A 47,879-nucleotide genomic window follows, 5' to 3' on the forward strand; every position below is an offset into this window, starting at 1 on the left:
GCTGCGATGGGTTTGGCGATGCTCGTGGGCGTGGCGGGGCAGATTTCGTTGGCGCATGCGGTCTTCGTCGGTATCGGCGCCTACGGGTACGTCACATTGGCGAGCCCACCCGGTGACAATGTCTGGGGCCTGGGTTTGCCGCCTGCGGTCGCAGCCGTCGGGGCAGTGCTCACCGCGGGGATCGGGGGCCTGCTGCTCAGCCCGTTGTCGAGTCGGGTAACCGGACTCTATCTGGCGGTCGTCACCATCGGGCTTGTGTTCATCTGGGTTCACTTTCTCAACGAGGTCGAACAATTGAGCGGTGGCTACATCGGCAGAGCTGTCCCGGAATTCGAGATCCTCGGCGTGAATTTCGGTGACAGCGAACCGTGGAATGTGCTCGGTGTGCCCTTCGGCGCGGTGGAGAAACTGTGGTTGCTCGGAATCGCACTCGTAGCAGTTGCGTACATTGCGGCTCGCAGAATTGTTCAGGCCAGGCCCGGCCTGGCTCTGTCCATGGTGCGTGAGAGCGAAGTGGCGGCCTCGGCGATGGGTGTCAACGTAGGCCGGAACAAGGCTGCGGCATTCTTCGTCGCCTCCGTATACGCCGGTATTGCGGGTGTCCTTCTTGCAGTGACGATTCAGTTCATCACTCCACAGGCGTTCGGGTTCCTGCTGTCGACCGATTACCTGGTCATCATCATCATCGGTGGTCTCGGCAGCCTGCGCGGCGCCATTGCCGGCGCGGTGTTCGTCACCGCACTGCCGCGGGTGCTCGGGCAGTTCGCCGGCAACATTCCCTTTCTCGTGCCAGTAGGACAAGGCGGCATCGACGCAAACGTCATGAGCGTTTTCGTCTACTGCGGTCTACTGATTCTCGTGATCATGTTTGCCCGCGGTGGGCTCGATCGAGTTCTCGGATGGCTGCTCGGACCGACGCACCGCGCGGGCTCCAGACCTGGGCCGAAGCAAGAACTCGCGCCGCCGCCTGAGCCTGACCCGACGCCCGAACCACACCAGGAGAAGGAGACCGTCTGATGTACACCTGGCTGCATGTCCTTGACTGGCGTGCCACATCCGATCCGGACGCGCTGGCCGTGAGCGACGATCGGGAGCAGTTGACCTACCGACAGTTTCGAGCCCGCGTCGAGCGCACTGCTGCGCAGTGGTGGGCACGCGGCATTCGGCCGGACGACGTTGTGGCGGTGATCGCACGCAACAGCGCCGAATTTCTGGTTCAGACATTGGGTCTCATGAGACTCGGAGCGCTGCCGTTGCTCGTGAACTGGCGAATGACTGCGCACGAAATCGATCGTTTGCTCGATACTGCCACGCCCGCAGGTATTTTCGTCGACCAGGCCTATCAGTCCGTCATGGAGAACCGAGACGATCTCGTCCGTGTGGTTTCAGGAGCGAAGAGTGAGGGCTGGACGGGAGCGGATTGCTGCGGCGAACCACCGGCGCCGTATCCACGGGATCGGTTGCGTGCCGATCAGGCGGCGTTCCTCATGCACAGTAGTGGAACCACCGGTCTGCCCAAGATCATCCCGCTCGATCACGGCGCCCTCATCCGGGGGCTCGCGGGGTTCGCGATCGACATCGGCGACCAGCAGCGAGGCAGTCGCCACCTGGTGATGATGCCGCTGTTCCACCTCGCAGGGTTCGCCCAGGCGATGCAGTGCTTCCTCACCGGAGGAACGCTCTTCATTCACGACGGTGTCGACATCGACCGCGTCATCAACGTGATCGGGCGCGAGCGGATCAACTTCTTCACCGCCGCCCCGACTATCGTCGAGATGCTCGTTGACACGATGGAGCGGACCACACAGGACGCAGATCTGTCGAGCCTGCTCGAAGTGCAGTACGGCGCTGCCCCGATCGAATCGGAGCTGCTCGAGAGGGCGCTTCGTGTGATCTGCCGACGGTTCCGACAAATCTACGGCAGCACCGAACTCCAGGGTTTCCTGTCGGTCCTGCGACCGGAGGATCATGTCCCGGGGAGCGCTCGGCTCGCTACCGCGGGCCAGATCTCGCAGGGATGGGAGGCGCGGATCGTCGATCCCGCCGGGAACGCGCAACCGACGGGCGCACCCGGCGAGTTGTGGGTTCGTAGCGAGAATGTCATCCGCGAGTACTGGCGAAATCCCGGCGAGACCGAAGCAGCCTTCACCAGTGACGGCTGGTACCGGACGGGCGACATGGCAGTGCTCGACGAGGACAACTTCCTCCGGATCGTCGGACGTTCGAAAGACATGATCATCAGCGGCGGCGAGAACGTGTACCCCGCCGAAATCGAGCGGGCACTGCTCGACCACCCGGCAGTTGTCGACGTCGCAGTCGTTGCACGGCCGCATCCGAAGTGGGGTGAGACCCCGGTGGCGTTCGTCGTGTGCGCAGCGGGTGTCGTCCCGGATGTCGGCGAACTGGACAGCCATTGCCGAGAACGGCTGGCGGGGTTCAAGTGTCCGTCCTCGATCGAACACATCACAGAGCTGCCGCGCAATGCTCTGGGCAAGGTGCGCAAAGTCGAACTGCGCGAGCGCCTGGTAGCCGGTTCCGCCTGAACGGCCCTTCAGCTGCGCGTATAAGAGGACGAGGAGAACATGGATCATCATTATTCAATCGGACGAATGCTCGAGTACTGGTCACAGGAAAGGCCCGATTCACCTGGTATTGCCGTCGAAGGCGTTGCCGCACATACCTTTGGTGAGTGGTATCGGCACAGCAGTCGGCTCGCCAACGGCTTCGCTGTTTTGGTGCCTGATAGTGCCACCATCCGTGGCGTCGGTTTTGCGGGAAAGAGTGCAGTGTCGTGGGGAGTGGTGCTTGCTGCAGCTTCCTTGGTGAAAGCCGCTGCTACGCCACTTAATTGGCGGCTGAGCCGCCGGGAGATGCAAGAGATAGTCGCGGATGCGGACCTGGATGCGATCGTGGTCGAGGCAGAATTTATGCCGCAGTTCGGATATCCGGTACCGGAGGACGGCCGTACCCGCCTACTCGTCCCGGATGCACAGCCACAGGATTTCGAGAATTGGCTGGCGCAGTTTTCCGAGGAGCCTGTGACACCCGCCGCCGGCCCGGACGATATCGCGCTCATGGTTTATACGTCGGGAACATCCGGTCGGCCCAAGGGTGTGCAGCTGTCCAACCGGGCGATCGCTGCCAATCTTGCGTCCAACCCACCCTGGCAGATCCACCCGGGAGACGTTGTCATGGTTCCGGCGCCGAACTTCCATATTTCCGGCACCGGTTGGATCTTCTACTGTCTCGGGCTTGGCGCCGGTTCGCACCACGTTCTCGACGTCCGTCCGGAGTTGGTGCTGCCCGTCCTGGCCGGGGGCGCTGTCAACCACGCTTTGACAGTGCCCGCCGTGGTGCAGATGTTGGTCGAGCACGAGAGTGCGCGCCGCTCGACGTACCCGGAGTTGCGGACCCTGATCTATGGCGGTTCGCCGATGTCGCCCACCGTTGCCTCGGTTGCGCAGGACGTCTTCGGCTGTGACCTCATGCAAGCCTATGGAATGACCGAAACTTGCGGTCCGATAACGATTCTCGATGCAGAGGATCATCGCGGCGGCGGCCTGCTGCTCGCGTCGGCCGGTCGGCCTGTGCGCGGCGTCGAAATGGGTGTCTTCGACCCTGTCACGGGGGAACGGGTATCGGTGGGTGCGACCGGCGAGGTGTGGACACGCAGCGAGATGCTGTTGACGGGATACCACAACCAGCCGGATGAACTAGCCGCAGTGCTCAGTGGCGACGGTTGGTTCCGGACTGGAGACGCGGGCTACCTCGACGAAGACGGGTATCTGTTTCTCTGCGACCGGGTCAAGGACATGATTGTCTCCGGCGGGGAGAACGTGTATCCGGTGGAAGTGGAGAACGTGCTCATGGCGCATCCCGCTGTGCGCGACGCCGCCGTGATCGCAGTGCCGCACGAGCGTTGGGGTGAGACGGTGAAAGCCGTGATTGTGCCCACCCGCGAGGGCCTGGATGTGAGCGACGTGATCTCCTACTGCCGGCAGCATCTGGCGCACTACAAGTGCCCCACGTCGGTTGACATCGTGGCCGAACTACCGCGAAACCCCAGTGGCAAGCTTCTCAAACGTGAGCTGCGCAGGCCCTATTGGGCGCAACATGAGCGGGGGATCGCATGAATCCCCACGACCGGGAGGAAAAGATAAGTGGTAGCTCGGTATGAGGAGGTAGCGCGTTCACTCGCCCGACGGATCGAGGACGGGTCGTATCCGGTGGGCTCGAAGCTGCCGACGGAGATAAGCCTCGCCGACAGCTACGCAGTGTCCCGAGCCACGGTCCGTTCGGCGTTGGGTTCCCTGGAGAGCTTGGGCATGGTGTCGCGGCGACGCAAGATCGGGACAACGGTGGAATCCATCCAGCCCACCGGCGGATATTCGCGCACCGTCACGAACATGAACGATTTGCTGCAGTACTCGGTCGAGACTCGACGGCTGGTGCTGACTCGAGACGGCGTGGTTGCCGATCAGCTGTTGGCTGAGCAGATCGGCGGCCATGCCGGTGATCGGTGGGCGCGCATCCGGATGTTGCGCCTCGGTGATCTCGGTGAAGAGAGCCCGGTGTGCCACACGGACGTGTACCTCGATCCTGACGTCGCCGCTACCGTCGGAGACCGCCTCGAACGCCCGGACGGTCTCATCAACGAGATCGTCGAGCGGTGTACCGGGCGCCTGACCGATCGCGTCGAGCAGCGAATCCGTGCGTGCGCCTTGCCGAACGACCTTGCCGATCTATTGCGTGCCGAGGCGGGTTCGCCCTGCCTCGAAATCACCCGCAGATATGTAGAGAGCTCGGGGGCGGTAGCCCAGGTGACGGTGTCGATACACCCGGGCGATCGATTCGACTTCAACGTGTCGATGCAGCGGCGTCGTTGAGAACAGCTAGCTCAGAACAGCTATGGAGGAAAATTGAGGATCACCGAGATCCGCGAGCTTGATGTGCCGCTGGTCGGCGCCATCTCGAACGCGGTTGTCAGCTTCGATCGGCACAAGGTGTCCCTTGTCGCCGTTGTCACCGACATAATTCGGAACGGGCGTCCGTTGGTGGGTGTTGCCTTCAACTCGATCGGGAGGCACTCGCAGGGCGGTATTCTGCGCGAACGGATGATTCCGCGGGTCCTCGAGGCAGACCCGGACACTCTGCTGTCGCCGACCACCGGGTTGCTGGATCCTGCTCGGGTTCTGAAGGTCGCCCGCACAGACGAGAAGCCAGGAGGTCACGGAGACCGCGCGGCGGCGGCGAGTGCGATCGAACTGGCGGTGTGGGACGTGCTCGCCAAGTACCACGATGAACCGGTTTACCAGACGATCGCGCGAGCATACGGCCGGACGCCGCTGGCTTCGGGTGCGCCGGTCTACGCCGCCGGAGGTTACTACCAGGACATCGACGACCTGGGGAGATTGCGAGCTGAGATCGCCGGTTACCGGGCTGCCGGATACTCGGCCGTCAAGATCAAGATCGGTGGGGTCGAACTCGGCGAGGATCTGCGCCGGATCGATGCTGCCATCGAGGTCACCGGGAGCGGACGACATCTGGCGGTCGATGCAAACGGTCGTTTCGACCGTGACCAAGCCTTGAAATACGCCGAGGCGCTCGCCCCCTATGGTCTGCGCTGGTACGAGGAGGCGGTCGATCCGCTCGATTACGCCCTGTGCAGCGATCTGTGCGAGGTCTACGACGGCGTGATCGCGACTGGCGAGAACCTTTTTTCCACACAAGACGTCGGTAACCTCCTCCGATTCGGTGGTCTACGACCGGATCGCGACATCCTCCAGATGGATGCGGGACTGAGTTACGGCCTGACCGAGTACGCGGAAATGATTGCGCTGATGGAACACCGGGGCTTCGATCGAACGGCCGCAATGCCCCACGGTGGGCACCTGATGAATCTGCATATCGTCGTCGGGTTGGGTTTGGGCGGTTGCGAAGCGTATCCGGGTGTCTTCCAACCGTTCGGCGGTTACAGCGACGATTGTGTCCTGGCCGACGGACTGATTCGACCCGCGGACAACCCCGGGTTCGGGTTGGAGGCGAAGTCGGGTCTGGCCGAGAGAATCGTGGAGTTGGTGACATGAACCAATCTCTGAAGATTGCAGTAGTAGGTTGCGGCGCAATGGGTTCCGTGTACGCAGGCCGCTTGTCTGGGGCCGGCCACGACGTGCTGGTGGTGGACCGCTGGGGAGATCACGTTCAGGCCATCTCAACCTCGGGTCTGCGAATTTCAGGTCCGGACGGGGAACGTGTGGTGCCTGTGCGCGCTTTCCTGACGATCCCGAACGAGTCGGTTGATCTCGTCGTACTCGCTGTCAAGGCCGCCGACGTCGCCGGCGCCGCCGCCTCCCTCGGGATGTTGATCGGTGACGACACCGTGGTGCTCACGATTCAGAACGGATTGGGATCGGCGGACGAGGTCGCTCGGCACGTCGGCGCAGACCGACTGGCTGTGGGCATTGCAAGCGGTTTCGGCGCGTCGCTGATCGCTCCTGGCCGGGTGAATCACAACGCGATGAGGGCGATGCGATTCGGTGCTTACGAAGATCTCTCGTTCGAGGCCGTCGACAGGGTTGCCGGTGCGTGGCGGACAGCGGGATTCGACGCGCTGGCTGTGGCCGACATCGCAGCGATGCAGTGGGAGAAGCTGATCTGCAATGTCGCATACAGTGCGCCGTGTGCGCTCACCGGTCTCACCGTGGGCGATGTGCTCGATCACGAGCACATGGGTCCGGTCAGCCGGGCCGCCGCGACGGAGACCTGGGAGATAGCCAGGGCCCGCGATATCGCGATCGATGTGGCAGACCCGGTCGCTTTCGTACGGGATTTCGGTGCGGCGATGCCCGCAGCAAAACCGTCGGCGCTACTCGATCACGAAGCCGGGCGGGTCAGTGAGATCGGATCGATCAACGGCGCTGTTCCCCGAGAAGCCGCAAAGGTGGGGCGGCTTGCGCCGGTCAATGCGACGCTGACGGCACTGGTCCGAACCCGTGAAGCCGGATTCGGGGTTCGATAGGCAGACGGAGCCGAGTGTTGCGACCGGCTCGGTGGTTAAACCGGCCGGCTCAGTGGTCCCCAGGACCGCTGAGCCGGCCGCGCACTGCCGTCATCGCCGCTACTGCAGGCGATACCAGGTGAGTCCGCGCCCCAGGGCCTTGGCGACCCTCGAAATTCCGATTGGTCGTCGATGCCGAACGTTGTCCGGGACCAAGTGCATCCGGGTTCATGGCAGTGCACATCGAACACCCGGCGGAACGCCACGCAAATCCGGCCTGAGTGAAGATCCGGTCGAGGCCCTCAGCCTCGGCCGCCGCCGCAACGGCTCGTGAACCGGGAACGACGAGGGCCCGGACGCCGGGAGCAACGGTGCGGCCTGTGAGAACCTGGGCTGCCGCACGTAAGTCTTCGAGCCGACCGTTGGTACACGATCCGATGAAAACAGTGTCAATTGTTATGTCGCGCATAGGCGTTCCTGGCTCGAGGGCCATGTAGGCAAGGGCGCGTGTCGCCGCTTCGCGCTCGGCGGGATCGCTGTAGTCGTCGGGGGATGGGACAAAGCCGTCCAGCGAGACCGAGTGACTGGGGATGGTGCCCCAGGTGACCGTGGGGGAGACGTCGGAGGCGGACAATTCGTGCGTGTAGTCGAAGAGGGCGCCGTCGTCCGTCTGCAAGGTTTGCCAGTAGGTGAGCACCTGGTTCCACAAAGCGCCTGTCGGAGCGTGCTTGCGGCCGCGCAGATAAGCAAAGGTCACGCCGTCGGGGGCAACCAGGCCGCCGCGTGCGCCGCATTCGATAGTCATGTTGCACAAGGTCATTCGCTGTTCCATGCTGAGCGAACGAATCGCGCTTCCGCGGTATTCGATGACGCTTCCGGCGCCGCCGTTGGGACCTAGAGTGCGAACGACGTACAGGGCGAGGTCTTTTGCGCTCACGCTGGTGTCGAGATGGCCGTCGACGCATACCTGCATCGAATTCGGCTTCTCCATGCGGAGTGTTTGTGTCGCCATGACGTGCTCGACCTGACTCGTTCCGATCCCGAATGCAAGTGCGCCGAACGCTCCGTGGGTGGAGGTGTGCGAATCGCCGCACACGATTGTCAGGCCGGGCTGCGTCAAGCCCTGCTCGGGTCCGATGACGTGAACGATGCCGTTGCCGGCTGAGTCCATGGGGTTGTGTGGCACACCGAAGGCCGCGCAGTTGCGGCGAACCAACTCCAATTGCAGTCGGCTCATCGAATCCGAGATGGGAGACCCAGCTCCGGTGGTAGGTACGTTGTGGTCCTCCGTCGCCATGGTCAGATCCGGCCGACGGACTGGACGGCCCGCGGCCCGGAGTCCCTCGAAGGCTTGTGGAGACGTCATTTCGTGAAGCAAGTGCAGGTCGACGTAGAGCAGGTCGGGGCCGGTTTCGCCGCGAACCACAACGTGCTCGTCCCAGAGCTTGTCGAACAGGGTACGCGGCGCCACGGCCCGTCCTTCCGGTATTCAGTCAGTGCTGGCTCTAGTCGTTGACGGATACGGGCTTACGGCGGTCCGCTCCAGTTCGCGGAGTGTGTGAGACGTCGTGCGGACCGAAGGCACGCATCCAGCATGCGAACTCGAGGAGTATGCCGTCGGGGTCCTGGAAGTAGAACGAGCGGACGTACACGCCGTCGTGCATCTCGGTCGCGATCTGGGAAGGGCTGTCGTCGTGATTCACGAGAGGGCCCACCCGGACACCTGATTCCTTCAGCTTCTGGCGATAGTCCTGGAACTTCTCCGGTGGGACATCGAACGCGATGTGATTGAGCGAACTCACAGCGCTCGTCCATTCGCCGAAGCCGGGCTTCTCGACCGGCGCGGAAATGCCTGGCACGCCGTCGGGAGCGTCGGTGAACCAGAAGAACGCTAGTGAGTTCCCGTTGCCGACGTCGAAGAAGAAATGTTGTCCGATGCCGTCGGGAAGATCGACGGTCTTTACGAGCGGAAAGCCGAGGATGTTGGTGTAGAAGTCCACCGTCCTTTCCATATCCGAGCAGACGAGCGCGACATGGTTGAAGCCGCGGACTTCGAAACGGGGCGAGTTCATGGGCATCCCTTCCAGAGTAAAAATATGATTCTAACATCAGATTCATATGCGGACAATGGTCGTGCAGTGAGCAGTGGGCGCAGCCTTAACGTGCTTCTGGTGTAGAAAGACGGCTGGAGATCCAAGGCTGCCGTGAAAGGGTGCGCACATGACTGGTCCTGAGAAGGCGCGACCGACAAAGCGTGGCCGCGAGACGTTGGAAGCGATCGATGCGGCTGCACGAAAGGTGATCGCGAAGAAAGGCTTCCTCAAGATGCGCGTGGCTGACATTCTCGCGGAAGCCGGAAGATCGCCGGCCTCGTTCTACAACTACTACGAATCCAAGGAGGCGTTGCTCGAGAGTTGGGCACGTCAGTTCCAGGTGGATGCGCGTGTGCGTGCGCAGGCCAATCGGAAGCTGGTCGGCCGCGAACCGCGGCAGCGTGTAGAGGCTTCAGCCAGGGCCCACTGGGAGACATACCGAGAGCGACTTGCGGAGATGGTGGGGGTCTTTCAGCTCGCCATGGTCAACGACGACTTCGCTCGGGTCTGGGACGAGCTCTGTGACGAAGCTATTTCCGGTATTGCCGAGGAAGTCGTCATTGCGCAGGAACGGGGATACTGCCCTGGCGTCGATCCGCGTCTCACCGCCACGGCGATTGTGGGGATGTTGAACATGTTCAGTTACGAGAAGCTGGCTAACGGGGGCGCCGCAGGCGTAGATGACGAGGCATGCATCGCCACGTTGACCGAGATCTGGTTCCGTGCCGTGTATTGGCGCGAGTGAGAGGTATGGACTTATGGCTCGGCGCCGTGGTACTAAATCTGAACCCAGATTTATAAACAAGGAGTCGTAGTGGCCATCGAACGCACCTTTGTCGGACTGCCGAGTCTTAACCTTCCCCGGATGGGCGCGGGTGGACACCCGTGTCAGGGTCTCTACCACCGGCGGGCCGGAACGCGCCCGAAGACGGCGGTCATCGCGACGCACTACCAAATCGACTTTTCCGAGCATTACATGGCGGATTATCTTGCGGAACGGGGGATCGGCTTCCTCGGCTGGAATACCCGGTTCCGCGGCGACGAGGCGAGATTCATCCTGGATTACGCACTCAGTGATATCGGAGTTGGCGTTCGTTGGCTCCGAGAGGAAGCCGGTGTGGAGAACGTCATCCTGCTTGGCAACTCGGGCGGTGGTTCGCTCATGGCGGCTTACCAGTCTCAGGCGGTGGCACCGAGTATCACACCGTTACCCGGAATGTCCCTGGCGGCAGGTGTCGAAAACCTGCCGGCCGGCGACGCGTACATCTCTACCGCAGCTCACCTGGGTCGGCCTGACGTTCTCACTTCATGGATGGACGGTTCGGTCACTGATGAGAGCGATCCTCTGGCAACCGATTCATCCCTCGACTTGTTCGATCCGGCTAACGGGCCTGCTTACAGTGTCGAGTTCGTCGAGCGCTACCGGGCCGCGCAGGTTGCCAGAAACCATCGCATCACCCGATGGGTGAAGGAGGAATTCGAGCGACTCACCGCCGCGGGCTACCACGACCGGCCGTTTTCGGTGTTCCGGACCTGGGCTGATCCGCGGATGGTCGATCCGACCCTCGAACCCACCAATCGCAAGGCGAACCTCTGCTACGCCGGAGTGCCGGAGCGCGCCAACCGGTCGGTCTTTGGAATTGCCTCGGCCTGCACCTTGCGGACGTGGCTTTCGCTATGGAGTCTCGAGGACTCGCAGACGCGGGCGGTCGCGCATCTGCCCAACATCACCGTTCCCGCACTTGTGGTCAACGGTTTGCAGGATACGGGTGTGTTCCCCAGTGATGCTGACGCGATCCACGGGTTGATTGGCGCGCAGGACAAGGAGTTTCACGCGTTGGAGGCGGATCACTACTTCCTCACCTCCGGTGCCCGTGACGAGCTTGCCGATCTGACAGCAGCCTGGATCGAGAAGCGATTCGGAGTGTCGAGCTAGTCACAGTTTCTTCGAAATCGAATCTTCGACGACGCCCGCTCCGGTATTCGATACCGGAGCGGGCGCCCCCATCTCCAAGTCACCAACCGCGTTCGCGCCACTCCTGCAAGTGCGGACGCTCGGCGCCGAGTGTCGTGTCCTTGCCATGGCCGGGCTAGACGATGGCGGAGTCGTCGTAGCGTCCGAAGAGCTTTGTCTCGACATCGCTGAGCAGTGAGGTGAATTTCTCAGGATCAGCGGTCTTCTCCACTCCGCCTGGGAAGAGCGAGTCGCTGGTGAACGTGAACCTGGCCTGACAGTTCGGTGAGTTCGCAATGATCGCCGGCCCCGCAGAAGCGATCGAACTTATCATCGCGGATTCTCGGCTCGACGCGGTAATTCATGATCCCGAGGAAAATCCTCCTTTCTATCACTGAATATCGAATGTCTTCGGATCGGCGGTGAGTTCAAAGTGAAAGTTTGGAAGATCGACAAAATATTTTCAGTTCCGGAACGAACTGGCTGATTGATAACTAACGCTTCCGGATTTCGTCGAAAAAGGGGGGATCGGTAGGTTTAGTCACGAAACGGGGATGGTGCCGTTGCAAGGCGGAATGTTCGCCCCCACGACCTGCGCATCGATCTGCGCCGGGATAGATGAAAAGCGCCGCGGCCGATTTGATCATCGATTGGAACGATCAATCGAGTCGTACTACTGCGAGCAGCTTGAGATGAGATCGGGTTCGCGCTGCCAGCGTGTCCAGTGCGGCGAACCCCTCGGCCCCGCGCCGTTGCCGTGTGTTCCGCACGCGACGACTGCATGGCGACCTCCAACGTCAGGGATGTCGAATATGTCGTGACGACTTCCATTGTTACTTCTCCGATCGACAGGTCGTGGAGCGGTTCGAGTCTCAGCGTCTGTCGAGGAGACGGCGTATCCCGTCGATTCGGTCGCTCAGCCTCGGTGGCGTACGTTCCGGATCCATCAGTGCATTTTCAGCGAGCACGTGGTCTTCGCTGTCGACTGTGTTTCGGTCGAATTCACGCAGACTGCGGGCGTCGGAGGACGCAAGTGCGCGAACCGTCGTCAACAGTGAGTGCTCCCGCAACTCGTCGTCGATCTCATTCTCGGTGACGTCGAGGTGCTCGCTGAGCAGTCGGCGCCGCAGTCCGACGATCGAGGCCCGCAACTCGACATCTGAATCGTCGTAGGATTCGACGGCGATGTCACATTCGGTGTCGAAGCCCATCGAACGGTTGTTGAGGTTCGACGACCCGATTCGCAGGAGTCGATCATCCATCACCAGGATCTTTGCGTGCACGTAAATTGGTGCACCAGAGGAGGTCACGGGATAGAACGCACCGAACCGGTCATGGACGTCAGCGGTCCACAACAGATGCAACAGGTCGTGGCGTGCCCCATCCATCGCCTTTTGTTCCAACCACCCGTCGGCATTGCGCGGAATGACCAGAACGATCTCCGGTCCGTCGGCCTCGCGCAGGCGTGCGGCGATCGCCTCGGCCAGAGTGCGTGAGGCGAGGTACTGGCTTTCGATGTACAGCGTGTGTTCGGCACCGGCGATGGCCGCGAGATAAAGCGCCTCGATCTCGCGTACCTCAGTGCGTTCGTCGAGTTCCGGCAGAGTTCTGGCGATAGCTACGTCGACCACCCGCAATGTGGGTGCCAGATTGACGGGCCACGGTGTTGCCGTGCTCTTGACCGGTCTCAGGTCCTCGCCGGTTGCGGATTTCCAGCGTGCCCGCGCCAATTCACCGATGGCCGCAGCTGCACTGCCGTCTACCGCTGTGGTCGCGTCATGCCAAGGGCCGTAACGCCTTCCGCTCGGTGTGATTCGGTAGTCGTTGCGGTCGACGTGATCCGAGGTGTCCCAGCGGTCCACCGTCATGTCGATGCCGCCGCAGAACGCCAGAGCATCGTCGATCACGATGATTTTCTGATGGTGTGCGGCGCCCACGGGGTGGGCGCCGTCGATTTCGAACCGAAGACGCTCGTTGGTCAACCAGTTCGACACGAAGACGGGAGTCATGCCGCGTCCGATTGCGGTGAAGGCCCCTATGTTCCATTTCAGGACGAGGATTTCGAGGTCGGGTTTCTCGCGGACAAGCCAGCGTAGGAACATGCCCAGCCGATTAGGGCCGTCGAGCGTCTTCTCTCGCGGCTCGAGTTTGATGCGCGTGTCGAAGTCCCAGCCGATCAACATGATTCGTTTCTCAGCTTGCAGCATCGCGGACTTCGCATGATGAAAGTAGTCAGCGGCATCGACAATGCAGGCAAGATTATCTGCCGGCTCGATGCGCCAGCAGGTTTCGCCCGGCGCCAGAATTCTGCTCACACGTCGACCAAATCGGCGTGGGCAGTTTCCGACACTGCTTCCTTGGATACTTCTCGCGCCACGACCCCGACATGTGTGGCGAGTAACTCCGAAAGCTCTTCCCCAGCAACGGCGCTGGCTACCGATCCGAAGATTTTGACCTCGGATGCTCCGTGGTGGCGGCGCACCGACTTCCGTTCAGTGCGCTTCGCGCTCGACACGGACCGCAGTTGCCGACTGTGGAGCGGTGCGGTCATGTGGGCTCCTTGGAAGTGACGGTTCGCGATGATGATACCGCTCAGCTAGAGAAGTCGAGGAGCTGTCCTAGCTCCCCGTTCCAGCTATCGCGGCCGTGAGTGACGGACCCTGGGTAGGTGTTGCGGCCCAGTAAGCTGCTTGGCCGCGGAGCTGGTCCGATTGTCGACAACTTGGAGTCGAAGTCCATTCGGTCTGAGTCGGCTGCTGAGCGACTTCCCGGACTGACCACGTCCGTCGACGGGCGGTCATCCCCAACGCGCGTGGCGGGGCAGCACTGGGGATGTGCGGTGCAAGGGTCACCAACCGCGTTCGCGCCACTCCTGCAAGTGCGGACGCTCGGCGCCGAGTGTCGTGTCCTTGCCGTGGCCGGGGTAGACGATGGCGGAGTCGTCGTAGCGTCCGAAGAGCTTGGTCTCGACATCACTGAGCAGTGAGGTGAATTTCTCGGGATCAGCGGTCTTACCCACTCCGCCTGGGAAGAGCGAGTCGCCGGTGAAAATGTGAACCTGGCCCGACGGTTCGGTGAGCACGAGTGCGATGGAGCCGGGGGTGTGGCCGGACAGGTGGATGACATCCAAGGTCAGGTTTCCGACCGTGACGCTGTCGCCGTCCTCGAGCAGAATGTCCGGGGTCACGGGAAGTGCATCGGCATCGAGCGGATGCGCAGCGGTTGGCACGTTGGTAGCAGCGTGGACGTCTTTCAGAGCCAGCCAGTGGTCGCCATGCTGGTGTGTTGTGACGATGGAGTCGAACACCGGAGCTTCCTGCTCGATCAGCGCAACGATTTTCTCGGCTTCGTTGGCCGCGTCGATCAGGATTGATTTCCCGGTTGCGGAACAGACCACGAGGTAGGTGTTGTTGTCCATGGGGCCGACTGACATCTTCGTGATGGTTGCACTGTCGATAGTGCGTCGTTGAGGCGCAGAATCGGGGGAGAGCTGACCGGTATAGGAGTTGTCGATCACGATGGGCTGATTCGTCATGATTCGCAGGCTACCTTCGAATAGGGGCTGGTAGAACGCTGGGTTCATGCTTGCAGCCAAAACATGTCGGTGGCTCGGCCTACCATGGCGTCGTTCGAGGACTCGCTGCGTTTGAGTGCTCGAGATGTCGGTGATGTCGCTGGTGGACAGCCCTAGATGAATGACGATGAAGGGAATTGGTGTGTCGGATCGCCTGATCGTGCGGGGTGCGCGAGAGCACAATCTGCGAGGAGTCGACCTGGATCTCCCGCGAGACAGCATGATCGTCTTCACGGGTTTGTCGGGTTCGGGTAAATCCAGCCTTGCGTTCGACACGATCTTCGCCGAAGGACAGCGCCGGTATGTCGAGTCACTCTCGGCGTACGCGCGTCAGTTCCTGGGCCAGATGGACAAACCAGATGTCGATTTCATCGAAGGCTTATCGCCTGCGGTGTCGATCGATCAGAAGTCGACCAACCGGAACCCCCGGTCAACCGTCGGAACCATTACCGAGGTCTACGACTATCTTCGTCTTCTCTATGCCCGCGCAGGTTCCGCTCACTGCCCGGTGTGTGGGGAGAAAATCGCACGCCAGACCCCTCAACAGATTGTCGATCAGGTCCTCGACATGGAGGAGGGCATCAAGTTTCAGGTCCTCGCTCCGGTTGTGCGCACCCGCAAGGGCGAGTTCGTCGATCTTTTCGAGCAGCTCAATACGCAGGGTTACTCACGTGTGCGGGTTGATGGTGTCGTCTACCCGTTGACCGATCCGCCGAAGCTGAAGAAGCAGGAAAAGCACGACATCGAAGTTGTCGTCGATCGTCTTCAGGTGAAGGCAAGCTCCAAGCAGCGACTGACGGATTCGGTGGAGACCGCTCTCCGGCTTGCCGAAGGCATTGTTGTTCTCGACTTTGTCGACCGTGAAGAAAACGCGCCCGATCGGGAGCGACGATTCTCCGAGAAGTTGGCGTGCCCCAACGCCCATCCACTCGCGATCGACGATCTCGAGCCGCGTTCGTTCTCGTTCAACTCGCCGTACGGAGCCTGCCCGGAGTGCACGGGTCTGGGTATTCGCAAAGAGGTAGACCCCGAACTTGTTGTACCCGACGCGGAATTGAGCCTCGAGGACGGAGCAATCGCGCCGTGGTCGATGGGGCAGAGTTCCGAGTACTTCGGGCGCTTGTTGTCCGGCCTCGGCGACATCCTCGGCTTCGACATGAAGACGCCGTGGAACAAGCTTCCAGCCAAGGCGCGCAAGGCAATTCTCGAGGGCAGTGAGGAACAGGTCCACGTCCGGTACAAGAACCGGTACGGCCGTACCCGTTCTTACTACGCGGAGTTCGAGGGCGTCATGCCCTTCCTGCATCGCAGGCTCGAGCAGACCGAATCCGATCAGATGAAGGAACGCTACGACGGCTACATGCGCGACACCCCGTGTCCCGCGTGTGGCGGTGCGCGACTGCGTCCGGAAATCCTGTCGGTGACCATTGCCGCCGGAGATTTCGGCAGCAAGTCCATCGCGGAGGTGTGTGAACTCTCGATCTCCGACTGCGCAGATTTCCTGAACAGTCTCACGCTCGGTTCACGCGAAGAAGCCATCGCGGGACAGGTGCTCAAGGAAGTTCAGGCCCGCCTCGGATTCCTCCTCGACGTCGGCCTCGAGTATCTCTCGCTGTCGCGTGCCGCTGGCACCCTGTCCGGCGGCGAGGCCCAGCGAATCCGGCTGGCAACGCAGATCGGTTCGGGTCTTGTCGGTGTGCTCTACGTGCTGGACGAGCCGTCCATCGGTTTGCACCAGCGAGACAACCGTCGCCTGATCGAAACACTGACCAGGCTTCGCGATCTCGGCAATACCCTGATTGTGGTCGAGCACGACGAAGACACGATTCGTACCTCCGACTGGGTGGTCGACATCGGTCCGTATGCCGGAGAGCACGGCGGCCAGGTAGTCCATAGCGGACCCTACGAAGAGCTGCTCACCTGCGACGAGTCGATTACCGGCGCTTATCTGTCCGGGCGAAAGTTCATCGAGGTCCCGGAGATCCGTCGCCCGGTCGATCGTAAGCGTCAGGTCACCGTTGTCGGTGCGCGTGAGCACAACCTCGACGGCATCGATGTGAGCTTCCCATTGGGTGTTCTCACCGCGGTTACCGGTGTTTCCGGTTCGGGCAAGTCGACATTGGTGAACGACATCCTGGCCACCGTCATGGCCAACAAGCTCAACGGCGCGCGTCAGGTGCCTGGCCGCCACACCCGAATCAACGGACTCGACCAACTCGACAAGTTGGTTCAGGTTGATCAGTCGCCGATCGGCCGTACCCCGCGGTCCAACGCGGCTACCTACACCGGTGTGTTCGACAAGATTCGTACGCTGTTCGCTGCCACAACCGAAGCCAAAGTGCGCGGCTATCAGCCGGGGCGTTTCTCGTTCAACGTCAAGGGCGGTCGCTGCGAGGCATGCTCGGGTGACGGCACACTCAAGATCGAGATGAACTTCCTGCCCGACGTGTACGTACCCTGCGAGGTTTGCCACGGGGCTCGGTACAACCGCGAGACACTCGAGGTTCACTACAAGGGCAAGTCCATCGCCGAGGTACTGGACATGCCCATCGAGGAGGCAGCGGAGTTCTTCCAGCCGGTCACCTCGATTCACCGGTACCTGAAGACTCTGGTGGACGTCGGTCTCGGTTACGTGCGACTGGGACAGCCGGCACCGACGCTGTCCGGCGGCGAGGCGCAGCGCGTCAAGCTTGCCGCCGAGCTTCAGAAACGTTCCACCGGACGTACCGTCTACATCCTCGACGAGCCGACAACCGGCCTGCATTTCGAGGACATTCGCAAGTTGCTGATCGTCATCAACGGATTGGTCGACAAGGGCAACAGTGTCATCGTGATCGAGCACAACCTCGATGTCATCAAGACATCGGACTGGGTTGTCGACATGGGTCCCGAAGGTGGATCCGGCGGCGGAACCGTTGTGGCAGAAGGAACTCCGGAAGAAATTGCCGCAGTGCCCGAGAGCTACACCGGCAAGTTCCTCAGCGAGGTACTCAGTGCGCAACAGGCTCCCGTGAAGAAGAAGACTGTGGCGAAGAAGCGCGCCGCGAAGGCTACGGCCCCCAAGAAGGCTGCGCCGCGGAAGAAGTCCGCATCGGTGGCCTGACAGGGTGAGATAGGCGCGATCGCAGTGATGCCGGGACGGTTTGTCGTCCCGGCATCACTGCTGCGTCGTGACGCTATGCGTCTGCTGCGTCGTGACGCTATGCGTCTGCTGCGTCGAGAATGGTTTCGGCCAACTCCTTCGGGCGTGACCACATCGGCCAGTGTCCGGTCGGAAGATCGACGTACGTCACCGGCAACTTCGCGAGTTCGACGGCAATGGGAAATCCACCATCAGCCATCTGTTTGATGACGTCGGAGGGATAGCTGCTGCACACCACAGTGGTGGGAACCGAATAGCGTCTCGGATCGGTCAGGACGATCTGATCTCGAGCTGCGCCCGCAGGTTCGGGGACAGCGCGGTCACGAAACGCCGTCAAGGCGTCGTCGTCGAGTCCCTCGATGCTGCTCCCGTCTGCTTCCAGTTCGGCCCAAGGCGGTAGTGGAACCTCGATCGCATCCTCGGCGAGATCGGGTCGAAGAGCGGTGCCATCCGGCATCGGACCGCTGTCGACGTAGACGATGCGCGCAATCTGGTCGGGTACGCGATCGGTCGCGGCGTACCCGGACGCTCCGGCGCCGCTGTGCACGACCAGGATCGTGCGTTCGTCCGACCTCGAGACGGCGTCGACGATTGCGCTGACGTGGGAATCGAGAGTCACGGTGTTCCGGGGCGAGTCCACCGACTCGAGTCCCGGAAGTGTTAGTGCGGTTACGTGGGTGTCAGGGCGTTGAAGGTGGGGGAGTACCGCGTCCCACGCCCATGCGCCGAGCCAGAATCCGGGAACCAGAACGATGTGAGTTTTCATGAGCCCATAGTGGCGGGCTATCGGTGACAACTGCGTGTCACCGATTTTGTCACCGTTTGGTATCGAAATTTGGGACAATCGGAAACGTGAATCGAGCGGCCAGATTGCACGCACTCCTCGAGGAGTTGCGTCGTCGTGGCGATCGCGGGTCAAATGCGGCGCAGTTGGCGGCGCAATTCGGTGTCACGCCGCGCACAGTCAAGCGTGACATCGAGACATTGACGGAGTCGGGATCCGCGATCGAAGGTCGCTGCGGACCTGGCGGCGGTTACCGTCTGATTGGGCGCGCGACGCTACCTCCGGTGAATTTCACTGTCCCGCAGGCAGTGTCGATCGCCTTGGCCTTGACTGCTGTCGGAGACGCTCCGTTCGCGGACGACGGACGGGCAGCCCTGGCCAAACTACTCGACGTCATGGACGCCGACAGTCGGGCCAGAGTTGAGGAACTCAGCGGGCGCGTCTGGGTTCGGCATGACGAAGAATCTGATGACGAATCAGGAGTGAACCGGCGCGCGATCGAGCAGGCTTTGGAACGTAAGTGTGTTGTGTCGTTGCGGTACATCGACGGAGACGGTGCCGAATCGACGCGTGCGGTCGAGCCACATTTGCTGGCTCACGCCCGAGATCGGTGGTTCGTGATCGGTTGGTGCCGAACGAGGGACGCGGTTCGGTGGTTCCGTCTCGATCGGATCCAGAAAGCGACGCTGACCAAGGAGCTTTTTGATCCTCGAGAGACTGCGCTGTTCGGAGAGCCGCCGCCGACGGCTCGCTCGGCAGCTGACGCGAGTTGACGGCTCAGGAATTCATGTTCAGGGCCGCCGCAACGGATTCCGTGACAAGTTCTTCCAAGACTGAGCGATCGATGTCACTGAGCCGTTTGACATAGAGGCAGCCTTTGCCGATCTTGTGCTTGCCCAGGCGGCCGAGCGTCGCGGCGTGCTCGTCGAAGTTCAGTGACAAATAGAGGGTCAGTGCGGTCGCTCGAGGTGAGAACCCGATCAGTGCGGTGTCACCTTCGTGTCCGCTTGCATAGCGATAGTGGCGGGCACCGAATCCGATGATGCTGGTTCCCCACATCACCGGCGGTTCGCCGGTCGCAGCCGACAGTACGGAAATCAGTTCCGCACTGTCGGCGCGTTTGACAGGGTCGGCAATTCGATCGACAAAGGCACCGACGTCGTCTGGAGTCGGCTGCGTTTTGTTCGCGGTTGCCATGTGCGTGGTCGCCGTTCGTGACTCAGTAGACCGGTCCGGTGAACTTCTCGCCTGGGCCCTTGCCCGGCTCGTCGGGGTGCGACGACGCTTCGCGGAACGCACGCTGGAGGGCCTGCAGGCCTTCGCGAATGGGACCCGCGTGGGGGCCGAGGTATTCGACGGATGCGGTGACCAGTCCGGCGAGCGCGGTGATGACCCGGCGCGCTTCGTCCAGGTCCAGGTAGGGGCTGGCCGACGGGTCGGCGTCGGACAGTCCGAGCTTCTCTGCTGCGGAGCTCATCAGCATCACGGCGGCGCGGCTGATGACCTCGACTGCGGGAACCTCGGAGAGTTCGCGGACATCAGGGTTCGCGTCGGTGTTCTGATCTGCTTCGAAGTTCTCACTCATGTCTGCAAGGATTCCATCACGGTCCGGAGCAGTTCAATCTGCCCTTGTCTTGTGCAGGCACGATTAGATTCATCGCCGCCGGCCTGATACTCTTGTCCCAACGACCGCCTCCGACATGTTCGGGGGCAGCAAGTGGAGCCCGACTCCCACCTCTGCGCGGCAGGTGAAACTGCAGTTCAGTGGTTCCGGTCACCTGACGAAGAATCTATTCTTCATCAGGTTCCTCGTTTAGTCGAGGAGATTGTTCCTGGCGTGAGCTGGGTTTGATCTGATCGGTCGACATCGGGCCCCGCGGAGAAATATCACCGCGGGGTTTTTTGTTGGGGTTTGGGTAGAACTAGCTGCGTGCGGTCACAAGACCGCACCGTTCAACCTAGGAGGCCCCATCAGCACTGAGACCCGCATCAACGATCGAATCCGCGTTCCCGAGGTCCGTTTGGTCGGACCTGGCGGTGAACAGGTAGGCATCGTGCGTGTTGAAGATGCACTCCGCTTGGCTCTGGAAGCCGACCTCGACCTTGTCGAGGTAGCTCCTGATGCCCGTCCGCCGGTCTGCAAGATCATGGACTACGGCAAGTTCAAGTACGAAGCTGCACAGAAAGCCCGTGAGTCTCGCAAGAACCAGACTCTTACGGTCATCAAGGAGCAGAAGCTTCGCCCCAAGATCGACGCCCACGACTACGAGACCAAGAAGCGCAACGTTGTTCGCTTCCTCGAAGCTGGTTCCAAGGTCAAGGTCACGATCATGTTCCGCGGTCGTGAGCAGTCACGCCCCGAACTCGGCTACCGCCTTCTGCAGCGTCTGGGAGCAGACGTCGCAGACCTCGGTTTCGTCGAGACCTCGGCTAAGCAGGACGGTCGCAACATGACGATGGTTCTGGCGCCGCACAAGGGTGCCAAGACCCGCGTCAAGGCTCAGGAAAGCGCTCAGGCGCCCGTCGCTCAGGCGGCTCCGAAGCCGGCTCCCGAAGCTCCGGCAGCCCCGGCAGCCCCGGCAGCCCCGGCAGCCGAAGAAGCGGCTCCCGAAGCTCCGACCAGCTAGTCGATTCCCCAAGCACCATCACGTAACAAAGAACTGAGGACTCCATGCCCAAGATGAAGACCCACAGCGGCGCCTCGAAGCGATTCAAGGTTTCCGGTTCCGGCAAGCTCCTGCGCCAGAAGGCCGGCCGTCGCCACCTTCTCGAGCACAAGGCCAGCAAGGTCACCCGTCGTCTCGACGGTGTCGCTGTCGTCAGCCCTGATGACGCACCGCGCATCAAGCGCATGCTCGGCATCTGAGTCGTCCCCCTTACTGACCACCCGGGGCCGAATCTCAGCCCCTAGATTGACAGGATTTTCACGTGGCACGCGTAAAGAGGGCGGTCAACGCCCAGAAGAAGCGTCGTTCAATTCTTGCTGCATCCAGCGGCTACCGTGGACAGCGTTCGCGTCTGTACACCAAGGCCAAGGAGCAGCAGCTCCACTCGATGGTTTACGCATACCGCGACCGTCGTGCACGCAAGGGTGAGTTCCGGAAGCTGTGGATCACGCGTATCAACGCTGCAGCTCGGGCCAACGACATCACGTACAACCGCCTGATCCAGGGCCTGCGCCTGGCTGAGGTCGACGTCGACCGCAAGATCCTCGCCGAGCTCGCCGTCTCCGATGCAGAGGCCTTTGCCGGCCTCGTTGCACTCGCGAAGGCCGCTCTGCCGGCTGACGTGAATGCGCCTGCCGGAGAAGCAGCCTGATCGACGCATCACAGCAACGGCCCGTGGATCCGCTCACCGAGCGGACTCCGCGGGTCGTTTCTGCTGTCAAGCTCCTGCGCACAGCAGAACGACGTAAAGCAGGACGATTCCTGGTCGAGGGCGAAAACTCCGTCACAGAAGTCTTGAAGGCCAACGGCTCAACCGCCACCGTGGTCCGTGATCTCTTCTACGCAGAGGCCGCTGCCGATCGGTATCAACACGTCATCGATCTGGCGTTGAGCTCCGGAGTTCGCGCTGCTCTCGTCACCGACCGCGCAGCTAAGGCACTGAGCGACACCGTGACTCCGCCCGGCCTGGTTGCCGTGTGTGATCTCCTCGATGTTCCTCTGTCGGACGCGATCCGCCCGGATACCAAGCTCCTTGCCGTTCCGGTCGAGGTCAACGAACCGGGCAACGCGGGCACGGTAATTCGGATTGCCGACGCAGTTGGCGCTGATGCCGCGATCCTGGCCGGAGACAGCGTGGACCCGCACAACGGCAAAGTGGTTCGATCGTCGGCGGGCAGCCTGTTCCACCTACCGGTTGTTCGTGAACGCGATACCGATTCGGTGATCGAACAGATCCGCGCCGCCGGTATTCAGATCCTGGCGACTGCTGCCGACGGAGAGATCGACCTCGACAACGCGGACGAGTTGTTGAGCAAGCCGACGGCCTGGCTGTTCGGAAACGAAGCGCACGGTCTTGATCCGGCCATAGCGGCCCGTGCTGATTACCGTGTCCGTATTCCGATCCACGGGCGCGCCGAGAGCCTTAATCTGGCGACTGCAGCCGCTATCTGCCTCTATGCGAGTGCGCGGGTGCAAAATCGCGACACCGATCAGGGCTGACGAACAAGACGGAAGTGACCTCTCGGAATTCCATTTGCGGAAGCCTGAGAGAATGCAAGAGCGTAACAATGCTCGACACAATGCTCGACCGCAGTAGAGAAGCAAACCGAGAAGCGACAGGAGTGTCACAGCCGTGGCCAAAAATGAGGGCGCGACCCCGCCGGACGTCGATGCGAGTGCGCTCACCGAAGAGGCGCTGACCGCGGCCGCGGAGAACGCAGAGAAGGCGCTCGCGGAGGCAGCGGACCTGGATGCACTGGCTCAGGTCAAGGTTGAGCACATGGGGGACAAGTCCCCGATCGCCCTCGCTCGCCGTGGTCTCGGCAGCCTTCCCGGTAAGGAAAAGGCCGAAGCGGGCAAGCGTGTCAACATCTTCCGTACGCGCATCAGCTCTGCGTACGACGCGCGTCGCGAGGTTCTCCTTGCCGAACGAGACGCCGCGGTGCTGGTCGCCGAGGCAATCGACGTCACGCTGCCATCCGATCGTTATCCAGTGGGTGCCCGTCATCCCATCAGCTTGATCTCCGAGCAGGTCGCCGACGTGTTTGTCGCGATGGGCTGGGAGGTCGCCGAGGGACCGGAGGTCGAGACCGAGCACTTCAACTTCGACGCTCTGAACTTCCTGCCGGATCATCCCGCGCGGACCATGCAGGACACGTTCCATCTGGCGCCGGAGAACTCGCGTCAGGTGCTGCGTACGCACACCTCGCCGGTGCAGGTGCGCACGATGCTCACGCGTGAGGTTCCGATCTACGTCGTCTGCCCCGGTCGCACCTTCCGTACCGACGAACTCGATGCGACGCACACGCCGGTGTTCTCGCAGGTCGAGGGTCTTGCTGTCGACAAGGGTCTGACGATGGCCAATCTTCGCGGAACTCTGGACGCATTCGCACGTGCATTGTTCGGTCCCGAGACTCGGACGCGTATGCGCCCCAACTACTTCCCGTTCACGGAACCGTCGGCTGAGGTCGACGTGTGGTTCGCGAACAAGAAGGGTGGCGCAGGGTGGGTCGAATGGGGCGGCTGCGGCATGGTCAACCCGAACGTGCTGCGTGCCAGTGGAATTGATCCGGACGAGTACTCGGGATTTGCGTTCGGTATGGGCCTCGAGCGGACTCTGCAGTTCCGCAACGGCATCCCGGACATGCGTGACATCGTCGAAGGCGACGTGCGTTTCACGCTGCCATTCGGCGTTGCCGGCTGACCGTCCGGTATCCGGACCTTTTCGACCAACAGACTTATCGAGAAAACGAGAGAGCTGAGCTGACGTGCGAGTAGCGCAATCCTGGCTGACCGAGATCCTGCAGCGGGCAACTCCGGAGTGGGAAGTCACTCCCGAAGAGTTGGACGCTGGGTTCGTCCGGGTAGGACTCGAAGTCGAGGAACTCGACACACTCGAGGCAATCGACGGCCCCCTGGTGGTCGGCAAGGTCCTCGAGATCACCGAACTCACCGAGTTCAAGAAGCCGATCCGTTTCTGCCAGGTCGAGGTCGGCGAAGCAGAGCCGCGCGGCATCGTCTGTGGTGCCCGCAATTTTGCCGAGGGGGACCTCGTCGTTGTTGCGTTGCCCGGCGCTGTCCTACCCGGCGGCTTTGCCATCGCGTCTCGTGAGACGTACGGCAAGATCTCCGACGGAATGATCTGCTCTGTCGCGGAACTCGGAATCGGCAAGGATCACTCGGGCATCCTCGTGCTCGAACCCGGCACTGCTGAGCCCGGCGCAGACGGCAACGAGTTGCTCGGGCTCGGTGACACGATCATCGAACTGAACATCACCCCTGACCGTGGCTACTGCTTCTCGGTACGCGGCCTTACCCGTGAACTCGCGTGCGGCTTCGATCTCGAATTTGCCGATCCTGCTTCGGTTCCCGCCCACCCCGCTGAGGGGCAGGCGTGGCCGGTACAGCTCGAACCGGAGTCCAAGGCGACGCGCTTCGTGATGCGCAAGGTCACCGGCATCGACCCCAAGGCGGTCAGCCCGTGGTGGATGCAGCGACGCTTGCTGCTCTCGGGTGTTCGCCCGATCTCTCCCGCTGTGGACGTCACCAACTACGTGATGCTCGAACTGGGTCAGCCGCTGCACGCATTCGATGCAAACGCAGTGAAGGGCGACCTGGTGATTCGCCGCGCGAAAGCCGGCGAGAAGCTCACCACACTCGACGAGGTCGAGCGCACCCTCGATCCCGAGGATGTGGTGATCGTCGACGATTCCGGCGTCATCTCGTTGGCTGCAGTCATGGGCGGCGCGACTACCGAGGTCGGGTCCGAAACCACGGACATCTTGCTCGAGGCAGCTACCTGGGATCCGCTTGCAGTCTTCAAGACTGCGCGTCGGCACAAGCTGTCCAGCGAGGCCAGCAAGCGTTTCGAGCGCGTTGTGGACCCGGCGATCCCGGTTGCCGCAGTCGACCGCGCAGCAGCACTGCTCGTCGAGATCGCCGGTGGCCGTATCGAACCCGTCCTCACCGATGTCGGTGCGGTTGCGCCGCGTGAAGCGATTCGGATGGACATCGACCTTCCCGATCGCGTTGCCGGCGTCAGCTACCCCAACGGCACGGCTGCGCGTCGTCTCACCCAGGTCGGTTGCACTGTCGAGGTCGGAGTCAGCGACGAAGGGCACGGCCAGTTGGTCGCAACCCCGCCGTCGTGGCGACCGGACCTGGTTCAGCCTGCTGATCTGGTCGAAGAGGTCTTGCGTCTCGAAGGACTCGAGCAGATTCCGTCGGTTCTCCCGGCTGCACCTGCCGGACGTGGATTGACGCCGAAGCAGCGTCGCAAGCGCACGGTGTCCAAGGCGATTGCACATGCCGGATTCGTCGAGGTTCTGCCGCCGGTGTTCCTGCCCACCAACATCTTCGATGTCTGGGGACTGGACAGCGACGATCCGCGTCGCAATACCAGCAGGGTGCTCAACCCGCTCGAGGCGGATCGCCCCGAACTTGCTACGACGCTCCTGCCCGGCTTGTTGGAGGTATTGGCTCGCAACACTTCTCGTGGCCAGCGGGATCTTGCGCTGTACGGCATTGCCCAGGTTGTGCTTCCGGGGCCTGACACCAAGCCTGTCGATGCATTGCCGGTCGACCGTCGCCCGACGGACGATCAGATCGCAAACCTGATTGCGTCACTGCCCGAGCAGCCGGTACACGTCGCCGCTGTGCTCAGTGGTTTGCGTGAGCTCAACGGCCCGTGGGGCCCCGGCCGTGCGGCAGAGGCATCGGACGCGTTTGCTGCAGTGCGCGTCATCGCAGCGGCAGCCGGCGTCGAGGTTGAACTGCGTGCGGCGCAGTATCTGCCGTGGCATCCGGGTCGTTGCGCCGAGGTTCTTGTCGACGGCAACGTTGTCGGGCATGCCGGCGAATTGCATCCGGCTGTTCTCGAGCGTGCTGGACTGCCCGCTCGCACCTGTGCACTGGAAATCGATCTGGACGCGCTGCCGTTGGTCGAGAACCTGCCCGCTCCGCGTGTGTCGCCGTTCCCGGCTGTTCTGCAGGACGTGGCCGTCGTTGTCGACCGCAACGTTCCGGCCGCCGAGGTTCAGGAAGCTCTACGCGTCGGCGGCGGCGAGCTTCTCGAAGACATTCGTCTGTTCGACGTGTTCGAGGGCGAGCAAGTTGGTGAGGGCCGCAAGTCGCTAGCGTTTGCACTTCGCTTCCGCGGCGTGGATCGCACCCTGACCGAGGACGAGGCCAGTGCCGCGCGTGACGCAGCAGTAGAGGCAGCGTCCAAGGCTGTAGGCGCGCAGATGCGCGGCTAGCAGCACGAGTTGTCAAGGGACCCGAGGCCACAGCGCCTCGGGTCCCTTTCTCGTTCAGTCGGATTCGAGAATGTTCAGGCTTCTCGGGGAAGCCAGACATCCGGCGCGATGGTGCCCGTCCGGCGACCCTGCTGGTCGAGTACGTGACCGAGCAGTTTGCGGAGGTAGAGGACGATCGAGCGTTCCCCGATATGCAATTCGGGGCACTCCCTGCGTATTCGGATCTCGAAGGCATCGAGTTCTGCGGGCGAATGCAGCCACAATTGCACCACCAGATTCTCGCTACCCACGACGGCAAAACAATTCCGCACCTCGGGTGCTCGGCTCAGGAGCCGACCAACCATGTCCAGATGCTCGGCGTCGACACGGCACCACAGGGTTGCGAGTATCGGTAGTCCCGCGACGGGCCGGGCGAATTCGCACCGCAATGCCACCAAACCCGATGAGGTCAACCGGTCGATTTGCCGTTTGCAGGCGGCGGGGCTGATTCCGATCGAATCGGCAAGTTCCCGCATCGGTGTCCGCCCGTCGTGAGCGAGCGTGGTCAGAAGTGTGCGGTCTTGTTCCGACACGGCGGCTACTCGCGAAGGTGACCGTCGCCCACGCGATTCGCCGGCAGCAAGGATGCCGCGCTCGGATGGCGCAAGCGCATTGAGTCGCCACCGGCCGCCCTCGGTGAACCAGCGCGTGATGATCGACGTTCGCAAGCCTTGCACGCCGTCGATCGTGGCGATCTGCTGGGAGATGAATTGCGACATCGATGCCAGATCCGGTGTTCCGGCAGTGACCAGGAGATCGGCTCTGCCCGTAGAGATTTCGATGGTCACCGCGTGGGCCAACGTCGTCAGGTGGTCGGCTACGGCGTCGAGTTGTGCCGGTGCGCAGTCGATTTCGACAGCAGCTGTCACGATGGCGTCGAGGACGCGAGGTCCAGGGGTAACTGTTACCCAGGCCAACGCGGAGTCGGAGAGCCGGTTCCACCGTCGGGCGATTGTCGCAGCATCCAGTTCGAGTGGCCCGGCCAGTGAGAGCCATGTGGAGCGCGGGGCGAGTTGCAGCGCATTGATTATCCTCAAGTCGATTTCATCGATATACAGACCTTTGTCGGCATAATCAGCACTCATTCCGTCATTATCCGGCATATCGGCGTTAATTTCGGACTATCTGCCACTCTCGAGCGACAGGAAGAATCTGCGTCGAGCAGGCCGGGTGGACGGAAACAACGGATGAGCACAGAGAACAAGTACGCGGTGATCGGTGCGGGACCGTCGGGTTTGGCCGGGGCTCGTAACCTTGATCGGGCCGGTATCGAGTTCGACGGTTTCGAGAGCCACGATGATGTCGGTGGTCTCTGGGACATCGACAACCCGCACAGCACCGTGTACGAATCGGCCCACCTCATCTCGTCGAAGAGCACTACTGCGTTCACGGAATTTCCGATGGCGGATTCGGTGGCCGACTATCCCAGCCATGTGGAACTCGCGGAGTATTTCCGCGACTATGCCGATGTCCACGACCTCCGAAAACACTTCAGCTTCGGAACCACCGTCGTCGAGGTCACGCCGACGGACTCGCTGTGGCAGGTGACTTCCCGCGGGCGAGACGGGGAGATCACGTCCGCGAAGTATCGGGGCGTGATCATCGCCAACGGAACGTTGTCCAAGCCGAATATGCCCACGTTTCGCGGGCAGTTCAGCGGAGAACTCCTGCATACGAGCGAATATCGGAGCGCAGAGATTTTCCGCGGCAAGAGGGTACTGATCATCGGGGCGGGAAACAGTGGGTGCGATATCGCCGTCGACGCGGTTCACTACGCAGATTCCGTGGATCTGAGTGTCCGGCGCGGATACTACTTTGTACCGAAGTACCTGTTCGGGCGTCCGTCGGACACGCTGAACCAGGGAAAGCCGTTGCCGCCGTGGATCAAACAACGACTCGACACGCTTGTACTCAAACAGTTCACCGGCGATCCGGTGCACTTCGGGTTTCCGGCGCCCGACTACAAGATCTACGAGTCTCATCCGGTGGTGAACTCGCTGATCTTGCATCACGTGGGGCACGGCGACGTGCAGGTTCGCGCTGACATTGACGGGTTCGACGGGGACAGTGTCCATTTTGTCGATGGATCGGTGTCGGATTACGACCTTGTGATGTGTGCGACCGGTTACCACCTCGACTACCCGTTCATTGCCCGCAAGCATCTGGATTGGGCAGGGGCAGCACCGGATCTGTTTCTCAACGTCGCAAGCCGACGTCACGAGAATCTGTTTGTTCTCGGGATGGTCGAAGCATCGGGCCTCGGGTGGCAGGGCCGCTTCGAGCAGGCCGAAATGGTCGCGAAACTGATCAAAGCGCGAACCGACGCTCCCGCGGCAGCCCGAGAATTCGACGCGGCCGCAGCTGGTCCGCCGCCCGACTTGTCCGGGGGATATCGATATCTGACGTTGGGCCGGATGGCCTACTACGTGAACAAGGATGCCTACCGCGCGGCGATCAAGCGTCATATCGGTCTGCTCGACACAGCATTGACGGAAGGCGGGCAGTGATGCCGATCGACGAGGTGGTTCTCAACTTCAATCCTGGGTCCTTGATGATTCTCAACGTGGTTCTGGCCGCGATCATGCTCGGGATCGCACTCGACACGTCGGTCGACGACTTCCGTCGTGCGTTGACCAAACCCAAGGCGATGGCGGTGGGCATCGCGGCGCAATTCGTATTGCTACCCGCCGTGACATTTGTTCTGACACTGGTTCTTTCGCCGGCTCCGTCGGTTGCGCTCGGCATGATATTGGTGGCGTGCTGCCCACCAGGCAACATCTCGAACGTCCTGACCCACCGCGCCGGCGGCGACGTCGCACTGTCGGTGTCGATGACGGCTGTGTCGAACGTGCTCGCGATCTTCCTGATGCCGCTCAACTTTGCCTTCTGGGGGAGCAGACGCCCGGAGACCGACGCGCTGCTGGCGTCGGTGAACCTGAACGCCCTCGAGATGGTCGTGCAGATCGCGCTGATCATCGGGGTGCCATTTGTCATCGGAATCTGGGCTGCCCGGAAGTTTCCGGAACTGGCCGCGAAGGCCCAACCCTGGGTGAAGAACGGCGCACTGATTGCACTGCTGATTTTCATCGTGGCAGGAGTGGCGGGCAACGCGTCGTACTTCGTCGACTACATCGGTGTGGTGCTGATCGCGGTGTTCCTGCATGACGCTGTTGCGCTCGGCCTGGGATACGTGTGCGGTGTCGCGACCGGGTTGAACGAATACAGCCGTCGCGCAGTCTCGTTCGAAGTCGGTATCCGTAACGCAGGGCTCGGGCTTGGGTTGGTGTTCACCTTCTTCGACGGCCTCGGCGGCATGGCAATTGTTGCCGGCTGGTGGGGGATCTGGGACATCATCGCAGGATTGGCGCTCGCAACTTTGTGGTCGAAACGGCGAATCCGAACGGAGGTAGCAGCGTGACCACTGCACTGATTACAGGTGGAAACGGTTTCCTCGGTACTGCAGTCGTCGAGGCGTTGACGGCGCAAGGCGTCACAGTCGTCAGCGCGGATCTATCTGTGCCCGAGGTGGCCGCAGACCACGTGCGCCGAGTGCACGCGGACGTCCGCAAGGCTACGGAGTTGGCCGAAGTGTTTGCCGAGCACCGGCCGGACGTCGTGGTTCACCTTGCGTCCATCGTCAATCCGGGCAAGCACACCACCGCGGAACAGGAGTATCGCGTCGACGTCGACGGGACGCGGAATGTGCTTGCTGCCTGCGTCGAATTCGGCGTGCGACGAGTGGTTGTGTCGTCGTCCGGTGCGGCCTACGGCTATCACCCCGATAATCCTCCGTGGATCACCGAGGATGTCGCGGTCAGGGGCAACGACGCATTCACCTACAGCCGCCACAAGCGACTCGTCGAGGAAATGCTGGCCGAATACCGGACTGTGCACCCGGAACTCGAGCAGGTGATCTTCCGTATCGGCACGATCCTCGGGGAGACGGTGAACAACCAGATCACCGCACTGTTCGATCGCCCTCGGCTTCTCAAGGTCGCCGGTAGTGACAGCCCATTCGTATTTGTCTGGCACACCGATGTGGCGGGTGCCTTTGCCGAAGCGGTGACGGGCGATCAGGTCGGCATTTTCAACGTTGCCGGTGACGGAGCGTTGACGGTCGACGATCTGGCAGCACAGATGGGAAAGGGAACTCTGACACTGCCGGCGTGGTTGTTGCGCGGCGTTCTGCGCGTCGGACGCCGTCTCGGTGTGACGGAGCACGGTCCGGAACGGGTCGGTTTTCTCCAGTACCGGCCGGTTCTCGACAATCGGCGACTCAAGGAGCAGTTCGGTTACGTTCCCGCGTATTCGAGCCAGGATGCGTTTACCGCGTATCTCGCGTCACGCTGACGCTCCTGGCGGCCGCCATGGAAGGATCGAGGTTGTCCGTCGGCGTTTTCGAGAAGGGACTGACGATGACCGAGCACGGTGGTTCTGTACACGATGGTTCTGTGCACGATGTGGTCGAAGCTGCACACGCACTCGACGACAAGGATTTCCTGGCCGTTATTCGTGCGGTCGCGGAACGTCGCCCCAGTTTGTCGGTCCTCCTCTCCGTCGTCGATGCGGCTGCTGCGAGTATCGACCAGAGTCGAGCAGTAGCCGATTCAACGGCCGCTGACGCCGAGGTGGTGGAACTTCCCGACACCGTGGTGGAAGTTGACGAGATCATCGATGTCCCGGTGGTGGCCGTGAGCGGCGTAATAATCTCCGAGCCTGATTACACCCAGCCTGATTACACCGAAGCGGGAGTTCCCACCTTCGATCGTGTGCGGGAGAAGATCGAAGGACGATTCGGTACGTCGATCGGTTCGGCGGAGTTGGCGCACGAAAGTCCGGCGGGCAAGACCGTCGACGAGCAGTGGGACGAGCGTCAGAAGGCTGCGAAGGCCAAACTGGAGGAGATTCGGCGCTCGATGGGTAAATAACAACCGGGATAAGTAATTATGCATTCCCTTGCACGATGATGCATAATGATGTGTATGACTGAGGAGATACGCAAGCCGATCAGAGTCGCCGTCGCCGGTGCCAGTGGGTATGCCGGTGGTGAGGTTCTGCGTCTGCTTCTCGGACACCCCTCGTACGCCGACGGCAGCCTGGTGATCGGTTCGCTGACTGCCGGTGGAAACGCGGGTTCGACGCTCGGCGAGCATCACCCCCACCTTCTTCCGCTGTCGGCTCGGGTTCTGGAAGAGACCACGGTTGACATCCTGGCCGGGCATGACGTGGTGTTCCTGGGCCTTCCGCACGGAAACTCCGCGCAGTACGCCAAGGCGCTGCCCGAGTCGACGGTCATCATCGACTGCGGCGCGGACTTCCGGCTTCAGGACGGCGCTTTGTGGGAAAAGTTCTACAAGAGCCCCCATGCCGGAACGTGGCCGTACGGTCTTCCCGAATTGCCCGGCAACCGTGAGAAGTTGATGGGCGCAACGCGTATCGCCGTACCGGGTTGCTACCCGACGGCCGCAAGCCTTGCCTTGGCACCCGCAGTTGCGGCCGGAATTGTCGGCTCGCACGTCAATGTTGTTGCTGTGAGCGGCACTTCAGGTGCCGGCCGGGCTCCCAAGGCTGATTTGCTCGGCTCCGAGGTGATGGGTTCGGCCCGTGCATACGGTGTCGGCGGCGTACATCGCCACACTCCCGAGATCATCCAGAATCTGAAAGCCGCAGGCGGACAGGACATCAGCGTGTCGTTCACTCCCGTCCTTGCTCCCATGCCTCGCGGCATCCTCGCAACCTGCACTGCCGCCACCACGGCCAGCGAAGCGCAGGCGCGGGAAGTATACGAAAACGCCTACAAGGACGAGCCGTTCATCCATGTGCTGCCTGCCGGGGTCTTCCCGCAGACCGGCGCAGTGATCGGGTCCAACGCAGTACAGATCGGTATCGCCGTTGACAGCGACGCCGGTCAGCTCGTTGTGATTTCAGCAATCGACAATCTCACCAAGGGCACGGCCGGTGGCGCAGTGCAATCGATGAACCTTGCCCTTGGTCTACCCGAGACCGCAGGTCTCTCTACCGTGGGAGTAGCTCCGTGAGCACCGACAATCCGCAGCAGATCGACGACGCAACCGAATCCGACGTCAAGCACGTCGCCGGGGGCCGCCTGCTGCGCACTCAGGGTGTGACGGCACCTGCCGGATTCCGCGGCGCCGGAATTGCCGCCGGTATCAAGAAGAGTGGCAAGTCGGACCTCGCGCTGGTGCTGAACGAAGGACCTGATCTTGCGGCTGCGGGCGTCTTCACCCTCAACAAGGTGAAGGCTGCGCCGGTGCTGTGGTCGCAGCAGGTCTTGACGACAGGCAAACTGCGCGCAGTTGTGCTCAACTCCGGCGGCGCCAACGCGTGCACCGGTACCGGTGGATTTCAGGATGCGCACAAGACCGCCGAGGAAGTGGCGTCGGCGCTGAGCAACTGGGGCACAGAGACGGGCGCGATCGAGGTTGCCGTGTGTTCCACCGGACTTATCGGTGACCGGTTGCCCATGGACAAGCTGCTTCCCGGTGTCACCGAGGTAGTGCACGAACTTGCCGGCGGTATTTCCGGTGGCACCGACGCGGCGTACGCGATCATGACCACCGATACCGTACCGAAGCAGGCGTCGCTGCACCACGCAAACAAGTGGAATGTCGGCGGCATGGCAAAGGGTGCAGGCATGCTCGCGCCCGCATTGGCGACGATGCTGTGTGTCGTCACGACCGATGCCGTTGCGACCGCTGAGCAGCTCGACACCGCGTTGCGCGCCGCAACCCACCTGAGTTTCGATCGCCTCGATGTCGACGGTGCCACGTCGACCAACGACACCGTGCTGTTGCTCGCGTCCGGTGCCAGTGGTGTTGCCCCCAGCCAGGACGAATTGAACGCTGCAGTGTTGGCAGTATGCGACGACCTCGCCGATCAGATGATGGCCGACGCCGAGGGTGTCACCAAGCGTGTGAAGGTGACGGTTCGCGGTGCGGCCTCCGAGTCCGACGCGCTGATCGGTGCTCGGACCATCGCGCGTGACAGCCTGGTCAAGACCGCGCTGTTCGGTTCCGATCCCAACTGGGGACGCGTCCTTGCTGCCGTCGGTATCGCGCCCATCGAACTCGATCCCGATCGAATCAGCGTGTCCTTCAACGGAAGTCCCGTCTGCATTGACGGCGTCGGTGCGCCGGGCGCGCGCGATGTCGATCTCAGTGGCATCGACATCGAACTCGATATCAACCTCGGGATCGGCGACGAGTCCGTGACGATTCGCACGACGGACCTGTCGCACGCGTACGTCGAAGAGAACTCGGCGTACTCGTCATGACCGATCTGTTGAGTTCGATCAGCGAACATCAGAAGGCACACGTCCTGGCCGGAGCGTTGCCGTGGCTACAGCGCTTCCGCGACAAGATCGTTGTCGTCAAATACGGCGGCAATGCGATGGTCGACGACGAGCTCAAGACCGCGTTTGCCGCGGACATGGCGTTTCTGCGTACCGTCGGCATTCACCCCGTTGTGGTTCACGGCGGTGGACCGCAAATCAATGCCATGCTGGCCCGCCTGGGCATGAAGGGCGAGTTTCGTGGTGGATTCCGGGTCACGACACCGGAAGTCATGGACGTCGTCCGGATGGTGCTCTTCGGTCAGGTGGGCCGTGAGCTCGTCGGACTGATCAACGCGCACGGACCGTACGCTGTCGGAATTTCCGGCGAAGACGCCCACCTGTTCACAGCGACGCGTCGAACCGTTGCAGTGGAAGGCGAGCAGACCGATATCGGCCTGGTTGGCGACGTCACCACGGTCAACCCCGACGCGGTGCTTGATCTCATTGCGGCAGGACGTATTCCGGTGGTGTCGACAATCGCTCCCGACGTGGACGGCGTTGTTCACAACATCAATGCGGATACGGCTGCAGCGGCCTTGGCCGAAGCGATCGGTGCGGAGAAGCTGGTCGTTCTGACCGATGTCGAAGGGCTGTACACGGATTGGCCGGACCGTTCCTCGCTCGCGAGCGAAATCGACACCGACGCATTGGCACAGCTTCTGCCGAGTCTCGACGCGGGCATGGTGCCGAAGATGGAGGCCTGCCTGCGCGCTGTGCGAGGCGGAGTTCCGTCGGCGCACGTGATCGACGGACGGCTTGCGCATTCCGTTCTACTCGAACTTTTCACAGGTGAGGGCATCGGCACGATGGTTGTGCCCGGAGCCGACATCACCGAGCAGGGAGTCAACTCATGAGCACGATCGAATTGCAGCAGCGGTGGTCCGCTTCGCTGATGAACAACTACGGTGTACCTCGGGTAGCTCTCGTACGCGGCGAAGGCGCCGTTCTCACCGATGCCGACGGTAAGCAGTACGTCGATTTCCTCGCCGGCATTGCCGTCAACATTCTCGGTCATGCGCATCCCGCAATCATCGAGGCTGTGACGGATCAGCTGTCGACCCTCGGGCACGTCTCCAACCTCTATGCGAGCGAGCCTGTCATCGAATTGGCAGAGCAGTTGCTCGGACATTTGGGCAATGTGTCCGGTCGGGCGTTTTTCTGCAACTCGGGTACCGAGGCCAACGAAGCCGCCTTCAAGCTCGCCCGCGCCACGGGACGCAAGAAGATCGTCTCCGCCGAGAACTCCTTCCATGGCCGGACGATGGGTGCCTTGGCACTGACCGGTCAGCCGGCCAAGCGGGCGCCGTTCGAACCGATGCCTGCCGGCGTCGAATTCGTTCCCTACGGCGATATCGAGGCTCTCGACCGGGCTGTCGATTCCGATACCGCAGCAGTGTTCCTCGAACCGATCATGGGTGAAAGCGGCGTTGTCGTGCCGCCAGAGGGATACCTGGTCGAAGCTCGCCGGATCACGGCGGAGCGGGGCGCTCTGCTGGTATTGGACGAGGTGCAGACCGGTATCGGCCGGACCGGCTGGTTCTACGCTCATCAGGCTGTCGGCATCGTTCCGGACGTCATCACTCTCGCGAAGGGGCTCGGCGGCGGAATGCCGATCGGCGCCTGCATTGCGACCGGCGCTGCGGCAGAGCTGTTCGGTCCCGGAAAACACGGGACGACGTTCGGTGGCAACCCGGTGTGCGCTGCGGCGGCACTTGCCGTGCTGAAGACCGTTGCGGACGAAGACCTGATCTCGCGCGCAGACAGCCTGGGCAAGTCCATCACCGCAGGCATCGAAGAACTGGGCCATCCGCTGGTCGACTACGTCCGCGGTTCCGGACTTCTGCTCGGTGTGGTGCTGACGCAGGACGTTGCGCCCGCAGTGGAAAATGCAGCACGTGAAGCCGGGTATCTTGTGAATGCAGCGAATCCCGGAGTCATCCGGTTGGCACCGCCGCTGATCCTCACCGACGAGCAGGCCGAGGCGTTTGTGGCGGCACTACCTGCCATTTTCGATCACGCATTATCGGCTGATCAGCCGGGGGAGAAGTGACTACCATGGTGAAACACTTTCTCAGGGACGACGATCTGACTCCTGCGCAGCAGGCCGAGGTCCTCGCCCTGGCTGCCGAGCTCAAGAAGAATCCGTTTTCGCGTCGCCCACTCGAGGGGCCGCGCGGTGTCGGAGTGATCTTCGAGAAGAACTCGACCCGCACGAGGTTCTCCTTCGAGATGGGCATCGCACAGATGGGCGGCCATGCCGTTGTCGTCGACGGTCGGAGCACGCAGCTCGGTCGCGAGGAGACATTGGCCGACACGGGACGCGTCCTCTCCCGTTACGTCGACGCCGTGGTGTGGCGCACGTTCGGCCAGAAGCGCTTGGAGCAGATGGCAACGGGCGCAACGATTCCCATCGTCAACGCACTCTCCGACGAGTTCCATCCGTGTCAGGTCCTTGCGGATCTGCAGACACTGGCCGAGCACAAGGGTGATTTGAAGGGGCTGAACCTCACCTACCTCGGTGACGGTGCAAACAACATGGCGCACTCGCTGATGCTCGGCGGCGTCACGGCCGGCATCAACGTCACGATCTGCGGTCCGGAGGGCTTCGAACCGGCACAGTGGATTCTCGACGCGGCACGTAAGCGGGCCGAGGAAACCGGCGCCACGATCACGGTTACCCGGGATCCGCAGAAAGCTGCCGCTGGTGCAGATGCACTCGTCACCGACGCGTGGACGTCGATGGGTCAGGAAAACGACGGTCTCGACCGGGTCGGTCCCTTCCGTCCGTACCAGATCAATGCCGACCTGCTGGCACTCGCCGACCCCAAGGCCGTTGTCCTGCACTGCCTTCCTGCCCATCGAGGGGAAGAGGTCACCGACGAGGTGCTCGACGGCCCACAGAGTGTTGTGTGGGACGAGGCCGAGAACCGCTTGCATGCGCAGAAGGCCCTTTTGGTCTGGCTGCTCGAGCAGAGAACCGCAGGCGCGGCGTGAGCATCGCTCCTACTCGGGCCGGTCGCCAGTCGCGCATCATCGCGCTGCTGGCGGCGCACCCGGTTCGCAGTCAGACGGAACTTGCGTCGCTGCTGGGAGAAGAAGGCATCGAGGCGACACAAGCAACGCTCTCGCGTGACCTCGAAGAGCTGGGAGCGGTGAAACTCCGGGCAGCGGACGGCGGCGCCGGTGTGTATGTGGTGCCCGAGGACGGTAACCCCGTACGCGGTGTGTCAGGTGGCACTGATCGACTGTCGCGACTGCTCGGAGAGCTGTTGGTGTCCACGGACTCCAGCGGAAACATGGCGGTACTCCGGACACCACCGGGGGCTGCGCACTACCTGGCGAGTGCACTTGATCGTGCCTCGCTGACCGATATCGTGGGGACTATCGCGGGGGATGACACCATCTTCGTGATGGCCCGGGAACCGCTTTCCGGAGCGGAACTCAGCGCCATGATCGAATCCCTCGCCTGACCCCTTATTCTTGATAGAAGATTTTCAACCGAAGGAGCACACACACCATGGCCGATCGCGTCGTACTCGCCTACTCAGGCGGGCTGGACACCTCTGTTGCCATCAGTTGGATCGGTAAGGAGACAGGCGCTGAAGTTGTCGCCGTCGCCATCGATCTGGGACAGGGCGGCGAGGACATGGAGGTCGTGCGCCAGCGCGCACTCGACTGCGGCGCAGTCGAATCCGTTGTCGTCGACGCTCGTGACGAGTTCGCGGACGAGTACTGCCTGCCCACCATCCAGGCCAACGCCCTGTACATGGATCGCTACCCGCTCGTGTCCGCGATCAGCCGTCCGCTGATCGTCAAGCACATCGTCGAGGCCGCACGCTCGCACGGCGGAACCATCGTCTCGCACGGTTGCACCGGCAAGGGCAACGACCAGGTTCGCTTCGAGGTCGGCTTCGGCGCCCTCGCTCCCGACCTCTCGGTCATCGCACCGGTTCGTGACTACGCGTGGACCCGCGAGAAGGCAATCGCTTTCGCGGAAGAGAACAACATCCCGATCAACGTGTCCAAGAAGTCGCCGTTCTCGATCGACCAGAACGTCTGGGGCCGCGCCGTCGAAACCGGATTCCTCGAGGATCTGTGGAACGCGCCCACCAAGGACGTCTACGACTACACCGAGGATCCGACGGCCAACTGGAACGCACCCGACGAGCTGATCATCAGCTTCGACAAGGGTCGCCCGGTTGCCATCGACGGCCGTCCGGTCTCCGTCCTCGAAGCCATCCAGGAACTGAACCGCCGCGCCGGCGCTCAGGGAGTCGGCCGTCTCGACGTCGTCGAGGACCGCCTCGTGGGCATCAAGAGCCGCGAGATCTACGAAGCTCCCGGAGCGATGGTGCTCATCACCGCTCACCAGGAACTCGAGCATGTCACCCTCGAACGCGAACTCGGTCGCTACAAGCGTCAGATGGAGCAGCGTTGGTCCGAGCTGGTCTACGACGGCCTGTGGTTCTCTCCGCTCAAGGATGCTCTCGACACGTTTGTCGAGAAGACGCAGGAACGCGTCACCGGCGACATCCGTCTCTTCCTGCACGGTGGAGCCATCACGGTCAACGGCCGTCGTAGCCCTGAGTCGCTGTACGACTTCAACCTCGCAACGTACGACGAGGGCGACAGCTTCGACCAGTCCGCATCGAAGGGCTTCGTCGAGATCCACGGTCTGTCGTCGAAGGTCGCCGCGAAGCGCGATCTGGGTCTGTAAAGAATGACTGCGCACGGTGTCGGAGACGCCCAAAAACACGGCACTAATGAGGGCGCGTTGTGGGGCGGGCGGTTCGAATCCGGACCGGCCGCCGCCATGGCGGCCCTGAGTAAGTCGACTCACTTCGACTGGGTTCTGGCTCCGTACGACGTGCGGGCGTCGCAGGCTCATGCTCGCGTGCTGAACAAGGCCGGTCTCCTCAGCGAAGCCGACCTTGCCACCATGCTCGACGGTTTGGAGCGCCTCGCCGCTGACGTCGCAAGTGGTGCCTTCGGGCCCAGCGAGTCCGACGAGGACGTGCACGGCGCACTCGAGCGCGGCTTGATCGAACGAGTCGGTCCCGAGGTCGGTGGGCGTCTGCGTGCCGGCCGTTCGCGCAACGACCAGGTGGCGACGCTGTTCCGTATGTGGCTCCGTGATGCGGTGCGCCGCGTTGCGGACGGAGTGCTCGACGTCGTCGACGCTCTTGCCACTCAAGCGGCTGCACATCCGGATGCAGTCATGCCGGGTAAGACGCACCTGCAGGCCGCTCAGCCCGTGTTGCTCGCGCATCACCTCCTGGCACATGCACATCCGTTGTTGCGTGACGTTGCGCGTCTGCGTGACTTCGACGTGCGAGCTGCGGTGTCCCCGTACGGTTCCGGCGCGCTCGCCGGTTCCTCGCTCGGGCTCGACCCCGAAGCCATTGCGGCAGAACTGAAGTTCGACAGCTCTGCGGAGAACTCGATCGATGCCACGGCGTCGCGCGACTTCGCTGCCGAGGCTGCGTTCGTGTTGGCGATGATCGGCGTCGACCTGTCGAGGATGGCCGAAGAGGTCATCATCTGGAGTACACCGGAATTCGGCTACATCACGCTCGCCGACGCGTGGTCGACCGGATCGTCGATCATGCCGCAGAAAAAGAACCCGGATGTTTCCGAGCTCACGCGCGGTAAGTCGGGTCGTCTGATCGGCAACCTCACGGGATTGTTGGCGACGCTCAAGGCGCAGCCCTTGGCGTACAACCGCGATCTGCAAGAGGACAAGGAACCGGTCTTCGATTCGGTTGCGCAACTCGAAATGTTGCTCCCGGCCATCACCGGCCTGGTGCAGACCCTCGAGTTCCACACCGAGCGCATGGCGGAGTTGGCTCCGGCCGGCTTCACACTGGCCACCGACATCGCGGAATGGATGGTTCGTCAGGGCGTTCCGTTCCGTGTCGCACATGAGGCCGCAGGCGCGTGTGTGCGTGTCGCCGAGGCTCGCGGCGTTGGACTCGAGGATCTGACCGACGAGGAACTGGCCGGAGTCGACGCGTCGTTGACGCCTGCCGTTCGGGAAGTGCTGACCGTCGAGGGCTCCATCGCCTCACGCAACGCACGTGGCGGAACCGCAGGTGTCCGGGTGGCCGAGCAACTGAACGGCGTACGCACGCTGGCTCAGTCGCTGCGAGAGTGGCCCCTCTAAATCAGTCATCGGTTGTCGGTGTTGTCGTACGCGGTCAGAGAGGATTTTTCCTCACTGGCCGCGTACGTGTTCTCGGGGGCAGTAGGCTTGTTTAGCTCGACACGAATGCGACAGAGTTTTTGACGCGAGTTACTTGGGAGTGAAATGGTGGGATTGAATTCCAAGTCGGTGCTGGGTCCGCTTCGGCGGGTGGTCGCGACAGCGCAGAACGGCCTGGAGGTTGTTCGTCTGGGTGGACTCGAGACGGATCTGACAACCTCGCCGTTCGAGATCGTCGAACGTGCGCCGATGTACCGTCTGCGGCGGTATTTTCCCGACACCGATCCAGGGGAGACCGGTCCGCCGATCGTATTGGTCCCGCCGATGATGATGTCGGCCGGTGTGTACGACGTGACGCGCGATCAGGGGGCAGTCGGCATCCTGCACGAGATGAGACTTGATCCGTGGGTGGTCGACTTCGGTGAACCTGACGCCCAGGATGGTGGCTGGGGCCGTAATCTTGCAGACCACATCATCGCGCTCAGTGAGATCGTCGATCACGTTCATCGGCATACCGGCAAAGACGTTCACCTGTCCGGGTATTCGCAGGGCGGAATGTTCGCCTACCAAGCTGCGGCATATCGGCAGAGCCGAAACATCGCCAGTCTCATCACTTTCGGAAGTCCCGTCGACACGCTTGCGGCGCTCCCATTCGGTATTCCGGCCGGGATAGCCACGTGGGGAGCAGACTTCCTCGCGGATCACGTCTTCAACAGGCTGGCGGTCACGGGGTGGATGGCCCGGACAGGCTTCCAATTGCTCGATCCCGTCAAGACGCTCAAGTCGCGTGTCGACTTCCTACTGCAACTTCACGATCGTGAGGCACTCCTGCCGCGCGAACAGCAACGACGCTTCCTGGCGACGGAGGGATGGGTCGGCTGGTCCGGGCCCGCTGTTGCCGAACTGCTCAAGCAGTTTGTCGTGCACAACCGGATGATGTCCGGCGGGTTCGTCATCAAGGATCAAGCGGTGACGCTTGCGTCGATCACCTGTCCCGTTCTGGCATTTGTCGGCGAGGTCGACGACATCGGGCAGCCCCAAGCGGTCCGCGGGATCACGCAGGCAGCGCCGCGAGCTGACGTCTACGAATCAACCTTGCGCGCTGGTCATTTCGGCCTGGTCGTTGGTTCCGTCGCCGCAAATCACACGTGGCCGACAACAGGCGAGTTCGTGCAGTGGATCGAGCAGGGCGGAACACGGCCGGCACGCGTCGAGCGCATGCCGCAGGGCCCGTACCCCGAGGACGAGACCGGGGTGTCGATGAGCAATCGGATCATTCACACCGTGGCCTCGGTAGCCGAGGTCGGCGTCGGCGTGACCAAGGGCATCAGCGATCTGGCCAGCGGAGCATTGCGCGGGACTTTCGAATTGTCCGGCGAGGCTGCTCGGGCTCTGCCCAGGTTGGCCAGGCTCAATCAGATTCAGCCGCACACCAAGATTTCGCTCAGTGCGCTCTTGGCCGAGCAGCGCCGTAAGGCTCCGGCAGGGGAGTGCTTCCTCTTCGACAACCGGGTCCATACCTACGAAGCCGTCAACATCCGCATCGACAACGTTGTTCGCGGTTTGATTTCGGTTGGAGTGCGCCCGGCAGCGCACGTCGGCATTCTCATGGAGACCCGGCCGAGTGCACTCGCTGCTATCGCCGCGCTGTCGCGACTCGGAGCTGTTGCAGTCATGCTCCCACCGGGCGGCGACATTGCGACGGCGGTGAAACTCGGAAATGTCGATCGGATTATCACCGATCCGGAAAACGTTCAGGAAGTGCTCGCAGCGGGGCGTCCGGTACTGGTACTCGGCGGCGGTGACGCGCGTGGGTTGAGCGTGGATTCCGCGCACGACGTCATCGATCTCGAGCAGATCGACCCGACGACGGTCAGTCTGCCGGGTTGGTACAGGCCTGATCCGGGGATTGCGCGCGAACTTGCCTTCATCATCTTCGCGGAATCCGGTGGCCGACTCGAAGCCAAGCAGATTACCAACTACCGGTGGGCGTTGTCGGCATTCGGTACGGCCTCGGCTGCCGACCTCGACCGGGGCGATACCGTGTATTGCCTTGCGCCGCTCCATCATTCGTCAAGTTTGCTGGCGACAATCGGCGGCGCAATGGCAGGTGGCAGCCGGATCGCGCTGTCGAGGGGGCTGGACCCGGCTCGATTTGTCGAGGAGATCCATCGCTACGGCGTCACCGTGGTGAGTTACACGTGGTCGATGATGCGCCAGATTCTCGACGAGGATCTTCTCCTGCTCGACGGTACTCATCCCGTTCGGTTGTTCATCGGATCCGGAATGCCGCCGGGGCTGTGGAAGCGCACCACCGAGGCGTTCGATCCTGCTCAGATCCTCGAGTTCTACGCCTCAACCGAAGGTGACGTGATCCTCGCGAATGTGGCCGGATCGAAGATCGGGTGCAAAGGACGTCCGTTGCCCGGTAGTGCGCGGGTGCGACTTGCGGCGTACGACCCGCTCAGCGGCCGGATCCTCGAGAACGAGGACGGGTTTGTCCGCGAGTGCGCCGACGACGAGGTCGGGTTGTTGCTGGGTCGTGCAGGATTCAATGCCGATCTGTCCGGTGGTGCCATGCGCGGACTCTTCGAGGCCGGAGATTCCTGGATACCCACTGAAAACCTGTTCCGCCGTGATTCCGACGGCGACTACTGGCTGGTCGACCACAAGAACACGGTGATCTCGACTGTGCGTGGACCCGTCTTCACCGCTCCGATCGTCGACGCACTGTCGAGTGTCTCGCGGGTGGACCTTGCGGTGGCGTACGCGGTAGGTGAGGCACCGTTCCAGTTGGCTGTCGCCGCGGTGACCTGTTTGCCCGGCCGCAATTTCCGTGCCGCAGAACTCGCCGAGACGTTGGACCACCTCGACTTCGATGCGCGTCCGGACATCGTGCACGTGGTCGACGAGATCGCCGTTGGATCGTCGTTCCGGCCCAATCCCGCCGTGCTCGCAGCGGCCGGGCTTCCGGCTCCGGGACCGCGGACCTGGTATCTCGACTCCGAAACCCAGTCGTACAAGCGGCTGACCAAGGCAGTTGCGGCGCAATTGATGCCAACCAGGATGGGTACGGGTTCGCGGTGAGTATCGGCTCAGCAGGTAGCCTGAACCTGATCGGTTCGTGTTCGGTTTGAGAGGATAAACGTGGCTATTGATTCGACGTTGCTCAGCATTTTGGCCTGCCCGCAAGACAAGGGTCCACTGCTGTTGGTCGGGGACGAGCTGCTCTACAACCCTCGTCTGCGACGCGCATACCCGATCGAAAACGGTATCCCGGTATTGCTGATCGACGAAGCGCGCGATGTTGCAGACGACGAGCACGAGAAGTTGCTCGCCAAGGCAGAAGGTTAGATCGGTAGTTCGCCGGTAAGGTACCGCTGGAGGTTCGGAGCTACCAGCGGTACCAACGCGTCGACGCTCAGCGATTTCAGCGGTTCAAGCTCGAGAATGTAGCGAGTGACCAGGAGTCCAGCGATCTGCGACGCCACCAATTCGGCTCGAATAATTCCTGTCCCGGCCGGTGAATCCACCCGCGGGATGATGTCCCGCAAGACGATGTTCAGAAGGAAGCTCTGAATCAGTCGGGTTCCTTCGCCGGAAATGGCCGAGCGAAATGCGGCGAGAATGGCGGCCTGATGCTCCGATTCCCAGACACCGAGGACGGCAGTCAACAGACTCGTACCCAGTTGGTCGCTTGTAGACGAATGAACCGGGGCTAAAACTTTCTTCGGATCCAGCGGTAGGGCGATTGCGGCGGTGAACAGTTGCTCCTTGCTGCCGAAGTAGTGATGTATCAGGGCCGGATCGACTTGGGCTTCGGTTGCGATGGCGCGGACCGTGGTTCGTGCAAATCCGTTTTGCGAGAATGCGCGTCTGGCGCTCTCGAGGATCTGCGTCCGGGTCTCGGACTTTCCCGGCCGCCGCCCCGGCCGCAACGGTATGTTGTTGCTGCTCATGGGGTTCGGCGGTCCAGCGTTGCAGCGGCTAGTGTGAGGGCGGCCGCGGCAAAGAGAGCCATCACCGCGAGGTCGCGCCACATTTGGCCGGTGGCATCGGCGTGTATCGATACCTGCTGAAGTGCGTCGACGGCGTAACTCAGCGGTAAGACGTTGCTGATCCATTCGAGCCAAGTCGGTAGCTGGTCGCGCGGAACCAGGAGTCCGCAGAGGAACAGCTGTGGAACCACGACCACCGGCATGAATTGAACGGCTTGGAACTCGGTCTTTGCGAAAGCGCTGGCCAACAGACCGAGCGCCACTCCGAGGATTGCGCCCAGTACGGCGATGACTATCACCCAGCCGAGGCTTCCGGCGATAGTGAGACCCAGAAACCCGAAGGCAACGGCACACGCGAGGGCCGCCTGGGCTGCAGCCGACAACGAAAACGCCGCGGCATATCCAGCGAGAAGGTCAAGTTTGCCCATCGGGGTGGTGAGTAGTCGCTCGAGGGTTCCGGAACTGCGCTCACGCTGCATTGCTATGGAAGTGACCAGGAACATCACGACAAAAGGCAAGATCCCGAGCATAGTGATGGCGACCCGTTGAAACAGCGGTACTGCGCCTGGCGCTGTCGGGACGTCGACGTAGAGGAAGTAGAGCAGGATCATCAACAGTGACGGAACCAACAAGATCATGGCAACTGTGCGGCGGTCCTGACGCAGTTGCATGAGAATGCGAACTGTCGTTGCTCCGAAGATGGTGACACTCATGATATTTCGCCTCCCACCGGCGAGGTCCGGATGAGCTCCAGGAACGCGTCTTCGAGGCGTTCGCACCTGGTCTTCGCGCGAAGTTCGTCGGGCGTGAGTTGCGCAAGGAGGAAGCCGTCGCGCATCAGTATCAGTTCGGCGCAATGATCTGCTTCGTCCATGACGTGACTGGAGATCAACAGGGTAGTTCCGCCCTTGGCGAGATCAGCGAATCGCTCCCAGAGTTCAACTCGAAGGACGGGGTCGAGTCCGACGGTGGGCTCGTCGAGAACCAGCAGATCGGGATCGGCAACCAAAGCACAGGCCAGGGACACGCGTCCGATCTGTCCACCGGACAGGTCTGCGCTGATCTGGTCCGCGTAGCGAGTGAGCCCGACCGCGTCGATTGCGGCCCGAACATCGGCACCGGACTTTCCGTACAGCGATCCGAAGTACTGGACGTTGCGGTTGACAGTCAGGTCGCCGTAGACGCTGGGGGATTGGGTGACGTAGCCGACGCGTCGACGCAGTGCCGGTGTTCCGGCTTGATCACCGAGAACTCGTACGTCGCCGCTCTTGACGATCTGAGTTCCGACTATCGCTCGCATCAGTGTTGTCTTGCCGCAACCAGACGGGCCTAGTAGTCCGGTGACGGATCCGGCGGATACTTGCAGATCAATGGAGTGGAGAACCTCCTGCTTTCCACGGATGACGGTGAGTCCTCGGATGTCGATGGCAGGTGCTGTGGTCACGGTGAACCTCGATTCCGTTAATTCATCACATGTTGAATTGTGAAACCGGACGCGCCCCAGCGTCAAGGGGAAAGGCACAATCGAATGGTGAGCATCAAGCAGTTGGCGAGCGTGACTTCTCCGCTGGAGGCGGGACTGATCATTCTCGGTTCGACACTGTCAGTAGACGACGTCAGCCTTCGGATCGTCGAGGTGGAGGCATACGGCGGGGAGAAGGACGGACCGTGGCCGGACCCGGCAGCACATTCCTATCGGGGGCAGACGCCGCGTAATCGGGTGATGTTCGAGCGCGCAGGTTTGCTGTACGTGTACCGCAGCTACGGGATGCATTTCTGCATGAACATTTCGTACGGTCCGACCGGAGTGGCCGGTGGAGTACTCCTCCGCGCAGCAGAGGTCGAAGCCGGCCACGATGTTGTCTCCGGCCGTCGTTCACCGGATCGTCCGCCCCGCGATTGGGCGCGCGGACCGGGAAATCTCGGGTCCGCAGCAGGAATTACGTTGGCGGACAACGGGGCTGATGTCTTCGATCGGGATTCACGAATTCGACTGGACCTGAGCGAGTCGGACAACTGGGTAGCGGGGCCCCGGGTCGGTGTCAGCTCGGCAGCGGAGATCCCGTGGCGGCTGTGGATTCCTGATTCGCCGGCGGTGTCGGCCTACCGTCGAAGCCCGCGAGCGCCCGCCCTTTCGTGAGGGTGGGATGATCTAGTCCGTGACTGAGAATATTCTCGACGAACTGACCTGGCGTGGGCTCATCGCCCAATCAACTGATCTCGACGCTCTGCGTAAGGATCTCGAGGCCGGACCGGTCACGCTCTATGCGGGGTTCGACCCCACAGGGCCGAGCCTGCACGCCGGACATTTGGTTCCTCTTCTTGCACTCAAGCGTTTTCAGCGTGCCGGTAACCGCCCGATCGTTCTTGCCGGTGGCGCAACCGGTCTGATCGGCGACCCCCGCGACGTCGGGGAACGCACGATGAACTCGGCCGATACCGTCGCTGACTGGGCTGGACGAATCCGCAGCCAACTCGAACGATTTGTGGACTTCGACGATTCTCCGACGAGCGCCGTCATCGAGAACAACATGAACTGGACCGGCAAGATGTCGGCCATCGACTTCTTGCGCGACGTAGGCAAACACTTCTCGGTGAATGTCATGCTCGCGCGTGACACCGTCAAGCGTCGCCTCGAATCCGACGGGATGTCGTACACCGAGTTCAGTTACATGCTGCTTCAGGCAAACGACTACCTTCACCTCCGACGCGACCTTGGTTGCACCTTGCAGGTGGGTGGTTCGGATCAGTGGGGCAACATCATCGCCGGCGTCGAACTCAACCGTCGCGTGGATGGCGAAAGTGTCCATGCGATGACCGTCCCGCTGGTGACCTCGGCAGACGGAAAGAAGTTCGGTAAGTCGACCGGCGGCGGCAGCCTGTGGCTCGATCCGGAAATGACCAGCCCGTACGCCTGGTACCAGTACTTCGTGAACACCGGCGACGCCGATGTCATCAAGTACTTGCGTTGGTTCACGTTCCTGAGTGCAGAGGAATTGGCAGAACTCGAGACTGCTACCGCAGAACGCCCGCATGCTCGAGAGGCACAGAAGCGTCTTGCGGCGGAGATGACGACATTGGTTCACGGCGAGCACAACACACGGTCAGTGGAGTTGGCCAGCCAGGCACTGTTCGGAAAAGCCGAGCTGACGGAGCTCGACGAATCCACTCTGGCCGCTGCGTTGAAGGAAGCCTCGGTCAGTGAACTGGCACCGGGGGAGCCGCGGACGATCGTCGACCTTCTTGTCGCAAGCGGATTATGCGAAAGCAAGGGCGCTGCCCGGCGCGCTGTGAAGGAGGGTGGCGCATCGGTGAACAACCAGAAGGTGTCAGCTGAGGACTGGGAGCCGGCCGTCACGGATCTCCTGCACGGCAGCTGGTTGGTTGTGCGACGCGGAAAGCGCAACTTTGCCGGCGTGAAAGTACTGGCGAACTGACGTGTGTGGGGTCACAGTTGCCTAAAGTGACTCCTGAGCCCGCTGGTGGCTCGCCTGCAAGCGAGCTACCAGCGGATTTAACACAAAGATCATCCGCGACCTGGGAGTTTGACGCTCCGTTTTCCGTCGCGTAACTTTATCCAAGTCAGAGCGACACGGACACCAACCCCGACCGAGAGGCCGGGGACACGCGGTAGGACGAAGTCGGAGACAAGCACTTGCATCGGGAACTTGCTTCCCGGTGGTGCATAAGCTAAGATTGTAACCCTTGCCCCGGAGCATTCGACACTGGTTGATGCGAAGGTGTGCACGTGTTCTTTGAGAACTCAACAGTGTGTCGATGAATGTCAGTGCCAAATTATTTTGGTACTTCACATGTCGAAT

44 protein-coding genes and 1 pseudogene (1 of these 45 cut by a window edge) are annotated in these 47,879 nt (G+C 62.0%); 32 read left to right on the forward strand and 13 right to left on the reverse strand.

Going from position 1 to position 47,879, the window contains the following annotated elements; translation table 11 throughout:
• The 6 genes from FEZ60_RS12680 to FEZ60_RS12705 all read left to right on the forward strand — a co-directional run.
• Positions 1-1,017: the 3' portion of a branched-chain amino acid ABC transporter permease gene (locus FEZ60_RS12680; RefSeq protein ID WP_033230810.1), read on the forward strand. It extends 114 nt beyond the left edge of the window; only the last 1,017 of its 1,131 coding nucleotides appear in the window; its start codon lies beyond the left edge, outside the window; the stop codon is at positions 1,015-1,017.
• Entirely contained in the window at positions 1,017-2,543 is a 1,527-nt protein-coding gene (locus FEZ60_RS12685; protein WP_172936189.1) for an AMP-binding protein, read from the forward strand. The genes FEZ60_RS12680 and FEZ60_RS12685 overlap by 1 nt, the downstream gene beginning before the upstream one ends.
• A gap of 66 nt (positions 2,544-2,609) precedes the next feature.
• Positions 2,610-4,133 (forward strand): AMP-binding protein, encoded by a 1,524-nt coding sequence (locus tag FEZ60_RS12690; RefSeq protein ID WP_242484592.1) that lies wholly within the window; start codon positions 2,610-2,612, stop codon positions 4,131-4,133.
• A gap of 27 nt (positions 4,134-4,160) precedes the next feature.
• Positions 4,161-4,886, forward strand: coding sequence for a GntR family transcriptional regulator (locus FEZ60_RS12695; protein ID WP_033230807.1), 726 nt, complete (start codon positions 4,161-4,163; stop codon positions 4,884-4,886).
• A 33-nt stretch (positions 4,887-4,919) separates the two neighbouring features.
• Positions 4,920-6,086, forward strand: coding sequence for an enolase C-terminal domain-like protein (locus FEZ60_RS12700; RefSeq protein ID WP_033230806.1), 1,167 nt, complete (start codon positions 4,920-4,922; stop codon positions 6,084-6,086).
• Positions 6,087-6,094: 8 nt separating this feature from the next.
• Positions 6,095-7,018: a 2-dehydropantoate 2-reductase gene (locus FEZ60_RS12705; RefSeq protein ID WP_045071022.1), complete on the forward strand. Its 924-nt coding sequence runs from the start codon at positions 6,095-6,097 to the stop codon at positions 7,016-7,018.
• 49 nt (positions 7,019-7,067) lie between these two features.
• On the opposite strand, the gene leuC is transcribed toward FEZ60_RS12705, so the two are convergent.
• On the reverse strand, positions 7,068-8,468 hold the full coding sequence (gene leuC, locus FEZ60_RS12710) for a 3-isopropylmalate dehydratase large subunit (RefSeq protein ID WP_346343352.1): 1,401 nt from the start codon (positions 8,466-8,468) through the stop codon (positions 7,068-7,070).
• 34 nt (positions 8,469-8,502) lie between these two features.
• Complete coding sequence (locus FEZ60_RS12715) at positions 8,503-9,075, reverse strand: VOC family protein (RefSeq protein WP_033230804.1); 573 nt, start codon at positions 9,073-9,075, stop codon at positions 8,503-8,505.
• 142 nt (positions 9,076-9,217) lie between these two features.
• Between FEZ60_RS12715 and FEZ60_RS12720 the strand changes: the two genes are divergently transcribed.
• Both FEZ60_RS12720 and FEZ60_RS12725 read left to right on the forward strand, forming a co-directional pair.
• Positions 9,218-9,835 (forward strand): TetR/AcrR family transcriptional regulator, encoded by a 618-nt coding sequence (locus FEZ60_RS12720; RefSeq protein ID WP_033230803.1) that lies wholly within the window; start codon positions 9,218-9,220, stop codon positions 9,833-9,835.
• A gap of 69 nt (positions 9,836-9,904) precedes the next feature.
• A complete protein-coding gene (locus FEZ60_RS12725; RefSeq protein ID WP_172936191.1) occupies positions 9,905-11,026 on the forward strand; it encodes an alpha/beta hydrolase in 1,122 nt (373 codons plus the stop codon).
• 79 nt (positions 11,027-11,105) lie between these two features.
• On the opposite strand, the pseudogene FEZ60_RS32475 reads toward FEZ60_RS12725, so the two are convergent.
• The 4 genes and pseudogenes from FEZ60_RS32475 to FEZ60_RS12745 all read right to left on the reverse strand — a co-directional run.
• Positions 11,106-11,306: pseudogene (locus FEZ60_RS32475) on the reverse strand (MBL fold metallo-hydrolase); the annotation flags it as partial.
• 610 nt (positions 11,307-11,916) lie between these two features.
• The gene (locus FEZ60_RS12735) at positions 11,917-13,359 is read right to left on the reverse strand and encodes a phospholipase D-like domain-containing protein (RefSeq protein ID WP_172936192.1); all 1,443 of its coding nucleotides are present in this window, start codon (positions 13,357-13,359) and stop codon (positions 11,917-11,919) included.
• Positions 13,356-13,595, reverse strand: coding sequence for a hypothetical protein (locus tag FEZ60_RS12740; protein ID WP_172936193.1), 240 nt, complete (start codon positions 13,593-13,595; stop codon positions 13,356-13,358). Before FEZ60_RS12740 ends, FEZ60_RS12735 begins: the two co-directional genes overlap by 4 nt.
• A gap of 297 nt (positions 13,596-13,892) precedes the next feature.
• On the reverse strand, positions 13,893-14,579 hold the full coding sequence (locus tag FEZ60_RS12745) for an MBL fold metallo-hydrolase (RefSeq protein WP_072782419.1): 687 nt from the start codon (positions 14,577-14,579) through the stop codon (positions 13,893-13,895).
• 181 nt (positions 14,580-14,760) lie between these two features.
• Here FEZ60_RS12745 and uvrA point away from each other — a divergent pair, with 181 nt between their 5' ends.
• Complete coding sequence (gene uvrA / locus FEZ60_RS12750) at positions 14,761-17,721, forward strand: excinuclease ABC subunit UvrA (RefSeq protein WP_033231394.1); 2,961 nt, start codon at positions 14,761-14,763, stop codon at positions 17,719-17,721.
• A 97-nt stretch (positions 17,722-17,818) separates the two neighbouring features.
• Here uvrA and FEZ60_RS12755 read toward each other — a convergent pair whose 3' ends face one another.
• Positions 17,819-18,526 carry an alpha/beta hydrolase gene (locus FEZ60_RS12755; protein ID WP_033230799.1) on the reverse strand — a complete coding sequence of 236 codons (708 nt, stop codon included), beginning with the start codon at positions 18,524-18,526 and terminating at the stop codon, positions 17,819-17,821.
• Between the two features lie 86 nt (positions 18,527-18,612).
• Between FEZ60_RS12755 and FEZ60_RS12760 the strand changes: the two genes are divergently transcribed.
• Positions 18,613-19,317: a WYL domain-containing protein gene (locus FEZ60_RS12760; protein WP_172936195.1), complete on the forward strand. Its 705-nt coding sequence runs from the start codon at positions 18,613-18,615 to the stop codon at positions 19,315-19,317.
• A gap of 4 nt (positions 19,318-19,321) precedes the next feature.
• Here FEZ60_RS12760 and FEZ60_RS12765 read toward each other — a convergent pair whose 3' ends face one another.
• Together FEZ60_RS12765 and FEZ60_RS12770 are read right to left on the reverse strand one after the other, a co-directional pair.
• Positions 19,322-19,741 (reverse strand): DUF1801 domain-containing protein, encoded by a 420-nt coding sequence (locus FEZ60_RS12765; RefSeq protein ID WP_045069997.1) that lies wholly within the window; start codon positions 19,739-19,741, stop codon positions 19,322-19,324.
• Between the two features lie 22 nt (positions 19,742-19,763).
• Positions 19,764-20,129, reverse strand: a complete 366-nt coding sequence (locus FEZ60_RS12770) for a DUF1844 domain-containing protein (protein WP_033230796.1) — start codon at positions 20,127-20,129, stop codon at positions 19,764-19,766.
• A 385-nt stretch (positions 20,130-20,514) separates the two neighbouring features.
• Here FEZ60_RS12770 and infC point away from each other — a divergent pair, with 385 nt between their 5' ends.
• The 6 genes from infC to pheT all read left to right on the forward strand — a co-directional run bounded on the left by infC (position 20,515) and on the right by pheT (position 26,465).
• Positions 20,515-21,171, forward strand: coding sequence for a translation initiation factor IF-3 (gene infC / locus FEZ60_RS12775; RefSeq protein ID WP_172936241.1), 657 nt, complete (start codon positions 20,515-20,517; stop codon positions 21,169-21,171).
• A 44-nt stretch (positions 21,172-21,215) separates the two neighbouring features.
• The gene (gene rpmI / locus FEZ60_RS12780; protein WP_033230795.1) at positions 21,216-21,410 is read left to right on the forward strand and encodes a 50S ribosomal protein L35; all 195 of its coding nucleotides are present in this window, start codon (positions 21,216-21,218) and stop codon (positions 21,408-21,410) included.
• Positions 21,411-21,472: 62 nt separating this feature from the next.
• Positions 21,473-21,862 carry a 50S ribosomal protein L20 gene (gene rplT, locus FEZ60_RS12785; RefSeq protein WP_033230794.1) on the forward strand — a complete coding sequence of 130 codons (390 nt, stop codon included), beginning with the start codon at positions 21,473-21,475 and terminating at the stop codon, positions 21,860-21,862.
• Between the two features lie 23 nt (positions 21,863-21,885).
• Positions 21,886-22,710: an RNA methyltransferase gene (locus FEZ60_RS12790; protein ID WP_172936196.1), complete on the forward strand. Its 825-nt coding sequence runs from the start codon at positions 21,886-21,888 to the stop codon at positions 22,708-22,710.
• A gap of 133 nt (positions 22,711-22,843) precedes the next feature.
• On the forward strand, positions 22,844-23,914 hold the full coding sequence (pheS, locus tag FEZ60_RS12795; protein WP_033230792.1) for a phenylalanine--tRNA ligase subunit alpha: 1,071 nt from the start codon (positions 22,844-22,846) through the stop codon (positions 23,912-23,914).
• Between the two features lie 64 nt (positions 23,915-23,978).
• Positions 23,979-26,465 (forward strand): phenylalanine--tRNA ligase subunit beta, encoded by a 2,487-nt coding sequence (pheT, locus tag FEZ60_RS12800; RefSeq protein WP_172936197.1) that lies wholly within the window; start codon positions 23,979-23,981, stop codon positions 26,463-26,465.
• 74 nt (positions 26,466-26,539) lie between these two features.
• On the opposite strand, the gene FEZ60_RS12805 is transcribed toward pheT, so the two are convergent.
• Positions 26,540-27,589, reverse strand: coding sequence for an Lrp/AsnC family transcriptional regulator (locus tag FEZ60_RS12805; protein ID WP_172936198.1), 1,050 nt, complete (start codon positions 27,587-27,589; stop codon positions 26,540-26,542).
• A gap of 102 nt (positions 27,590-27,691) precedes the next feature.
• Between FEZ60_RS12805 and FEZ60_RS12810 the strand changes: the two genes are divergently transcribed.
• The 14 genes from FEZ60_RS12810 to FEZ60_RS12875 all read left to right on the forward strand — a co-directional run bounded on the left by FEZ60_RS12810 (position 27,692) and on the right by FEZ60_RS12875 (position 43,414).
• Positions 27,692-29,011: an NAD(P)-binding domain-containing protein gene (locus tag FEZ60_RS12810; protein ID WP_045069987.1), complete on the forward strand. Its 1,320-nt coding sequence runs from the start codon at positions 27,692-27,694 to the stop codon at positions 29,009-29,011.
• The gene (locus tag FEZ60_RS12815) at positions 29,011-29,922 is read left to right on the forward strand and encodes a bile acid:sodium symporter family protein (RefSeq protein ID WP_033230789.1); all 912 of its coding nucleotides are present in this window, start codon (positions 29,011-29,013) and stop codon (positions 29,920-29,922) included. The genes FEZ60_RS12810 and FEZ60_RS12815 overlap by 1 nt, the downstream gene beginning before the upstream one ends.
• Positions 29,919-30,854, forward strand: coding sequence for an NAD-dependent epimerase/dehydratase family protein (locus tag FEZ60_RS12820; RefSeq protein ID WP_172936199.1), 936 nt, complete (start codon positions 29,919-29,921; stop codon positions 30,852-30,854). The genes FEZ60_RS12815 and FEZ60_RS12820 overlap by 4 nt, the downstream gene beginning before the upstream one ends.
• A gap of 65 nt (positions 30,855-30,919) precedes the next feature.
• A complete protein-coding gene (locus tag FEZ60_RS12825; RefSeq protein WP_172936242.1) occupies positions 30,920-31,432 on the forward strand; it encodes a hypothetical protein in 513 nt (170 codons plus the stop codon).
• A gap of 54 nt (positions 31,433-31,486) precedes the next feature.
• Entirely contained in the window at positions 31,487-32,542 is a 1,056-nt protein-coding gene (gene argC / locus FEZ60_RS12830; RefSeq protein ID WP_033230787.1) for an N-acetyl-gamma-glutamyl-phosphate reductase, read from the forward strand.
• A gap of 20 nt (positions 32,543-32,562) precedes the next feature.
• Complete coding sequence (gene argJ / locus FEZ60_RS12835; protein ID WP_172936243.1) at positions 32,563-33,798, forward strand: bifunctional glutamate N-acetyltransferase/amino-acid acetyltransferase ArgJ; 1,236 nt, start codon at positions 32,563-32,565, stop codon at positions 33,796-33,798.
• Complete coding sequence (gene argB, locus FEZ60_RS12840; protein ID WP_033230785.1) at positions 33,795-34,712, forward strand: acetylglutamate kinase; 918 nt, start codon at positions 33,795-33,797, stop codon at positions 34,710-34,712. Before argJ ends, argB begins: the two co-directional genes overlap by 4 nt.
• Positions 34,709-35,908: an acetylornithine transaminase gene (locus FEZ60_RS12845; RefSeq protein ID WP_172936200.1), complete on the forward strand. Its 1,200-nt coding sequence runs from the start codon at positions 34,709-34,711 to the stop codon at positions 35,906-35,908. The genes argB and FEZ60_RS12845 overlap by 4 nt, the downstream gene beginning before the upstream one ends.
• Before the next feature lie 5 nt (positions 35,909-35,913).
• The gene (argF, locus tag FEZ60_RS12850) at positions 35,914-36,852 is read left to right on the forward strand and encodes an ornithine carbamoyltransferase (RefSeq protein WP_033230783.1); all 939 of its coding nucleotides are present in this window, start codon (positions 35,914-35,916) and stop codon (positions 36,850-36,852) included.
• The gene (locus FEZ60_RS12855; protein ID WP_033230782.1) at positions 36,849-37,328 is read left to right on the forward strand and encodes an arginine repressor; all 480 of its coding nucleotides are present in this window, start codon (positions 36,849-36,851) and stop codon (positions 37,326-37,328) included. The genes argF and FEZ60_RS12855 overlap by 4 nt, the downstream gene beginning before the upstream one ends.
• Positions 37,329-37,375: 47 nt before the next feature.
• Complete coding sequence (locus FEZ60_RS12860) at positions 37,376-38,575, forward strand: argininosuccinate synthase (protein ID WP_033230781.1); 1,200 nt, start codon at positions 37,376-37,378, stop codon at positions 38,573-38,575.
• A gap of 3 nt (positions 38,576-38,578) precedes the next feature.
• On the forward strand, positions 38,579-40,021 hold the full coding sequence (argH, locus tag FEZ60_RS12865) for an argininosuccinate lyase (protein WP_095886403.1): 1,443 nt from the start codon (positions 38,579-38,581) through the stop codon (positions 40,019-40,021).
• Between the two features lie 144 nt (positions 40,022-40,165).
• The gene (locus FEZ60_RS12870; RefSeq protein WP_172936201.1) at positions 40,166-43,147 is read left to right on the forward strand and encodes an acyl-CoA synthetase; all 2,982 of its coding nucleotides are present in this window, start codon (positions 40,166-40,168) and stop codon (positions 43,145-43,147) included.
• Between the two features lie 60 nt (positions 43,148-43,207).
• Positions 43,208-43,414: a Trm112 family protein gene (locus tag FEZ60_RS12875; RefSeq protein WP_033230778.1), complete on the forward strand. Its 207-nt coding sequence runs from the start codon at positions 43,208-43,210 to the stop codon at positions 43,412-43,414.
• On the opposite strand, the gene FEZ60_RS12880 is transcribed toward FEZ60_RS12875, so the two are convergent.
• Genes FEZ60_RS12880 through FEZ60_RS12890 form a run of 3 tightly spaced genes read right to left on the reverse strand, consistent with a single transcriptional unit; the run spans position 43,411 to position 45,502 of the window.
• A complete protein-coding gene (locus FEZ60_RS12880) occupies positions 43,411-44,019 on the reverse strand; it encodes a TetR family transcriptional regulator (protein ID WP_033230777.1) in 609 nt (202 codons plus the stop codon). The genes FEZ60_RS12875 and FEZ60_RS12880 overlap by 4 nt on opposite strands.
• Entirely contained in the window at positions 44,016-44,771 is a 756-nt protein-coding gene (locus tag FEZ60_RS12885; protein WP_033230776.1) for an ABC transporter permease, read from the reverse strand. The genes FEZ60_RS12880 and FEZ60_RS12885 overlap by 4 nt, the downstream gene beginning before the upstream one ends.
• The gene (locus tag FEZ60_RS12890) at positions 44,768-45,502 is read right to left on the reverse strand and encodes an ATP-binding cassette domain-containing protein (RefSeq protein WP_172936202.1); all 735 of its coding nucleotides are present in this window, start codon (positions 45,500-45,502) and stop codon (positions 44,768-44,770) included. The genes FEZ60_RS12885 and FEZ60_RS12890 overlap by 4 nt, the downstream gene beginning before the upstream one ends.
• Positions 45,503-45,586: 84 nt before the next feature.
• On the opposite strand from FEZ60_RS12890, the gene FEZ60_RS12895 reads away from it, so the two are divergent.
• Together FEZ60_RS12895 and tyrS are read left to right on the forward strand one after the other, a co-directional pair.
• Positions 45,587-46,198 (forward strand): DNA-3-methyladenine glycosylase, encoded by a 612-nt coding sequence (locus tag FEZ60_RS12895; RefSeq protein ID WP_172936203.1) that lies wholly within the window; start codon positions 45,587-45,589, stop codon positions 46,196-46,198.
• A 19-nt stretch (positions 46,199-46,217) separates the two neighbouring features.
• Complete coding sequence (gene tyrS / locus FEZ60_RS12900; RefSeq protein WP_092800134.1) at positions 46,218-47,495, forward strand: tyrosine--tRNA ligase; 1,278 nt, start codon at positions 46,218-46,220, stop codon at positions 47,493-47,495.
• Positions 47,496-47,879: the final 384 nt, after the last annotated feature.

This window comes from Rhodococcus sp. MS16 (genome assembly GCF_013277795.1).
GTDB classification, from domain to species: Bacteria; Actinomycetota; Actinomycetes; order Mycobacteriales; family Mycobacteriaceae; genus Rhodococcus_F; species Rhodococcus_F globerula.

Excerpts from the sequence above, each read along its gene's own strand:
- FEZ60_RS12685 (WP_172936189.1), top strand. The coding sequence starts at position 1,017 with ATGTACACCTGGCTGCATGTCCTTGACTGGCGTGCCACATCCGATCCG.
- FEZ60_RS12690 (WP_242484592.1), top strand. The coding sequence starts at position 2,610 with ATGCTCGAGTACTGGTCACAGGAAAGGCCCGATTCACCTGGTATTGCC.
- FEZ60_RS12715 (WP_033230804.1), bottom strand. The coding sequence starts at position 9,075 with ATGCCCATGAACTCGCCCCGTTTCGAAGTCCGCGGCTTCAACCATGTC.
- FEZ60_RS12720 (WP_033230803.1), top strand. The coding sequence starts at position 9,218 with ATGACTGGTCCTGAGAAGGCGCGACCGACAAAGCGTGGCCGCGAGACG.
- FEZ60_RS12740 (WP_172936193.1), bottom strand. The coding sequence starts at position 13,595 with ATGACCGCACCGCTCCACAGTCGGCAACTGCGGTCCGTGTCGAGCGCG.
- FEZ60_RS12745 (WP_072782419.1), bottom strand. The coding sequence starts at position 14,579 with ATGACGAATCAGCCCATCGTGATCGACAACTCCTATACCGGTCAGCTC.
- FEZ60_RS12755 (WP_033230799.1), bottom strand. The coding sequence starts at position 18,526 with ATGAAAACTCACATCGTTCTGGTTCCCGGATTCTGGCTCGGCGCATGG.
- FEZ60_RS12765 (WP_045069997.1), bottom strand. The coding sequence starts at position 19,741 with ATGGCAACCGCGAACAAAACGCAGCCGACTCCAGACGACGTCGGTGCC.
- FEZ60_RS12770 (WP_033230796.1), bottom strand. The coding sequence starts at position 20,129 with ATGAGTGAGAACTTCGAAGCAGATCAGAACACCGACGCGAACCCTGAT.
- rpmI (WP_033230795.1), top strand. The coding sequence starts at position 21,216 with ATGCCCAAGATGAAGACCCACAGCGGCGCCTCGAAGCGATTCAAGGTT.
- FEZ60_RS12805 (WP_172936198.1), bottom strand. The coding sequence starts at position 27,589 with ATGAGTGCTGATTATGCCGACAAAGGTCTGTATATCGATGAAATCGAC.
- FEZ60_RS12810 (WP_045069987.1), top strand. The coding sequence starts at position 27,692 with ATGAGCACAGAGAACAAGTACGCGGTGATCGGTGCGGGACCGTCGGGT.
- FEZ60_RS12815 (WP_033230789.1), top strand. The coding sequence starts at position 29,011 with ATGCCGATCGACGAGGTGGTTCTCAACTTCAATCCTGGGTCCTTGATG.
- FEZ60_RS12825 (WP_172936242.1), top strand. The coding sequence starts at position 30,920 with ATGACCGAGCACGGTGGTTCTGTACACGATGGTTCTGTGCACGATGTG.
- argC (WP_033230787.1), top strand. The coding sequence starts at position 31,487 with ATGACTGAGGAGATACGCAAGCCGATCAGAGTCGCCGTCGCCGGTGCC.
- argB (WP_033230785.1), top strand. The coding sequence starts at position 33,795 with ATGACCGATCTGTTGAGTTCGATCAGCGAACATCAGAAGGCACACGTC.
- FEZ60_RS12845 (WP_172936200.1), top strand. The coding sequence starts at position 34,709 with ATGAGCACGATCGAATTGCAGCAGCGGTGGTCCGCTTCGCTGATGAAC.
- argF (WP_033230783.1), top strand. The coding sequence starts at position 35,914 with ATGGTGAAACACTTTCTCAGGGACGACGATCTGACTCCTGCGCAGCAG.
- FEZ60_RS12860 (WP_033230781.1), top strand. The coding sequence starts at position 37,376 with ATGGCCGATCGCGTCGTACTCGCCTACTCAGGCGGGCTGGACACCTCT.
- argH (WP_095886403.1), top strand. The coding sequence starts at position 38,579 with ATGACTGCGCACGGTGTCGGAGACGCCCAAAAACACGGCACTAATGAG.
- FEZ60_RS12870 (WP_172936201.1), top strand. The coding sequence starts at position 40,166 with ATGGTGGGATTGAATTCCAAGTCGGTGCTGGGTCCGCTTCGGCGGGTG.
- FEZ60_RS12880 (WP_033230777.1), bottom strand. The coding sequence starts at position 44,019 with ATGAGCAGCAACAACATACCGTTGCGGCCGGGGCGGCGGCCGGGAAAG.
- FEZ60_RS12885 (WP_033230776.1), bottom strand. The coding sequence starts at position 44,771 with ATGAGTGTCACCATCTTCGGAGCAACGACAGTTCGCATTCTCATGCAA.
- FEZ60_RS12895 (WP_172936203.1), top strand. The coding sequence starts at position 45,587 with ATGGTGAGCATCAAGCAGTTGGCGAGCGTGACTTCTCCGCTGGAGGCG.